The following is a 49668-nucleotide window of genomic DNA, read 5'->3' as shown; positions in this document are numbered from 1 at the left end:
AATTGGTGAAAACCAAACCAATGAGGATTGTTGTGGAAGACTTATCTATCTCAAACCTGTTAAAAAACAAAAAACTATCGAAAGCATTTTCCTTTCAAAAATTAAACTTCTTCTTTCAATGTTTATCATACAAGTGCGAGAAGTATGGCATTGCGTATGTAAAAGCTGATAAATGGTTCGCCTCAAGCAAGATTTGTTCATGTTGCGGAGTTAAATACGACCATTCAGTTCAACCAGAAGGACAGTGGAGTTTAAAAATACGTGAGTGGTGTTGTGCTTCATGTAATAGCCATCACGATAGGGATGTAAATGCGTCGATAAATTTATCAAGATGGGTAAAATAAATGCTTGATAATAGGAGGTAACGATACTGCCTCGTGTGGAGTGTTATACCCCTCGTCCCTTCGGGGTTGCGAGAACACGATGAAGCACTAACTCGTGTAAATTTGATTGAATTTGTATAGATTTAGTTAAGTTTATCGTATCGGAGAATTCAACTATGACTAACTCAGTAAAAACAAATGATTTTAACGAAATTTTAACAGGACGCCGTTCAATCCGTAAGTACGACTCTTCAGTGAAAATTAGCAAAGAAGAAATGACAGAAATTCTTACAGAAGCAACACTTGCACCATCATCTGTAAACATGCAACCATGGAGATTTTTAGTGATTGAAAGTGACGAAGCGAAAGCAACACTTGCGCCACTTGCGAAATTCAATCAATCACAAGTAGAAACATCTTCAGCGATGATCGCTGTATTTGGTGATTTAAACAACTTTGATAACGCAGAAGAAATTTACGGTACAGCAGTAGAGCGCGGTTTAATGCCAGCAGAAGTAAAAGAAGATCAAATGAAAAAACTTTCTGGTTACTTCTCAATGGTTACACCAGAAGTAATGAAAGATACTGTTTTAATTGACGGTGGACTTGTAGCAATGCAATTTATGCTAGCAGCTCGTGCGCACGGTTATGATACTTGTCCAATTGGTGGATTTGAAAAAGACAAAATCGCAGAAGCATTCGGATTAGATAAAGAACGCTACGTACCAGTTATGTTAATTTCAATCGGAAAAGCTGCTGACAGTGGTTACCAATCAGTACGTCTTCCAGTTGAAAAAGTTGCTGAGTGGAAGTAATTTTATAAATACAGAAATAAGTGAGATATGAGAGGGGAAAGACCATGATTATTATTCACGCAATATTTCAAGTAGATCCAGCAAAAGAACAATCATTTTTAGAAGAAATTCGTCCGCTCATTCATAGTTCAAGAGAAGAAAGTGGAAATGTTTCGTATGACCTTTATAAAGATACGGAAAAAGAACATGTATATACAATGGTAGAAGTGTGGAAAGCTGCAGAGGCAGTTGCGAGTCATAATACGAGTGAACACTTCACATCTTTCGTTAGTAAAGTAAAAGAGTTTTTAACTGCTCCACTAGATATAAAAGCTTATAATGGAGAGTTAGTGAAATAATAAGGTAGAAAAAGATGACTTTAGCGTATAGCTGAGGTCATCTTTTTTTGTATAAGTAGAACCTACTTCCGACACAGTTAGGTTGAAAGGTAAGTGTTGTTCTTATCTTTAGTAACGGTGATGAATTGTATGTTAAATTCGAACATTCGGTTTATCGGAAAATTTTTACGTGTTATAATTTTCTTGTAAATAAATGGTAGAGGGGAGTAAGTAATGGGAGAATTTCAAAGTAATTTGCATACGGCAACGCAACTTGCAACGAAAATGAGAAATGCTTCAGATAGGATGCAAAGTGCTACTAGTCGCACTATAAATAAGGCAACGCGTACTACACTATCTGTGAACTTCAAAGCACAAGAAGCAAATCAACAAAATTTACAAATCACGAAACAGTTTTGCGCTGCTTTTCAACAAACAATTGATAATATCCATTCCGTAGCAAATGAATTTGAGAAAATGGATACCGGACTTCAAAAGACTTTTCAATAATGTAACAACCTACGTAAAGGGGAAAAGGTAGGGAGAAAAGATGAGTCAAGAAATTGAAACGAGAATCAGTCAATGTAATCAAAAATTACGAATTATATTTGAAGAACAAAATGAAAACCGAATCGCGCTGCAAAATCAAGAACGAGCTGAGGCTAGTTTTCATGAATGGAAAAATAGAAATAATCGTTTATTTAACCGAATACTAGAAACTTGGTATGGTGACAAAGAAGCATTTCACCTTTTTACGAATATGCGGCAAGAGATCGGACAGTATGAAAGAAAACTTACATTCGAATTAGAAAACGAAAAAGAGACGTTGCTTAAAGAAAAACGGCATCTCAGTGAGAAAGAAAACAACCTTTCCTATGAACAGCAGCAACTACAAAGGGAGGCCAATACATGAGTTTAAACATGTATTTGGGAGAAGTACAAAGTCAAACGCAAAGTATGAACGCTATATGTAATGCTACGATTCAAAGTATGGAACAAGCCATTTAATCTATTGATGCCTTTGCGATAGACACAGTATTACAAGGACAAACATACAGTAGTGCAAAAGCCTACCTTGTCCAAACATTTCGGCCATTAGCGCAAGGAATCATATGCTTATGCGAAGAATTAATTCGCCAAAACGAAGCATTTCCAAACGATTTTCAAGCAAAAGTTGCTTCAACAGATGTTATCGAACATGAAATAAGACAACAAATACAAGAAATCAATCAATCCATTGCAAGTATAGAAGCAATAGAAGTACTTACACCAATGCCTGGAGTAGACGCAATTATTGCAGTCTTAATTGCAATGAGAAAAAAACTAGAAGAAAAACTAGAGCGTATATATGAATTCAATCATTCATCCAGCAACAACTACAGCACCGCCCTCCAATTAGCCGCTAGCATCACAGCCGGACTCGCTGAAGTGCAAAGCGGGAAAGGATTTAGTCCTGTGAGTGGGACGTTTAGTACACAAGGGTTGAATATGGATTGGGTGAGTTCGATTCAGGGGATTATAGAAGAACAAGCTCGTCAAACCGAGATGAAACAAATTACTTTGCAAAAACAACAATTTAACTTACAAGAGCAGGAAGACGATAGATCATGGCATGAAAAAACAGCCATTTATGCGCAATCATTTTTGTATGGAGTTATCGAATTTTTTCAAGGTGCTGGTGATGCAGCACTAGAAAACTTTTTTGGACTACAACCACATGAGAATGATAAATTAGAAAGTAAGACAACTTACCAAGCTGGAAGGTTGGCTGGAAATGTTATCTCAATAGCCGGGTCCATTGTAGAAATGTTTGAAGGTATTTCGCTCATAGGCGGATCTAATTTCTTAACTATCGTCGCAGAAGTAGGAACTGGCGGATTAGCGTCACCAATTGTTATTCCATTAGATATAGCAGCAACAGCTGCTGGGGCTAGTCTTTTTGTACATGGTGGATTTGTTTGGAATAAATCGATTCAAAATACTAAGGATACTATTCAAAAAATCCAGTCTTCTGGTGGGGGTGCGGCTAACGGTAAACCTAGCAGTAACAAAAATACAACTGTAGATAATTTTGATGCAAAAACAGCTACAAATAAGCAAAAAGGGAATTATGGTGAAATAAAATCTAGTGACAATTTATTGAATAATCAAAGTTTAAAAGAAGCTGGATTTGATTTAAAGCCAGTCGGAAAAAGTGCACCATCAGGCATAAATGATAAAATAGTAAAAGGAATTGATGGATTATACGAAAATGCAAATGCAGAATCAAAGATCAAATACGTTATAGATGAAGCTAAGTTTGGTAGTTCACAATTGGGGAAAACTAAAGATGGACGACAAATGTCAAATGATTGGTTGAATGGTGCGAAGACGCGAAAAAGTAGGATATTGAAGGCTGTTGATGGAGATATGAAATTATCAATAAAAATTACGAATGCATTGAAAAAAGGTGAAGTGGAAAGAGTACTATCAAAAGTTGATAGTACTGGGAACGTTAAAACTTATAGAATAGATGCAAAGGGAGACATTATTGGAGAATGGCCATAAGTTTAGAAGCCAGGAGGAATTGAAAGGTATGAGAGATCATTTATGTATAGAAAAAAAATGTAGAGAAGTAATAGAATATAATAAAGAGTTTATTGAGGAAAATAGAGTTGAAATTAAAAGTTTAGAAGAAGATGAAAAAAAAGGTATTCAAAGGTATCCTAATGATAATATAAGTATCATAGAAGAATTCTATCAGTCAAATTTTATATACGATTTGGATAATGTTAATGCAAAATATTCCCTAGGAGAAGCTATCCATACAATAGAAGGAGATTTTGACAACGCTCTTATTAATTTGAAGCATATAGGAAAAAAAGAAGTTGGATATTTAAATCTAATTTGGATGATATCTCTAGGGATTTTATTAGGGACGGAGAAAAAGAATCTTGTAAGTTTAGCTAAGCTAGTTGAGAAGGAAAATATGAATGACGCAGTAATTGATTTCCTCTTATACGCTAGTGATATCGGATACACAAAAGTGACGAATAGATATTATAAAGAAAATCCATATGCAAAAACGAGAGAGATTATAGAACTTGCACAAACAGATAAAAAAGAAGCGTCTAAAAGATTGCAAACGTATATGGAGAAAGAATGGTTTAAAGGCCATTATGATTATGAATGGAAAAATGCCCATAAAGAACCTGGATATGTAGGATATTGGAGTTTTGAAACGGCGGCGCTTGCGAAAATTTTGGAACTTGATGATACATGTTTAAAAGATAATAATCACTATCCATATGATTTGGCACATTACAAAAATGAAATGAAATTCAAGCATATAGACCTAAGTGAATATCACTATGAAGATGAGACAGAAGAAATCGAGGATATAGTAGAAGGAATTGAACATAATCCTGCATTGGAAAATATTATTCCGCCAAAATGGCATTCATTGGTCAATGAATTAATACATGATTATGAGAATATGGATGATAGTAGTTTTTATGAAAAATACAAAAAAACGATAGGAATAGGTCAAGTGTGGTTCTTACCACAAGAGTATGAAGAAGAAAATGAGCAAAAAAATCTATTAGGAAGTTTAATTGTGTTTGCCCTGACGGTAAGAGATTATATATTACAACTGGACTATAAAGAAGATTTAGAAGACTACATTGATAATCTTAAAAATTTCTGGAATGGATCAGAAACAAAGTTAATTCAATTTATTTTAGAGAATGATCAAAATTATTATGCATGGGTACCAAAAGAAGCAAACATCCCAAATATGTATGAAGTGAAGATTGAGAGTGTCGATGTAGAGGAAGTTCTATAACGAATAAATTGAAATGGTTGTCATCATATGTAATGTTAGAATACATTTTACTAGTTAATTGAAAAAAATGCATGCGTTTGAGAAAAAAGAGCGTATAGTTACTAAAAAGTAAAGGGAAAGAAGGCTGTTGAATTGAGATTGGCAGATTTTATTAAACTAGATAAAAATGAAGTAATTCACTTTGATATTAAAAACCTTTCACCATCATTTGAAGTGCAAAAAGAATTACATCCTGTAAAAAAATTTATTTTGTACAAAAAAGATTATCAAGAAAGAGTTTTAAACAGAGTAAAAGAAAAATTTGACTGTGATAGATGTGATCTTGTTTTAGATATATATTCTAAAATATATGTAAATAAAAACTTGAACAATGTAGATTTAGATACTATGAATTCTTTTTATCAAACGTACCGGCTTTTATTGCTATCAAGTGATAAGTCATTTTGGGAAAATGATTTTAATGCATTCTGTAATAATCGTGGTGTGAAGCCTAAATTAATTAAAAAAAATGCCTTAAATCTGTTAAGGTATGAATGGTTATTGTCTGAAAAAGTGTTTAATCATTATGAAAATATTAATAATCATCCCGATGTTATGCGTTTTGCTACAGTGACACATACAATAGGAAATATGACATTATTGCCTAAAGGATTAAACGTTGGGCGTGCTATTGCAACTAGAGATTATTGGGATTTAACATTAATGTCACTACAAAGTTTTTTAGGCCGTTCTTTCGATACTTTCGTAACAGATTATTATATGCAAGACTTTATTGATGATAAATTAGAGTTATGGGAGGGACATTGTTTTGAATACCCATTGCCAAATTCATTTAATAAAGTAAAGGCTCGCAAACTATCGGAAATTCAAAAAAATCAAATTGTTCAAAGCAGAATTTTTGAATTTATGGTAAATGCAAATAATAAAATCGAGAAACGTTCTAAACGATTATATAAAGCGTTACTAGTTAAATGGAAGGAGAATATAAACAGAGTGAAAATTAATGAAATTCAACGATAAGATTGTGATAGCGAAAAATATGTTGCCACAAGAAACGGTTTATTTACAAAGATCTAGTGGTTGTGATGAAGGTGATTCAGGTTGGTATATAGGTCCCATCAATGAAGAAGTATCAGGAGAATTTGAAATCATATACGCCTACGAATTATTAAAAATGAAACCTGCAATTATTCAAGTGCTAGCCTTACCGTATAATTATTTAGTAGTATTTGAGAAGGGCAAAATGAAAGCGATTTTAAATGACTGTGATGTTGATATTTTGGGTGAAATAGTAAAATAATGAATGTGTATAAGGTGTCAAATGCCCGATATGAAAATCACGTGAGATAAGCACTTTATTGTCAACGGAGGACAATAGGTGCTTTTTTACGTGGAGTAAAGAAAAAATATAAGTTTGCTTGTTGCTCTGTTTCAACTTAGCGTCATATGTTATAATTTGGAAAGTGTATATTCTTAATTTTTAGAAAATTTAAAGGTGGTAGGTTGATATATGAGTACATTAAAGAAAATTACGAACAATATTTCGAAGGTTATTATAGGTAAGGATGAAGCGATTGAACTTGCAGCTATAGCTCTTATAGCAAGAGGGCACATTTTATTAGAAGATGTACCTGGGACGGGGAAAACAACATTAGCGAAAAGTTTGGCTAAAAGTATAGACGCTAAATTTCAAAGAATTCAATTCACAGCGGATACTTTGCCTGGAGATGTTATTGGTCTCGAATATTTTGATGTGAAGGAATCGGAATTTAAAACGAGGTTAGGTCCTATTTTTGCAAATATAGTAGTAGTGGATGAAATTAATCGAGCTGTACCAAGAACGCAATCTTCGTTATTGGAAGTGATGGAAGAACGTACTGTTACGATTGCGAAACAGACACATTCATTACCAGAACCTTTTTTAGTTATTGCAACGCAAAATCCTCTTGAATCGGCCGGTACATTTCCTTTACCTGATGCACAACTAGACCGTTTTTTACTAACTATACGTCAAGGCTATCCTACGAGAGAAGCAGAGAAGGAGATGATGAATCGTTTTCAAATGAATGATCCGTTAGAAACGTTACATTCAATTATTTCAACTGAAGAAATTATTACAATGCAAAAACGAGCAAGAGAAGTGTTAGTAGGGAATGATGTGCAAGATTATCTACTTGAGATTATTGAGGCAACGCGTAAACATGAGTTAATTGAAATTGGAGTAAGCCCGCGGGGGACGTTGGCATTTATGAGAGCGATTCAAGCAAGGGCAATATTAAATGAAAGAGATTATTGTACGCCAGATGATATTAAGACACTCGCTGCATCTGTTTGCGCTCATCGTTTAACGTTAACGATTGAGGGGGAGATGAAAACAACGAAAGAACAAATCATGAAAGAAATTCTTCATACAATTAATGTGCCAGTGGAGAATGCACGATGAATAAACAACTTGTGTATACTCCTTTAACGGAGCCTTTCGTAATGGGAGTTATGTCAGTTGTAGCCGTTATTTTATGTGTATTTTCAAGTAATCTATTGTTTTTATCTCTCGTATTTTTGTATGTAATTTTAATAGGTGCAATGCATGTATACATACGTAAAGTATCTCGTGTTGAATGGGAATACAGTCAAGGGAATTCAAACGTTTTTATAGGTGAAGCGAATGTGTGCAAAATGAAAATTTCAAACAAGTCGTTATTCCCTATTTTCAATATCGTATTTCGATTTAAATGTGAAAATAAGCTAACTTGGAATCATGATGAAATAAACAAAAATACGAATACAGGTTCAAATTATTATATGAATTTTAATTTAAAAGGTAGAGAGTCAGTTTCATTTGATTTGCAAGCTGTAGCTGTAAAAAGAGGAATTGCGAAATGGGAAGAAGTAGAAATTGTCATTACTGATCCCTTTGGATTCATAACGAACCATATAACATATAAACAGGTTGAAACGCCGTCCTATTTAGTTTTACCAGCTGTTCCGAAAATGCAAGTTCCTGAATTACAAGAATGGTCACGAGGGTTTCGAAAAGCGATGTCATCACCCTTATATGATGAAACGAAAGTAATGGGAGTGAAGTCGTATGAAAATGAAGATTTTCGTTCTATCCACTGGAGTGCAACAGCGAAAACAGGGACGATAACCGCGAAAAAGTACGAGCGAACACAATCAGATAAATATGCGATATATCTCAACTTGCAAAATAAAAGCGGTATTTCTTTGAGAAATGATACAGAGGAACTAATTGAATTAACAGCAGGCATATGTAAACAACTGCTTATGCAAAACTGTTCATTTGAAGTTTGGATCAATAGTGTAAAAGATAATGGATTGTTGCATATAAAGAACGGTCATAACCGGAAACATTTGCAAAATGTATTAAAAGTACTTGCCTCAATATCGGACCAAGATACTCCTGTATCTTCCACTTATTTTTACACAGCAGGCTTTCGTCGAAAAGAATTGGATGCAGTTCCTTTAATTCTTGGTACTTCCCCAAGGAAATATAGCAGAACGAATAAATGGGTTGTAATAAAAGAATAAGAAGGGGTTTATGTCATGGCTAATAAAGGGCGACATATGAAAGTGAAGATTTGGAGTATTAGAGTTTTCATAATACTTTTCTTTACGGTTAGTGCGATAACGTTTTCGCAAGGTGTTGTGCATGTACAAGATATAGTAAAAGGGCTTTTTTCTAGTAAGACGGAGACAATATCGGAAAGAAATTATGATTTTACTACTGTAGACGCACAGTTTGATGAACCTGAAAGAATTATAGATGAAGAAACAGGAGTTGTAGATACAAGAACAAAAATAGATAGGAAAATTCCACTTTTTGTACGAAAAAATTCATGGACTGATGTGTTGTCTGTTCTTTCAAATGGATGGATTAGTGTCGTTTTTTATGTAATTATTGCATTAGTTATTCTATATGCTTTTTATAAATTAATGAGGAGAAAGGTAACGAAATCAGAAATAGAACAGGATAAACAATCGATAACAAAAGAAAATACGGATAAAACCGAAAAGAACAAGAAAGTGATGCATCAGTTTGAACAGCCGTTACCTAAAGATACGATAAGGAAAACGTTAGTTGAATGGGAAAGAACTTTACCATTTCACGAACAGAGAAGGACATATGAAACGATGCAACAATGGTTAAGTAGAATTTGTAGAACGCGAGATATTATTCCGATATATGAGTCTGTCCGATATGGAGAAAAGACGTATACGGAGTTAGATGTAGAGAAGACTGTACGATGGATAGAGCGAGACGGGAAAGCGTGACATTAATATAAGTAAATGAAATTAACTGTAAATTAATTTCATTTACTTATATTTAATTACATGGTAATGTATACTTACTTTTTTATCCCGCTTTAATGGGCAGTAAGACCCCCACCTCAAAATGCAGCGAAAGCAAAGAATTTAGGTGGGGGATCAACTGCCCATAAAAGTCCGATTGGTGAGGGCTGATAATCAGTGGGGGATGGAGAAAACCTCCACTGATTAAAGTTTCACTTTATATCTCTACCAATCGAAAAGGGTAGCCTTAGTAGAGTATTGTTCGTTGGATTTTTTTTGAGGTTATCTTCGCTTCATCAATATAGAATGAAAAAGAGATTAATCAATTACGGTTATCATGTAAATAACAAAATATAATTTATTTTTAAATTTTTGTAAGGGTGTGAAAATAGAATGAAACCGGTATTGAAAAACATACTCCTTTCCTTTATTTTTTCTGCAGCAGGGATGTGTTGGTTCCTATTTATGTTAGTTAGAGGAGGCGGAGACTGGTTATTGTCTTGGGTAGGTGTATTAATGGCCTTTTTATCTTTATACACGTTAATAGATTTATATTGTAAGTATACATACGATAAAAAATTAAGTGAATTGTTTATCAAAGCAACAGTTACTACCTTTAGTTTTGCAGTATTGGGAATCACCTTTGGTATTGTACACGAGCTATTACAGCCATGGAGTCTCAGTTTAATGGTTTGGTATTGGTTGTTAGTGTTACTTTTATTTGTAACGACCATAATATTATTAGTTTTTGTATTATTTGTTAATCGTAAAAATTATAATATTCCTGGGAGATATAGAATACTTATACTGCTTAATCTATTTCTTACGTTAGCACCAGTGCTGTGGCCATTAATACTTACTCTTATCGGGAATGGCATGAACGCTAGTGCAGGATGGTAAAAGTGAATGAACTAAAAAGTTGATATAGGGTTTTAAATATGTAAAAGAACGAGTTTTCATAAATTGAAAACTCGTTCTTTTTTTATTTTCATACATTACTTTTTCTCATCTGGGCGTCTAATTTTGAAAGTAAGTATTTCGTAAGGAATGGATAAGAAAAAAGAGAGTTTTATCATATAGGATGAAAGTATAGCTTGAATCAATACGATATGAATAGAGGAGAGAAAGCCTTATGAAAAAATGTTATTCCATTAAGTTAGCAAGTTTGGCAGTTTTATTAGCGGGTACTACTTTATTCACACCCGGTTTTACTGTGAAAGCAGAGTCTATTCAAAATATTTCTAATTCATCAGAAGCACATGATCAAAAGAATCGGAATAGTTGGAAACAAGTCATGCAGGAAACAATCCAAACTGGAGCGCCAGGGGTATTAGCTAAGACGTATAATAACGGGAAAATTAGTAGTTATAATGCTGGTTTGGCGGATTTAAATAGTAAGAAACCAATGAAATCGGATTATCGTTTTCGGATTGGAAGTGTGACGAAGACTTTTACTGCTACGACTGTTCTTCAATTAGTAGGAGAAAATCGTGTGCAACTTGACGATTCGATTGAAAAGTGGCTACCTGGTCTCATTCAAGGAAATGGATATGATGGCAATCAAATTACGATACGTCAACTTTTGAATCATACGAGTGGTATAGCTGATTATTTAAAGTCAAAAGACGCTGATATTATGAATTCGAAAAAAACGTATACAGCAGAAGAAATAGTGAAAATAGGACTTGCTCTACCTCCAGATTTTTCGCCAGGTAAAGGTTGGTCGTATTCAAACACAGGATACGTAATACTAGGAATGCTTATTGAAAAAATAACTGGTAATAGTTATGCGGAAGAAATTGAAAAACGAATTATTGAACCTTTGGATTTGGCGAATACGTTTTTACCAGGTAATTCACCAGTCATCCCAGGAAAGAATCATGCTCGAGGGTATATGAAAATTGACGAAACAAGTGAATTGAAAGACATGACGTATTATAATCCGAGTTTAGCTAATTCAGCGGGAGATATGATTTCAGATGCAGACGATTTAAATAAGTTCTTTTCATCTTTACTCGGTAGTAAGTTATTGAAAGAACGCGAGCTAAAAGAAATGCTTACTACAGTTCCTGTAGAAGGAAAAGGGGTTGGTGATGGATATGGTCTTGGAATCTATGAGACTAAACTTCAAAATGGTGTCTCAGTTTGGGGTCACGGAGGATCAATTCCTGGGTTTATGACTTTTGCTGGCGGAGTAATTGGAGGCAAGCATACATTTGCTGTCAATGTTAACACTTTAGGTCCGGCTGATATTCTTACACAGTTTAATAAAATGATGCAAATTGAATTTAAGAAATAGATGAAAAGAATGTGAATGGGATCCTGTTTTCAAGGACGGTAATAGCATTCCTAGTATGACATCAAGTGTAATTCAATCATATAGTTTAATATAAAAAAAGGATGTCGATTACATGACATCCTTTTTAATTGAGAATCAAAGAGGTATGTGTTGAATTTTGAAAATTGTTATTTTTTCAATCATTCCATATAATGAAGGGGATAGGGGTTATACAGGGGAGTTATGAATGAAGAATACTTTAGTTTGTTAATTGTTTTTATTTTAATAAATAAAAGTAAATAGATGTGGAGTGAAATTCATTGGGAGAAAATCAGTTTAGATGGAGTAACAAGCAATTACGAGAACATGTTGAAGTAATAGATGGCAAAAGAAGTCCGCACATTTTATTTAAGAATGCAACGTATTTAAATTCCTATATGCGCGAGTGGGTGCAAGCAAATATTTGGATCTATGATGATCGTATTATTTATGTAGGAGAAAAACTACCAGCGCAACTACAAGAATGTGAAGTCATTGATTGTGATGGAAAGTATGTAGTTCCTAGTTACATAGAACCGCATGCACATCCGTATCAATTATATAACCCAGAGACGTTAGCAAATTATGCGATGCAATTTGGGACGACGACTTTTATTAATGATAATTTAACTTTATTTTTCACATTACAACGTGAAGAAGCATTTCGTTTATTAGATGAATTTGAAAAGGTTCCAGCAAGTATGTATTGGTGGTGTCGTTTTGATGGACAAACTGCATTGCAAAACGAGGAATCTTTATTTAATCGTGAAGAAATAATAGAGTGGCTAAAGCATAAAGAAGTTCTTCAAGGCGGCGAGCTAACAGCGTGGCCAAAGTTATTACATGGCGATGATGAAATGTTGCATTGGGTGCAGGAAACGAAACGATTACATAAAAAAGTGGAAGGGCATTTTCCAGGAGCATCTGAAACGACTTTAGCGAAGTTAAAACTGTTAGGTACAGATTGTGATCATGAGGCGATGACAGGGCAGGAAGCTTTTACTCGCCTTATGCAAGGTTACACGGTTTCCTTAAGAAATTCTTCAATCCGCCCAGATTTAGAAGTGTTACTGAAAGAATTGTTGGAACTAGGAGTAAAACAGTTTGATAGATTCATTCTTACTACAGACGGCTCACATCCTTCATTTTATGAAAATGGAATGACAAACGTAATGATATCTACCGCGATAAAACAAGGAGTGCCAGTTATAGATGCTTATCATATGGCAAGCTATAATATCGCCCGTTATTATAATATGGAGCATCTACATGGTTCAATTGCGACAGGTAGAATTGCTAATATTAATATTTTGGAAAGTAAAGAAAACCCGGTTCCAATAAGTGTAATTGCAAAGGGGAAATGGGTGAAGCGTGACGGAGTAAATAAATATGAATCATTACAAATAGACTGGAGTAAATTCAAAGTAACTCCATTATTATTAAACTGGTCCATAGAAAAAGAGGATATGATTTTTTCTCATAAAATGGGTATACAATTATTAAATAACGTAATAACGAAACCATACACGACTGAAATTGATTTAAACCGTGATGAACTTTCACTAGATCATGATGAGTGTTTCCTTATGATGATTGCTCGTGACGGTACGTGGCGAGTGAATACAGTTGTCAAAGGTTTTGCGAAAGAACTTGGTGGGCTTGCTAGCTCATATTCTGGTACCGGTGACATTATTCTTATTGGTAAGAATAAAGAGGATATGCTTACAGCTTTTCATAGAGTAAAAGAGCTTGGCGGGGGAATGGTAATAGCTGAAAAGAATGAAGTATTACACGAAATCGCATTACCAATGCTCGGGATTATGTCTAATTTAAAAATGAATGAATTAATACAGGAAGAGAAACAGATGGTGAAATTATTGCAAGAGCGTGGCTACGTGTATGACGATCCGGCATTTACCATTTTATTCTTTTCTGCAACGCACTTGCCTTTTATACGGGTAACGCCTATTGGACTGTATGACGTGAAAAGTAGTAAGGTAATTGCTTCACCAGTGAATTTGATAAAGCAGTTTTAGAATGAAAGGCCCTATATGGTCTAATTTATAGGGCCTTTCACATTATTAGCATAAGAATATTGTAAGCCTCAAATAATAAAGTAACAAAATCATTTGAGGTGAAATGTAAGTATGAAAAAAATATTGTACATTTTAGGCGTATTTGTATTATGTGTATCTATTCAGCAAGTAGTACATTCTCAAACGGATGCACCAGAGTTATCTTCGGATTGTCTTGAAAAAAGGAAAATTAGAGATGAAAAGTATGTGAAGAACATTATGAAGGACATTCAATCTACGTTTGATTTAAATATAGATGAACACAGTTTTTGGGAAGTTAGCCAAAGAGACCTGGATGCTGCACATTTAATGTATGGTGGAAGAGAAAATGATTCTTATTATAATTCACTAACTAAAATTTACGAGAGTGGTGGATTTAGAGGTCAGCCTAGTTTATTTGTGAAGGCGCAAGAAGCATATTTACTCTATAAAGAAGTAGACGATACAAATGTAATGAAACACCTAGAACTAAACGTTGAAAAAGGAGAATGGATTGTTACCGAAACGAAAAAGAAGCAAGGGAAAATTGTGGAGTTCAAGCCGTTACAATGTGAAAAAGATTATTTGAAAAAGAGAAATGAGTACCATAATGTAAAATGAAATAACGAAAATCTTACAGGAGAATCTATCTTTAATAACTTATAAACGAGACATTAGATTTTATTAGTAATTTTTCTATAAAAAACGTCATTTTAAACATTAAAATGACGTTTTTTATATGCTTAAATCTTTTGTAGCGCACTCTCAATCTTTGCGGCTAAATCAGCAGACACTTTATAAAAATACCCTAAAACGACCTTTCTAATATCTTCGGAGATAACTTTCAAATCACCAGCTAAATTTTCAGCAAGATGTTCTTTTTCAATCGGTTGTAACTTCGCATAAAATTCACCAGGCTGCGTAAAGTCATCCTGTTTCGTAATAGAGGTTCTTTCAAGTTTACCTGCAACGTATCTTCCGTCACCGCTCGTAATTTGATTAGCAGGTGTCCAATTTTGCTGTTGGTTAATCGGTAATTTACGGAATTCAGATCCAATTCTTCTTCTTTGAGAATCACTATAAATGTTAGCGCGTCCTTGCAACATTTTATCATCTGATAGTTCTGCACCGTCTAGTAAATTAGAAGGGGAGAAGGCGACTTTTTCTACTTGCTCCATATAATTTTCAGGATTTTTATTTAATACCATTTTGCCTACTGGTATAAGAGGGTACGACTTTTCATCCCATACTTTTGTATCATCTAAAGGGTCATAAGAAAGATGGTCTTCATCTTTCGGATCCATGAGCTGGACATATAAACCGTATTCCACTGGCTTACCATTTGCAATTGCATCATATAAATCTTTCCCGCTATAATCAGGGTTTTCGGCAGCTAGTTTATTCGCTTCCTCATTAGTAATAAATTGTACACCTTCAAATGGATACCAATGATACTTTACATACTTGCGGTTACCTTCTGCATTTCTCCAAACATATGTATTTACACTATGTCCTGGGATACGTCGAAGACTTTTGGCCGTACCAACATCAGAGTATAAATGGACAACGAAATGAATGGATTCAGGTGCTCTAGCGACAAAGCTCCAAAATCTATTCGGGTCTAGTAAGTTATTTTTAGGTGAAGGTAATAACGCTTGAATTGTTTCTGGGAAACGCATTGGATCACGAACAGAAAAGACAGGAATGTGGTTACATAAAAGATCGAAAATGCCTTCCTTTGTATAAAATTTTGTAGCAAAACCGCGTACATTTCTTGAAGTATCAGGTGTTCCTTTCGTACTAACAGCTAATGAAAATCGCACCATAACAGGAACTTTCTCATTAGAATTTTGTAGAAAGCTTAGTGTCGTATGTTCAGACATGGGATAGATCGTTTGAAAATAACCAAACGCACCAAATCCTTTTGCGTGAACAGGTCTTTCTAAAATTTTTTCGTGAATAAATTCTTGTAACGTCTCGTGAAGTACACTATCTTGCTTTAGAACAGGTCCATGTGAACCAACTGTTTGAGAGTGAAGTGTAGCTTGTTCATTACGTTCTTCACTTTCATTAAAGTCTTTCCCTAGTAAAGGTTGCCCTTGTTTATCGTTGTTTTCATCCATCGATATAGCCTCCAAATCTTTTTTGTCCATTGTTACTAAATATGATTTTATAGCGTTGATTATGTATGACACGCAAAGTTCAAAATAGCTACAGACCGCTAGATGAAAAAAACGAGTATGTAGTGGACCTGTTGGAATAGAAGAAATTATGGAAAAATGAATATCGTGAAGAAAATTACTATTTAAATTTCAATCTTAAAAATGAATTTATACATGACTTTATAGAAAATGAACATAAATAAACAGGGAAAATAACTAGGAGGAATTTAAAATGTCGGATTGGTCTCAATTAGATGAAAAATATATGATGCCTACTTACTGTCGTACGAAGGTTGCGATAGAAAGAGGAGAAGGATGCAAGCTTTATGATGTGGATGGTAAAGAATATGTAGACTTATTTTCTGGTGTCGGAGTGAATGTATTAGGATATAATCACCCGAAAATCGTGCAAACGACAATGGAACAAGTTACGAAATCGTTGCATCTACCGTTTCATTTTTTAAACCCAGTTGCGATTGAATATGCAAAGAAATTAGTTGATTGTTCTTTAAAAAACGGAAAAGTCTTTTTTACAAACTCTGGTACGGAAGCGACAGAAACGACATTAAAATTAATTGATAAATATAGAGCTAATACGGGTGAAGAACGTGAAGGAATTGTAGTGCTGAAGAATAGTTTCCACGGGCGTACGTTAGGAGCACTTCATTTTACGAGACAGGAAAGTGTATATCAAAATTTCCCTAAAACATCGATTCCAGTATATGAAGTAGAGCGCGAGAATATAGAGCAATTAGAAGAAACAATTGTTAAAGAAAATCCAATTGCGATTATGCTAGAGCCTGTTTTAGGAAGCGGGGGTATTTATCCTTTATCAGGTGAATATTTACATAGTGTTCAAAAATTATGTGATAAATATAATGTCATTCTTATCGTTGATGAAGTTCAAAGTGGTATGGGGAGAACTGGTAAACTATTTGCTTATCAAAATTTCAATATTACACCGGATATTATTCAAATTGGTAAAGGAGCAGGGGGCGGGATACCGCTTGGCGGAATCATTGTAGGTGAAAAGTTATGTGATGTATTTGCACCAGGCGATCACGGTACTACATTTGCTCATTCATCAATGGGAACGGCTTTAGGGTTAACGGTATTAAACACATTGATTGACGACGGTTTAATGCAAGAAGCGTATGAAATGTCACTATATTTAAATGATAAATTGCAAGAAATTCAGAAAGAAAATGCGTATTATATTGGGGAAGTACGTCATGCTGGCATGATGTTTGGAATTAGTTTGAATGATACAAATGAAAACGTAAAGAATTTACAAGTAGAGCTAATGGAGAAAGGGATGTTAGTTGATGTTACACAAGGGAACATCATCCGTTTACTTCCACCGTATATAATTACTAAAGAAGAAATTGATGCATTTGTTAAGGAGTTTATTTCTTGTATGCAAAGTTTAGCAGCTACAATTGTTTGAAAAATTAAATTAAAAAGTACCTTGTTTTCTATTCAAATAAGAAGAAAATAAGGGTGAAAAAAATAAATTTATAAATTAAATTAAAAAGCTGAAAAAGGTACTCATATAGCGCCTTCTTCAGCTTTTAATTTTTAATAAATTACTTAACCTAGGGAGCATCTCATTGGACAAATAATTAATTATGTGAAACAATAATAACAGATAAGGAGACGTTGATTTTCCTTAAGTGCTTCGAATTAATTTTATTCAATAAGAGAAGGTGTGCTTAAAGAAGTTAAATTAAATAAGGAGCTGTTTTATTGTATGCAACAAAATAATGATTTAAATTTTGAACCTCAAGACGTTAATATTGTCAATCCTAAACAAGCCAGGAAAGCAGTAATTGCTACTGGTATTGGGAATGCAATGGAGTGGTTTGACTTCGGATTATACGCGTATTTAGCGGTAATTTTAAGTCAATTATTCTTCTCAGGTGTTGATAATAGTGGATTGCAACTTGTACTTACATTCGGTACATTTGCAGCAGCCTTTCTCGTTCGACCAATCGGAGGTGTATTCTTTGGTAGAATAGGAGATAAGTACGGCCGAAAAATCGTGTTAAGTACTACTATTATTTTAATGGCACTTTCTACATTATTCATCGCATTACTACCAACCTATGAACAAATTGGTGTATGGGCACCAATACTACTTTTAGTTGCCCGAATGATTCAAGGCTTCTCTACAGGCGGTGAATATTCAGGTGCAATGGTTTATATCGCAGAATCTTCTCCAGATAAAAAGCGTGGTATACTCGGTAGTGGTCTTGAAATTGGAACACTCTCAGGTTACATTGCTGCATCGGTAATTGTTACCATTTTAACGTTATTATTAACAGATGAGCAAATGCTCAGCTGGGGCTGGCGTATTCCTTTCTTAATAGCTGCACCAATTGGTTTGGTCGGTTTATATTTACGCCGTCATTTAGATGAATCTCCTATCTTTGAAGAGATGGAAAAAGCACAAGAGGAATCTGAAGACAACGAACAATTTTCATTTATGGATATATTAAAATATCACAAAAAAGACTTCTTATTAAGCACAGTAATTGTCGCCTTCTTTAATATTACGAACTATATGATTCTTTCGTATATTCCTTCTTATCTAACTCAAGTACTTAAAGTCAAAGAAACAACTGGCTTATTAATTATTTCTATTACGATGGCACTTATGATTCCACTGGCACTTTATTTCGGTAAATTAAGTGATAAAATTGGTAATAAACGTGTCGTGCAAATTGGTTTACTCGGTTTAACTGTATTTGCAATTCCAGCATTTTTACTAATAGGTAACGGACATATTGCAGCTATATTTGCAGGTATTTTCGTATTAGGTTTCTTCCTAAGCGTATATGAAGGAACATTACCTTCATTATTACCATCACTATTTTTCACTGATGTACGTTATCGAGCGCTTTCGATCTCATTTAATATTTCTGTATCGATATTCGGTGGTACAACGCCGCTCGTATGTTCATACTTAGTTCATGCAACCGGTAACCCGCTTGCACCAGCATTTTATTTAGCAGGTGTAAGTGTTATTGGATTAGTCGTGTTTAGTGTATTATTCGTTACAACATCAGGACGTGCGCTAAAAGGTTCATATCCTACAGTAGAATCGAAAAAAGAAGCACACCAAATTGCTAAAGAAGATCCTGAAGAAACACTTTGGTGGCATGAAGAGTCATTAGAAATTGAAGCAGGGAAAAACGCTTCAATTTAAAAAATAACGTAGAAGTATAGAAAGACTCCTATGAAAATAGGAGTCTTTTTGTTATGTTATTTCTTTCTTTTCTTCAAACTCTTCTGATACACATAAAGCTTATGAACCTCTTCCTTAAATTCCTGAAGTAGCATCATATCCTCGCCATTTGAATAACGCACTGTATTATAAGCATCTATAATAATATGACTCTGAATATTTACATCTTCTTCACTATTTATTCTATCTAACCATGCCGCAATAGTTTCTCCTCGATTTCTATTTAAAGGGGGAGTTAACTTACTTTCAAGCTTAAAAATCTCTTTTCGAATTTCGTTATGTGGCGGTTTGTTTCGTTTCAAACGTTTTTGGCTCATTCCTTCTTTATCAGTGATAATAGTAGATTCGAAGACAGGCATATTTGGTAAACTAAATTGTTTTCGTCTTTTTATTATTTTCCAAACGACGTAAATAGCAATAGTTGTACATACTATAATTGTAATGCTATTTATGAGAGTTGGATCAAAATCACGCTGTCCAAATTCTTCCTTAATTTGAGGGTCTTTTAGATTTCCTTTATTCGACCAAAAATCGTCTGTCTCTTTTGATTCAGCTGCTGAAAATAACGGATTGATCGCATATCCGAATCCTAATGCAACTACTTGGACAATATAAGAAAAAATAAGACGTACATAAGGAAATATTAGAATAAGTAAAGCACTAAATGTTCCAATTGTAATAATAGAAGTAAAACGTAATAACTGTTGATTACGATTGGAACCTGTTAACCAAAATGCAATCAAAATGTGTAAGACTAATAGTAACAACTTCCATAATGGTGGAAAAGGTGCATAAAATATAGCTGAAAAGACGAAACATACTATACCACCTAATGACTTTTGAACTGGATATCCAGGACCGACTACATGTACGATAAAGAAGAAAAGCGGTAACATAATTGTGCCAAATAGAGAGAAAGGGAGAAAGATTGAGCAACCGATTATTTGAGTAATTAACAGTATGACAAATCCTATTGTTCTTTTCTTCATAAATGTATGAATTAGAAATACACCCATATAGCCTGTTACTAAAAATATAGCAATAGAAACAAGTTCATCCCTTTCTGTTAATAATGAAAGGAGGAGGAGCAGAATAAAGTCATGAACGTGATATAGCCAAGTTTTCAAGCTGTTCCACCATCCCTTCGTTATTTATGAGAAACGTAGGCTGAGAGAGAAGAGGGAGTTCATTTCTTTGTAAACCAATATATATCATTGTAGACGAACGTTCCCTTTTTCTCTCTACGTAGTGAAGGAATCCTTGTTTCGGAAGTAACGTACTATCATCTGAAATACGCGCTAATTCCTCTAAAGATATTCCGTAGTGTGTTTGCCCTGCGTTTAATGGTAGATGCAGAGGACCACCTTCAGCTAATACACTAATAAATAATTCAAATGGTATTTGATGCTTCGTTGCGTATTGGCAAATGTATGTTGCAAATGATATAAGATCTTCTATATTATCCTTCCAACCAAATCCGCGATCAGCAGCTAAAGAAAGACAGATCGTCCAACTATAATTTTTTACAGGTTCATATTGCTTTGCATGTAATGATTGCATTTTAGCAGATGCTTTCCAGTGAATAGAACGGAAAGATTCACGTTCATATCGTTTAACGCCGATAATAGATGTTTCATCATTGTAAAAAGAAAAATTCGTTCGATAAGATCCCGTTAAAAGTTGCTGTAGTTCTTGCAAACCTGCCACTTCTTTTGGAGAAGGGTACACAATAATTTCAGTCCGTAATTTATCAAAAATGGGTAAATGTACAGTTAAAAGATGAAAAGGATCTTTTAAGACGCATTCGAACTGTTCAATTTGAAATACACCACGCTTCGTTGCGGTTAATGTTAAATCCCATTTTTGCGCCGAATGAGCAGGTTGTGAAAACGGAAAAGAAAATAACGTTTTTGATATTTGTTCAATTCCTTGATCTTTTTGTGGTAGTAATGACGGATTTAAATGAAAATAACAAACACCGTTAACGAGTGGTATATTTGCACCATTTTTTAAATGAATAAAAAACTGACCAGATTCATTAGGGAATAACCGAGTTATTTGTTTCTCGTTTATCACTTGAAACCTTTTCTCTATATAAGCGACATATTTATAAATGAAAATCGCAAATAAATAATAGAAGAAAAAGAGAAACATAATAATTCGTTGTGGCATAAAAAATGTAAATAGTATAGCGCCTGGGACAGTTAATTGAATAATATGAAGTTGGAAAAATAACGGTACCGTTACAACACGCTGTCCATTCATGCTTGCTCAATCTCCACTGGTACGTCAACTTCTTTTAAAATTCTTTGCATAATTTCATTTTTTGTCGTACGTAATGCACCTTCCATTGATAGGACGATACGGTGATTCCAAACAGAAGGAACTAAAAATTGTATATCTTCAGGCGTACAATATTCTTTCCCTCGTAAAAATGCTAATGCCTGTACGGCGCGCACTAAAGCAAGTGTGGCACGTGGACTGACACCGTTAGCGATGTAATCATGATTTCTTGTAGCATGAGCAAGTTTAATAATGTAATGTTCTAACGGCTCTGATACGAAAATTTCTTTTACTCGTTTCTGTGCCTCTAAAATGTCTTCTAAAGAAATAACAGACTTGACGCTTTCTAGTGGTACGTCGCTACGAAAACGTCGCATCATTTGTAATTCATCCTCTGGAGATGGATAACCAATTGAAATTGTCATTAAAAAACGATCAAGCTGTGCATCTGGAAGAGGAAAAGTTCCTTGTGATTCAATTGGATTCTGCGTCGCAATGACAAAGAACGGTTTCGGAAGAGGAGTAGATTGCTTTTCAAGCGTTACTTGTCGTTCTTCCATCGATTCTAATAAACTAGACTGTGTTCTAGGCATAGCGCGGTTAATTTCATCGGCAAGCAAAATATTGGTCATGACGGGTCCAAGTCTTAACTCGAATTCACTCGTTTTCGGATTAAAATATTCAATACCTGTTACATCACTCGGAAGTACATCAGGTGTAAATTGAACGCGAGAAAACTTACCACTAATACTTTTAGAAAGTGTTTTCGCAAGTAACGTTTTCCCCGTACCAGGCACATCCTCAAGCAGTACATGTCCATCAGCAAGCAATGAAACGAGTAATAGATCAATAACATTTTCTTTACCGACAAAAACTGATCCTATGTTTTCTTTCAATTTATTTATCATATGTATCATTCCTTTCAAAATATAAACGGATATTTCTACATTTTAACAAATTATTCAGAAAATTGATATGATTTTTTAATTCAAAGAAATAAATATCCGATTATTAAATTATACTTGCATATTTTGGAATGTAGTTATAAAATATCGATATACGATGTATCGCATGTCGATATATCACGAAGCGATGTATCGGAGGTGGTTATAATGAATACGAAAGCGAAAAAATATATTCCGTTAACAGAGGCGACATATTACATATTGTTATCACTAGTGAAACCAATGCATGGTTACGGAATTATGCAAATGGTAGAAGAAATGACAAATGGGGAAGTAAAGCTCGGTCCAGGTACTTTATACGGGAATACGACAAAGTTACTAAAAGAGAAATTAATAGTTGAAGTGGCGTCTACAGATAGAAAAAAGTGCTATGAATTAACTCCGTTTGGGAGAGAAGTGTTGGAGCTAGAGTACAACAGATTACAGCGTTCGGTTAAAAATGGGAATAGTATATTAGGGGAGTGAATGGAAGATGGAGACAAAAAGGGTATTCAAATTTTTTACGGCATGGAATTTAGAAAAAGAAGAAGCTTTTTTACGTAAGATGCATCAACAAGGTTGGGCATTACAAAAATACAATTTAATGTATACGTTTAAGAAAACTGAGCCAAAAGATGTAATATATAAAGCTGATTTTAGATTGGTTTATAGGGATTCGAAAGAACAACAACAAGAGTACTTCGAAATATACGAAATGTCAGGTTGGGAACGTGTAACAAGTTTTACAAGCTGGAATTATTTTTGTAAAGAAGTAGAAGAAGTAAATGAATTGCCTGATATTTACTCAGAAAAAGAGACGAGGATACAAAAACTAAATGAGTTATTAGTATTCTTTGTTATTATGTTAGCAACTATATTACCATCAATGTACAATCTTTTTATAAGCCCGATGGAATCAAGAGTGCCAATTTGGGCGAAAGTTATGACAGGTCTTACAAGTTGTATGTGGATATACTTCTTTATAAGACTCACTTGGAAAATTAAGAAATTAAAAAGTGAAATATTATAATAAAAAGTAAAGTTAAAAAGAAGTTGATTTTGTAGGGAGAATATCGGAATCAACTTCTTTTGTCTCTATATTATTGTGTTTTTGTTCACTCTTTTTTACATATTAAAAATTTATATAAAGGCGCAAAATTAACTATTATGAAGAACCACACCCGAAAAAATAAATGAAGTGAAAACGATTCATATCGAAAATCAAAAAATAAAAGATGACTAAAAAGCGTGGGGTGTAACTTATAATAAGGAAGAAAAACATTTTTGATTAACATATTAAATGGAAAACCCCCTATAAAAATTCCATAGGGGGGATTAAAAATGTTTAAGAAAAAGATTGATTTTGCGCAGGTTTAATAAATTGCTCCGGGTTTTCAACAAGTCCGCATACAGCGCATTGGACGCGGTAAGTTGGTCCTTGATAGGCCATATGAAAAGCGTTCATCGTTTCATTTGTGTATTCTTCTTCTACTTGACCAGTTTGTGGATTTAACTTGACTGGTTTTACTTGTTGTTCAAGAATATTAAAGCGAGTACGGTTCGTTTTACAGCTTGGACATAGCATTGGTTCCATATGTATACACCTCCATTTGTAGCATTTCTGTAACTCATCAATTTTATGCAAGCAAAAAAACTTTCTCAATATAAATGGGTGTTTAAAGTATTCAAAATTCAGAAAAAATAAAATATAATAAGGGTACGAACTGGTTATGTCCAAACCAAATCTCCTGTTTTATGCCAATAAGCTGGGGGGCCGAGAAATCGGCCTCATTTTTTTGTGCTTATTACTATAGGAAACAAGGTTTTTATGAGACTTTTGTCGAAATTTTAGGGATGGATATAAAGGGGGATATAAAATGAATTTAAAAATGAAGTACATTATTTTATATGTAGAAAAGTTTGAAGAATGTGTAAGGTTTTATAAAGATATTTTACAGTTACCTATAAAAGCAGAGCATGGTACATATATTGAGTTTAATACTGGTTCTACAATTTTAGCGATGAATACGAGGCAAGATGTGAAAGAATTAACAGGACTACCACTTACAGAAGGTGAGTTACAATCTTCTCATTTTGAATTGGGATTCGTTGTTGATCATGTACAAGAAACAATCGAACAATTTAGGGAGCAAGGAATTAAGATTTTAGTTGAACCAATTGTGAAACCATGGGGACAAACAATTGCATACATTGCCGATCCAGATGGGAATTATATTGAAATTTGCAGTTCATTAGAATAGAAGGAGAAAACGAGATGGGGTTTCCGAAACTAGAAACAGAACGTTTAGTATTAAGAGAACTAACACTGTTAGATGCAGAAACGATGTTCCGTTATTTTTCAAAAGAATCTGTTATACGTTATTTCGGAATGGATTCATTCGAGAATATTGAGCAAGCGAAAACGACTATTCAAATGTTTAAAAATCGTTATGAAGAGGGAAGTGTATTTCGTTGGGGAATAGAGAAAAAAGGGACGGGCCAAATAATCGGAACGTGCGGATTTCATTTAATAAACAAACATCATAAGCGAGCTGAAATCGGTTATGAATTAGACGATACATATTGGGGACAAGGGTATGCAACGGAAGCGTTACAGGCAATTTTAATTTACGGATTTGAAACGCTGCAACTGATAAGAATTGCAGCTGTTGTATATGTAGAAAATAAAGCTTCTCAAAAATTATTAAGTAAAGCAGGGTTTCAAGAAGAAGGATTACTTCGAAAACATATGATTCAAAATGAAGTTGCTCATGATACGATTTTATATTCTTTATTAAAAGAAGAGTGGAAGAAATAATGAGTACAAATGAGCTTATAAATATAATGAAGAAACATAAAGAAAATAGGTTCATTCTAGGTATAGATGGTTTAAGTCGATCTGGTAAAACGACATTCGTTGCAAATTTAAAAGAAAACATGAAACAAGAAAGTATTCCGTTCCATATTTTCCATATTGATGATCATATAGTAGCACGTAATAAACGGTATCATACTGGATATGAAGAATGGTATGAGTATTATTATTTACAATGGGATATTGCAAACTTGCAGAAGAGGATTTTTCAAAAGTTACAAACTGAAACAAAACTGACATTACCGTTCTATTATGATGAGACAGACTCAAGTGAAATGAAAAAAGTACAGATCCCTATAGTAGGTGTAATTGTAATGGAAGGTGTTTTTCTACAGCGAAAAGAATGGAGAGATTTCTTTCATTATATGGTGTACTTGGATTGTCCAAGAGAGACAAGATTTCTGCGCGAGAGTGAGGAAACGCAGAAAAACCTTTCAAAGTTTGAGAATAGGTATTGGAAAGCAGAGGATTATTACTTAGAAACGGAATTGCCGAAGGAACGGGCGAATTTAGTCATACAATGATTGGAAAATAGAAGGTGAACAGAATGAATATTTTATGGGATTTTGATGGGACGTTATTTGATACGTATCCAGTTTATACAAAAATTCTTTCTCAAGTTTTAGGGAAGGAAATAAGTGAAGAAGAAATCTATACAAAGTTAAAGGTTTCATTTTCACACGCAATTGATTATTATGAAATATCTAAAAAACAATTAAGTGAAATTGATGTATTAGAGAGTCGCATTATGATAGAAGATATTAAACCATTTGAAAAAGTGGAAGAGGTTTTAAAGTTTGCTGATAAAAATGTAATTATGACTCACAAAGATAGAGCCGGAGTATTATCAATATTAAATCATTACGGCTGGGACAAATACTTCGTAGACATGGTTACAATTGACGATGGTTTCCCCCGAAAACCGAACGCTTTATCTTATGATCATTTACATAAAAAGCACAATATTGATTTAGCTATTGGTGATAGAGAATTAGATTTATTACCTGCAAAAGAATTAGGTATTTTAACATGTATGTTTCAAAGGAGTTGTGATGTAGCGGATTATTCTATATCGCATTACTCGGAATTTTTTAAGGTAGTGATTGATAGAGAGGTTATTTTATAAATAATTTAAATAGAACCTCTACTTTTTGCTTGAAAGTAGAGGTTGTTTTCTATGCTTTATAAAAACGAAAAAAATTAATACTTTCAAATATTTAGAAGGGGATTGGTATAAAGATTTAAATTATATAGTTATAGATAAATCTATAGATGAAAAGATTTCTATAAAGCGAGTGATCACATGAGTATTTTCATTTTAGAAGATGATGTCATACAGGCGCAGCAAATGAAGCGGCTAGTTGAAGAGATTTGCGAGAAATATATGTTGCCTTTTGATTTTATAGAGGTAACTAGTAAAAGTGAAAACATTATAACTAACATTCCTAAGGCGAGGTATGTTCCAATCTATTTTTTAGATATTGAGATAAAAAGAGAAGAGCGTAAAGGATTACAAGTGGCGCAAGAAATACGAAAGTATGATACGCAAGGGATTATTGTGTTTGTAACGACGCATTCTGAATTTGCACCTATTTCATATCAATACATGGTATCAGCTTTAACTTTTATTGATAAAGGGTTGCCATACGAGGAGAGGCGTAACGTTTTTGAACAATGTTTACTCCAATATGAAGAGCGTAATAAGCACATCATTCCATCTGATGATTTTATCGTTGAAAATAGTAATGCGACTGTGCGGGTACCTTTTCATGAAGTTGAATATGTTATGACCGATGAACCACACCGTTTAGCGTTAGTGACGTTGGATCGAATTGTTTATTTTTACGGGACTTTAAAAGAAATTGAATTTGTAGATGAACGTTTATTTCGATGTCATCAATCATATATTGTGAATACGAAGCAATTGTCTTCTTACGATGCGAAGCAAAAAATGATAGTTTTAAAAAGCGGGAAACGTATTCCAGTATCACGTCGTTTAGTGAGTAAAGTACGTAACATATTAAAGGGTGAGATGTAATGTATATTTATGATTTATTTGCAATACTGCTTACTAGTATAAGCCATACGTTTTTATACATTCAATTAATCCGGTACAATAGATTGTCATATAGAATGTTAATAGCTTTAAGTGCGGTATTCATTATTTTACTTGCTATTGTTGTAACAGTAACGAGATATCCAGAATTGAATAGTACCATTGTGTTGTTTCTAATAAGTTTAGGATTAATGCAAAATGAATTGAAATTTAAGCATAATGTATATTTTGCACTAGTGAGTATGGTGATAATAACGTTAGTGAAAATGTTGCTATTTGATTTAGGAATGAAAATCTTTATGTTAACGCCATTCAATTTATATTTATGGACAGGTAGCTTGATTCATCTTACCGTATCGACACTTACTTTTATCGGTATTTTTGTAGCTCGCAAAAGAATCCAAAAAATTGCTCAATATATAGTAGGTAGTCCGCTATACTATGTAACTTATATATTATTAATTGCCGGATTTATTATTGAACTAATCTTAACTCAGCCATCTTCTGCGTTATTAGCACAATTAAATCAACAATACAGTGAAGTAAGTTATATTTCAGCGATTATTATATTTTTATTATTACTAATCATGGTGTTAATAAGCTCACACTTATCGAAAGAAAAGTTACAAGAAGAACACGAGAAACGTTTAGATAAAGAGTTATTAGATTATGTAGAGAAATTAGAGGATATGCACGATGAGCTTGCTAGTTTCCGTCATGATTATATGAATGTATTACTATCGTTAGAGGAGGGCATACGTACAAAAAATGTGAAAGAAATTGAGCAAGTGTATTATGACGTGATAGCTCCTACATTAAAAACAATAAATGATAATGAACTTGATATTGCGAAATTATCTCGTATACATATTCCTGAAGTGAGAAGTGTATTAAGGGCGAAAGTTAGCACTGCCCAGCACCAACAAATAAAAGTAATGCTCGATATACCAGAGAACATTGAAAGTGTTTCGATGACGATCATTTCATTTATTCGCATCATTTCAGTTTTAGTAGACAATGCAATTGAAGAAGCAGTACATAGTGAGGAAAAGATGTTGCAAATCGCATTCTTTGAAATGGATTCCCGACAATATTTTATCGCGCGTAATAGTTCAAAGAGTGAAGCGATTGATTTGCAAAAAATTTATGAGAAAAACCATTCAAGTAAAGACGGAGCTCGAGGATATGGGTTATTTTCGTTAAAACGGATTATGAATAAAACAAATAACGCGACGTTAGAGACAACTTATGTAAGTCCTTATTTCACACAAACACTCATATTAAAAGAGATGAAATGACCATCTATGATGAAAATGAAACCGAATAGGAAAGAACTACATACTTCCTTTACTCGTTTTTATACACTTCAAGTAAGAGGTGAAGCGAGATGAATGGTCTTATTTTTACAACAATGATTAGCTTTGGTTTACCGCTTGTAGCACTTTTATATGCTTTTTGGAAGAAACGCTATATTCCATATATGTTAGGTGTATTGGCTATTGTTGTATCACAAATATTGATCCGCATACCAATACTGAATTATGTAAATGGAACTAGCACAAATTTTCAAATGTTTTCTGTTATGCAGCCTGTACTATTTGTACTTTTGCTTAGTTTATCAGCTGGAATTTTTGAAGAGATAGCTCGTTTTATTGCAATGCGTTATTTTATGAAGCAACGAGATTGGCAGTCTGGTTTTTTATTTGGAGCAGGGCATGGTGGTATTGAGGCAGTGTTGATAGTTGGAATTCCGGTAATATCTCTATTATTGTCACAAACAGTCATTCAAAATGGTGACAGTTACTATCTCGCCGGTATTGAGCGCATCTTCGCGATGGTATTGCATATTGGGCTTTCCTTCATTGGATTGCAAGCTGTCGTCCAAAAGAAATTTCGTTATGTTGTATATGCAATTTTCATCCATGGGACTGCAAATGCAATAGCTAGCATTATACCGCTATATATACAAGGGAAAGACGGGATTATTTTGTCAGAAGTTTCAATAGCAATTTGTGCTGTACTCGTTTTTAGTTATAGTTTTATTTTAAAAAGAAAGGGTGTATGAAAATGAGAAGAATGATACTAATTATAATAAGTGCTATCGCGGCGTTCGCACTCGCAGCTTGTACCGGTAATAAAGTAGATGAAAGTACGTCAAAAAAGTTTATTCCGAAGGCGGAAGAAATTGTAACATTATTAAATGAGGCGAAGTATAAAGACGTGCATGAAAAATTTGATAGTAAAATGAAATCAGCCTTATCAGAAGAGCAAATGAAAGAACTTACTCCTATAATTGAAAAAGCTGGTACATTCGAAAAAATTGAGAAAAAATCGATTGAAGAAAAAGATGGTTTATATACTGTTATTCTTGTAGCGAAGTATAGTAAAGAACAACGTACCTTTATCGTAACTTATAACGATAAAGAAGAAATAGCTGGGTTAGTAATTAGGTAGAAATGTAATAGCAGATAAGATGGTTGTGTCCATTTTATCTGCTATTTATCATAACCAAATTATGGTTATTTGTGCTAATATGAACTTATAGCTGTATAGAAGGGGTGGATTAGTATGAAAACTGAAATAGTTCCTAAAAAGAAGTACAGCATAATAAGTTACATATCTTTACTAATCGGTATTTTATGTTTTCTGTTCGTTTTTATTACACCGACAAGGATAGCGAATGTAGGTAATGTAGTGGGAGATTATATTACAGTTGCCCTCACAGTTGCAGGTATCATACTTTCTAGCATTACGATGACGAAACAAACAGAGAAGAAGGGGATTGCTATTATTTCAATAATACTGTCCTTATCATTACTTATATTTTGGATGATCACGATTATATTATTATTTACTGGTCAAATTAGTTTTGCGCCGTAATGTGCAATAAAAAGAGTCCTTCTCGTATGAAGGACTCTTTTTATTCGCTGTCTACCGGTTGATATTCTAAAATATCCCCTGGTTGGCATTCTAACGCTTTACAAATAGCATCTAAAGTTGTAATTCTAATTGCTTTTGCTTTTCCATTTTTTAATATAGAAAGGTTAGCCATTGTAATTCCAACCTTCTCTGAAAGTTCAGTTACACTCATTTTTCTTTTCGCTAACATTACATCAATATTAATTATTATTGCCATGTTATTCACCTCAGACCGTTAAATCATTTTCTGATTTTATATCTATCGCATCTTTTAAAAGTCTTTGGAGAACGGCAGCAAAGACGGCGATAACCATTGAAGCAAAGATAAGGATCATGCCAATTATTATAATACCTGGTGCATCATCTCTCTCTGCTACAAGATAGAAAAGCGGCATACCTACTACATATAATACACTAATTGTAATAGCACATTGTTTTATCTTTTTTAAAGCTCTAACAGATAATTTCGAGAAGGCGTTCCCCTTATCAATGTAGCTTACAAGTTTAAAGGCTTGATATAGGGCAAAATAAAAAGGTATCACCGTTGCATATAGATTGATTAAAACAAGATATTTTATATATGCAATATCCGGGTATAAGTCCGCTGTATAATTCCCGATATTAGGAATTAAAAATATACATAAAGCAAAAACAGGAATACCGATAAGGATGATTGCTGTCTTTAAAAAGAGTGTTGATCCTTGTTTCATATAAAGCACCTCATTTTTAAATTATCTCTTTAATTTAACATGAAATTTATCGTTTAACAATAAATTCTTATTTATTTCAATCGGATTTTTATTGATAAATAAATTTTTGGGAAGAGAATGATAAGACATTTTTATAAAATAGGTGTGGTCCCTAATTATTTGAACATAAAAATCTATGATATGTAGCGTTCGTTGCCTTACTAATAAAAGAAAGTGAAGGTAATGATTGTTAGCTTCATGAAAATTGGGGACTAATAAAACATATATAAATGAATGTAAAACATACGGAGGAACAACAATGTCGAATTTGGGTTTACTGATGAAGAAGTTACTGTTAGTAGGAACAATCACACTAAGTATGTTATGTACGGAAAGCATGATGAATTATTATTCGGTGGAAGCGAAAGTGAAAAAAGTAGAACGTCAACCAAAAAATATCATCATAATGGTTATGGACGGAACTAGTTCTTCAGCAACGACATTAGCTCGCTTGTATAAAGGGAAACCACTTGCATTAGATGAAATGGTAACAGGAGGAGTACGTACATATTCGGCTGAATCAGCTATAACGGATTCAGCCCCAGCAGCTACAGCTTTAGCGACTGGTAATAAATCGAATTCAGGATATGTAGGTGTATTACCTTCTATTGTAAGTTCACCGGGCTTAAAACTAATAAAAGAAGAGGACAAGTTACGGCCAGTTGCCAATGTTTTAGAAGGTGCCAAACGTACTGGTCGCGCAACTGGAATTGTTGCTACAGCTGAAATTCAGCATGCTACTCCGGCCGGGTTCTCTGCCCACCATGTAAACCGCAAGCGTTTTGACGTAATTGCAGAGCAACAAGTGTATCAAAATATAGATGTCGTATTAGGCGGGGGAAAAGCGGCACTGCTACCTATAAAAAGAAAAGATGGTGAGGATTTAGTAAAGGTGATTCATGACAAAGGGTACGATTTTGTTGAAACGAAAAATGCATTATTGAACTCTAAATCTAAGAAGATTTGGGGCTCTTTTTCACATAACGCTTTAGCGTTCGATATGGACCGTGAAGCAACAAATCCGGAGCAACCGACACTTTCGCAAATGACGGAAAAAGCAATTCAAACGTTATCAAAAGATAAAGATGGTTTCTTTTTATTTGTGGAAGGAAGTAAACCAGACTGGGCAGCTCATGTGAATGATCCGATGGGGATGATTAGTGATGTATTAGCATTTGATAAAGCGGTAGCAAAAGCATTACAATTTGCCAAAAATGATGAGAATACACTGCTCATCGCTTTAACTGATCATGGTAATAGCGGGATTTCTATTGGGAATGCGAATACAACAAAAGGCTATAATACTACGCCGGTCTCTGCATACATTAATCCATTAAAAAAAGCGAAAATGACAATTGAAGGGGTAACCCAAAAAATAAACAATGATTTATCAAATATAGTAGAAGTTGCTGCACTTTACGGTTTAAATAACTTAACGGAAGCTGAAAAGGAAAAATTAAAAGTTGTACAAAAGAAATCGGATATTGGTCCAATACTTACTACATTACTAGCTAACCGTGCAAATATTGGCTTCACAACAGGAGGGCATACAGGTGAGGATGTGTTTTTATATTCTTACGGTCCTCAAAAACCATATGGTTTGATCCAAAACACAGACGTTGCGAAGACGATGGCGAAAGCAATGGGCTTTAATTTAGAAGAAGTAACAAACAAATTATTTGTAGATAGTGAATCAGCTTTTAAACAAAACGATGCAACAGTCACTATAGATAATACTGATACAGCAAACCCGGTGCTCATAGTAAAACGTAATTATGTAAAAGCTCAATTATTTGTAAATAAAAATATAATTCGTATTAAGAATAAAGAATATGAATTAGGTAGTGTAGTTGTAGAAAGTAATGGCAAGTTCTATGTACCAGAAGAAGCAATCCGTTTATTCATAAAGCATTCTCGTTAGAAAAATGCCAATTCCTTATCTAGTACTTAGGAATTGGCATTTTTGTGTAGCTGAAATTTCATTTGAAAACAAGAATAAAGGGAATCACAACTTCTAAAATGGACTTCTTGTAAATTTATTTATTTTATGTTTTTCACCCTAAAAAATATTTCTCAACATTTTAGCACTTTAAAAAGATTGAATATTCGTATTATAACGAATATTATGTTCCTATCGGCAAAAAAAACGATAATTTGCAACCACTGGGGAGGAAGAGCATTGAAAAAGAATAAGAAGTTAAAACCATTATCAGTTTTAGCAACAGCGGCAGTGCTAAGTAGTACGTTTGCTTTTGGAAGTCAAGCAGCGTATGCTGATACGCCACCATCTCTACCAATTGATGAGCATTTAATACCAGAAGAGCGTTTGGCAGAAGCGCTGAAACAAAGGGGAGTAATTGATCAATCTGCATCACAAGCTGAGACATCAAAGGCTGTCGAAAATTATGTTGAGAAAAAGAAAGGGGAAAACCCTGGAAAAGAAATCATGACAGGTGATAACCTTACGCAAGAAGCTTCAGATTTTATGAAGAAAGTAAAAGATGCAAAAATGAAGGAAAATGAAAAGGCGCAGCAGCCCGAAGTAGGACCAGTAGCTGGACAAGGTGCAGGATTGAACCCTGGAAAATTAAATGGAAAAGTACCGACTACACCAGCGAAGCAAGCTGAGTACAATGGAGCTGTTCGAAAAGATAAAGTACTTGTTTTACTCGTAGAATTTAGCGATTTTAAGCATAATAATATTGATCAAGAACCAGGTTACATGTATTCTAAGGACTTTAATCGTGAACATTATCAAAAAATGTTATTTGGTGATAAGCCATTTACGTTATTTGATGGATCGAAGATTAATACATTTAAACAGTATTACGAAGAACAATCCGGCGGAAGCTACACAGTAGATGGAACTGTAACAGAATGGCTTACTGTTCCAGGAAAAGCGTCAGATTATGGTGCTGATGCGGGAACTGGTCATGATAACAAAGGTCCTTTAGGGCCACGTGATCTTGTAAAAGAAGCATTAAAAGCAGCGGTAGCAAAAGGGATAAATTTAGCAGACTTTGATCAATATGATCAATACGATCAAAATGGTGATGGAAATAAAAATGAGCCAGATGGAATTATTGACCACTTAATGGTTGTACATGCGGGCGTGGGTCAAGAAGCTGGCGGTGGTAAATTGAAAGATGATGCGATTTGGTCTCATCGTTCAAAACTAGGATCAAAGCCATATGCGATTGATGGTACGAAATCTTCTGTTTCAAATTGGGGCGGAAAGATGGCTGCATACGATTATACAATTGAGCCTGAAGATGGAGCAGTTGGTGTATTTGCGCATGAGTACGGTCATGATTTAGGATTACCAGATGAATATGATACAAAGTACTCTGGAGAAGGTGAACCTGTTGAATCATGGTCTATTATGAGTGGCGGTAGCTGGGCTGGAAAAATTGCAGGAACAGAGCCAACGAGTTTCTCACCACAAAATAAAGAGTTTTTCCAAAAGAATATGCAGGGTAACTGGGCGAATATCGTTGAGGTAGATTATGATAAACTTCGCACAGGAATCGGTACTGCAACATATTTAGATCAAAGTGTTACAAAATCAAAACGACCAGGAATTATTCGTGTTAACTTACCAGACAAAGATATAAAAAATATCGAATCGGCATTTGGTAAGAAGTTTTATTACAGCACAAAAGGAAATGATATTCATACAACACTTGAGACACCAGTGTTTGACTTAACAAATGCAAAAGACGCTAAGTTTGATTATAAGGCATTTTATGAACTAGAAGCGAAGTATGATTTCCTTGACGTAAATGCGATTGCAGAAGATGGAACGAAGACACGTATAGATCGAATGGGCGAAACAGATGTAAAAGGCGGCGTAGATACAACGGATGGTAAGTGGATTGATAAATCATACGATTTAAGCAAATTCAAAGGAAAGAAAGTAAAACTGCAATTTGAGTATATAACAGATATTGCAGTAGCTTATAAAGGATTTGCATTGGACAATGCAGCATTAACTGTAGATGGAAAAGTTGTATTCTCTGATGATGCAGAAGGACAGCCAGCAATGACGCTAAAAGGATTTACTGTGTCAAACGGATTTGAACAGAAAAAAAATAACTACTATATTGAGTGGCGAAATTACGCTGGATCTGACACAGCGTTACAACATGCACGTGGTCCAGTATTTAATACAGGAATGGTTGTATGGTATGCGGATCAAAGCTTTACAGATAACTGGGTAGGCGTTCATCCAGGCGAAGGATTCCTTGGGGTAGTAGATTCTCATCCAGAGGCAATCGTAGGAACATTAAACGGACAGCCAACTGTGAAGAGCAGTACGCGTTATCAAATTGCCGACGCGGCATTCTCATTTGATCAAACGCCAGCATGGAGAGTAGATTCGCCAACTCGCGGTATCTTTGATTATAAAGGATTAACAGGCGTTGCGAAATTTGATGATTCTAAGCAATACATCAATAGCGTTATTCCAGATGCCGGACGTAAGTTGCCGAAACTAGGATTAAAGTTTGAAGTAGTAGGTCAAGCTGATGACAAGTCTGCAGGTGCAGTTTGGATCCATCGCTAAAATAAAATGAAAAGGAGCTGTCATAAGTCGGTGAAATCTGACTTATGACAGCTCTTTTCTTCTTGTGAGAAAAAACTGTTACATAAACACAAATCGAAAAAAATTACCATTTTAAAAAATGAAAAGATGTGCAGAAGTGAAAAAGTCATCTGCTTTTTTATATATTTATTGGAAAAAACAGATGTTTCTTTTATAATTGAAATGCTCCATCAGTCCGATTATGTAAGGTTTTTTGACCGTAAGGAATTTGTAAGTAATGAGTAAGAAAAAAGAGATTTTTATATTATATAATATTTATTACAGCTACTTTTAACACCTGATACTAATAGTATGCTATAATGTGAATTAGCAACATAAAGGAAAGGAATTAGACCAATGACATTAGAAAATACTAAAAATTTAAAAAAACAAGTTGCTCCGTATGAAAAATCAACGATTAAAAAAAGTGTGTGGCAACTTTTTAACACAATTGTGCCATTCATTATTTTATGGTACCTTGCTTATAAAAGTTTGTCCGTTTCTTATTTGTTATCAGTAGTTCCATCTCTGTTAGCCGCTGGTTTTATGACGCGAATTTTCATTATTTTTCATGATTGTACTCACTATTCATTCTTTAAAAGCCGTCGTACAAATAGAATAGTAGGGACATGTATGGGTGTTTTAACTTTATTCCCATTTGATCAATGGGGGCATGAACATTCTATTCATCACGCTACAAGTGGTAATTTGGATAAGCGAGGTACAGGAGATATTTGGACACTTACTGTGGATGAATATGCAGCTGCGCCACTTAGACTTCGTTTAGCATATCGCTTATATCGCAATCCATTCGTTATGTTTGGATTAGGGCCGATTTATGTTTTCTTGCTTAAAAATAGATTTAACCGAAAAGGTGCTAGACAGAAAGAACGTATGAATACTTATTTGACGAATATTATAATCGTTGCTTTAGTAGCTATACTTTGCTGGGCAATTGGATGGCAATCGTTCCTACTAGTACACGGTACGATATTCTTAATAGCAGGTTCAGTAGGGATTTGGCTGTTTTACGTACAGCACACATTCGAGGATTCTTATTTTGAAGAGGATAAAGATTGGGAATATGTGAAAGCTGCAGTGGAAGGAAGTTCATTCTATAAACTTCCAAAAATCTTGCAATTCCTAACTGGTAATATTGGATTCCATCATGTTCATCATTTAAGCCCAAGGGTACCTAACTATAAACTAGAAGAGGCGCACAATAATACGCTTCCGTTAAAAAATGTACCTACGATTACTCTTGCTACAAGCTTGCGTTCACTTCGCTTCCGACTATGGGATGAGAAAAGTAACAATTTTGTTACCTTTAAAGAATTCAAGAAAATAATTAAAAACAATGTTTCTGTTCGAGTGAAATCTGAACTATAATTTCATTGTATATAAAAAACTCTCCTTAATCATTTTCGATGTAAGGGGAGTTTTTGTTATATATAACTGATATCGAGGACGTGGAATACTCATGTGTAGGTAATTTAAGAATACGGTAATTATATTATGTAAATAAAATGGATCATCATAATTTTTTATTATTGTGAAGGACATCGTACATATATAATGAAAAGCAGAAGGTAGATGATAGTATTGAATAGAACACATACAACGTAATAAAATAATTCTTTCAAAAGGAAAGGGAAATGAAAGATGTTGAAATTACAAGGAAAATACAATGAAGCGAAAGTATTTACGAATAACGTTGATGAGACTGCGACTGGGCAGATTATTGATCTTTGTAACCAAGAATTCGTAAAGGATAGTCAAATTCGTATTATGCCAGATACACATGCAGGAGCAGGTTGTACGATTGGGACAACAATGACAATACAGGATAAAATTGTTCCTAATCTTGTAGGAGTAGACATTGGGTGTGGAATGGAAGTTGTTGTGATTGATAAGAAAAAAGAAGAAATTAATTTCGATTGTTTAGACGAAACAATTCGTAAATTTGTTCCAAGTGGTTTTCGTATCCGAGATAAAGAACATCGATTCTCAAAAATGATTGATTTTGATGGTGTGAAGGCGCCATATACATTACAAAGAGCTCAAAAAAGTATAGGTACTCTTGGAGGTGGAAATCATTTCATTGAATTAAATGAAGATGAAAAAGGGAATGTATATATTGTCATTCATAGTGGTTCTCGTAATTTAGGTAAACAAATAGCAGAGTATTACCAAAACTTCGCATATGAACAATGCATTGATGTTATATCAATGAAAGATGAGATTATTAAGAGATTAACTGAAGAAGGGAGAGCAAAAGAAATACAAGAAACTTTACGTGGAATTCAGAAGCCTAAGATTCGTAAAGAGCTAGCTTATTTAGAAGGGCAAGGATTCAAAGATTATATGAATGACATGAATATTGCCCAAAAGTATGCTGCGTTAAATCGTAAAGCAATGATGGATGAAATTGTTACGAAAATGGACTGGAAAATTACGGATCAATTTACTACAATACATAACTATATTGACATAGAAAATATGATTCTACGAAAAGGTGCTATTTCAGCTCAGAAAGATGAACGAGTCATTATTCCCATTAACATGAGAGATGGTTCAATTATTGCATTTGGTAAAGGGAATCCAGATTGGAACTTTTCTGGTCCGCACGGGGCAGGACGTATTATGAGTCGTAAGAAGGCTAAAGAATTATTGAGTCTAGAGGAATTTCAAAATACGATGACAGAAGTGTGGACTACATCAGTAGTAGAGAGCACAATTGATGAAGCACCAATGGTTTACAAGCCAATGGATGAAATTATCGAAAATACGGAAGAAACAATAGATATAAAGCACATTATTAAGCCATTATATAATTTTAAAGCGAATTAAAAGGATAAAAGACCGCACATAATGTGAAAGATATGTGCGGTCTTTTATATATAAGTATAGTATTACATGGTCTCGCTAATTTTAGTTTCACTTTGAGTGTTAGTAGCAATTCTTTTCTTAACTTTAAAGTGATAGTAAGTGTAGCAAAAGATGATAAATGGTACAGTGCAATAGATTCCAAGTCGTTGTTCAGGGATAAAGATAAGACTGATTAATATAATGCCATACAATCCAAAACCAAGAATTGGTACAAGTGGATAAAGTGGAGTTTTAAATTTTAAGTCTTCTAATCTTCCACCGTCTGCTAAATAATGTTTACGGAAAAAGAATTGAGAGACACAAATTGACATCCAAACAATGATTGTAATGACACCAGAAATTGAAATTAACCATAAGTAAACTGTTTCAGCAGCTACAACGCTTGTTAAAAGAGAAAAAGCAGAAATAGAAATTGTCAAAATTAAAGCGTTTAGAGGTATTCCTCGTGATGATAATTTCTTTAAAAAGGCAGGAGCCATTTCATTTTTTGATAATGACCAAAGCATGCGAGTTGCGGCGTACAGTCCAGAGTTTGCGACAGAAAGAACAGCTGTAAGAATAACAAAGTTCATAATATCAGCTGCATATGGAATACCGATATTATCAAATACAGCAACGAACGGACTTTTTGTTAATCCAGCTTCTTCCCAAGGAATTAAAGCAACAAGGACAAAAATTGCTAAGACGAAGAAAAACATCGTGCGCCATATAATATTTCTAATAGAACGTGGTAAAGTTTTTGCTGGATCTTCACTTTCACCTGCTGCGATTCCGACAAGTTCTGTACCTTGGAAGGAATAATTAACTGTAACCATTGTTAATAGGATAGCTGCAAGTCCATTTGGGAATAAACCGCCGTGATTTACGAAATTTGATAATAACGGGGCTGGTTCGTCACCTTTTAAATCAATAAAACCGAACATAGCGGCGCCGCCAAGGATAATAAAAGCTATAATGGCAGATACTTTTATACTTGAAAACCAAAATTCTGTTTCTGCATAACTACGAGCAGATAATGCGTTAATAGTGAAGATTGTAACGCCAAATATTAAACACCAAACCCAGACGGGAATATCAGGAAACCAGCGCTGCATTGTAATGCCGGCAGTTGTAAATTCAAGACCGGTCGTATTTGCCCAGCTTAACCAATATAACCATCCGATCGTAAAGCCAGTTGCAGGATTGATGAACTTAGTGGCATATTCTTGGAAGGAACCTGAAACAGGCATAGCTACAGCAAGTTCACCAAGACAAAGCATAACGAAATACATTAATAATCCACCAGCCATAAAGGCAAGCACGGATCCACCAGGTCCAGCTTGACTTATAATAAAGCCAGATCCGTTAAATAACCCCGTTCCAATCACACCACCGAGTGCAATCATGAATAAGTGTCTACTTTTCATCGTACGTTTTAATTCATTGTTTGTATTGTTTACTTGCGACATTGTTTTCCTCACTTTCGTAGTTGATAGAATAAAGTTTGATGTTTTCCGTATTGTGGAATGTATTCCGTGATGTGAAATCTTGTTATAATTTTCAGATAATTAAAAAGAAAAGTCAATATTTTTTTGTTTGCGCTTTCAAATTATTATTAGCGACATATTTTTATTTTTAGAAAATTGAATAAATGGATTGATTTCATTTTGAATTTTTGTTAAATTGATAGGTAATTGAGCGTACTAACATATTACAAGTCAAGTTGAGGTGAGTTATGGTACAGTCCATTGATCGAGCGATAAGTATTATAAAGTTGTTAAATTCTACTAATGAAAAAGAGTATTGGGCCATCTCTGATATAGCGGATAGAACACATCTCCCAGTTAGTACAGTACATAGATTACTTAATTCTCTAATCGAGCATGGGTTAGTTACGCAAATTTCAGAAACGAAACAGTACAAAATTGGGCCAATGTGGATGGAAATAGGATTACGTCAATTGGAGAAAGTAGATTACAGATCTGTAGCCAGAGAAGTGATGAAACGGTTAGCCTCTGAAGTGGAAGAAAGTGTGTATTTAAACATTCCAAATGGAACGCATTCTATTATCATTGAAAGAATTGATAGCCCTTTAAAAATTCGAGTTATCGATAACTTAGGGGAACAGATTCCACTTTCAATTGGTGCTGCAAACAAAACGATGCTTGCCAATATGAAAACGAATGAAATGGAGCATATTGTAGAACATTTACTTTCTTCTTTACCAGAACAAAAGCGCATTCTTTTAGAGCAAATAAAGCAAATAAGAAATGAAGGATATGCGGTAAGTTATGGTGAAAAAACAGAAGGGACGGCTTCAGTAGCTGCACCTATTATCGGATTTAATCATAAAGTAGTAGGAGCATTAAGTGTTGGGTTAATTAGTCATCGCATTAATGATGATCGACTATCTTTTCTTATTAGTAAGGTAAAACAAGCAGCTCATGAAATATCAATAAAAATCGGCAGTACATCAGAACTATAATTTTGATAACTGTCGTCATTTTTTATTCATATACTGGAATTAATTTTCATAATGCGGAAAAATAGGGGGATTTATATGTCAAAGTGGCAATCAAAAGAACAATTGATTCAATTATTAAGCGGTCTCGTTGAAATTCCTAGTATTACAGGTACAGAAGCAGAAGTTATATTGCCAGATTTTGTTGTGGAACAATTATCTGATTTACAGTACTTCAAAGAAAACCCGCATCATTTGCAAAAAAATCCGACGGGAGACGGACGATATTTTGTTACAGCTCTCGTAAAGAAAAGCGATAGTACAAAAAATACAGTAATTCTAGTTAGTCACTTTGATGTTGTAGATGTACAAGATTACGGAGTGTGGAAAGAAGATGCATTCAATCCTAAAAAGTTAACGTCTATGTTTTATTCTCATAAAGATGAACTACCAGATCATGTACGTGAGGATATAGAAAAAGGAGATTGGTTATTTGGTAGAGGAACAATGGACATGAAATGCGGTCTTGCGTTACAAATGGCAATGATTGAGCAAGCTTGTGAAGGAAGATTTGACGGGAATGTTCTTTTATTAGCTGTTCCAGATGAAGAAGTGAACTCTGTAGGGATGAGAGCTGCTGTTCCAAGACTACTAGAGTTAGCACGAGAACATAACTTGGATTATAAAACGGTATTAAATTCAGAGCCTATGTTTTCACGACACCCTGGTGACCAAAATAAGTATATTTATACTGGTACTATTGGTAAAGTGTTACCTGGATTTCTTTGCTACGGAAAAGAGACACATGTAGGTGAACCATTTGCAGGCTTAAATGGGAGTTATATGGCTTCATTAATAACAGCAGAATTAGAGTTGAATACAGACCTTTGTGATATTGTAGAAGGGGAAGCGAGTCCTCCGCCAACTAACTTACTTCAAAGGGACTTAAAGGAGGATTATTCTGTCCAAATTCCGCATCGTGCTGTTACATTATTTAATTTGTTTTTACTAGAAAAATCAATGACAGATGTCGTTTCATTGTTACGTCAAAAAGTAACAATGGTAGCAGAGAAAATAGAAGAATCATATGAAAAGCAAGCATATCGTTTTTCTAAATATAATCCGTTTATACCGCCTAATATGAAAGTAAATGTATTAACGTATGAAGAGCTTATTGCTTATGCAATTGAACAACATGGGCAAGAGAAAATAGATGATATTCAATCTAGTATAATAAATAATAGAGAAGATAAAGATGATCGTGCGGTAACGATTGATTTAGTAGATAAACTAGCTATTTTATGTAAAGAGAAGGCGCCGATGATTGTACTTTTCTTTGCTCCACCATATTATCCAGCTGTAAGTTCACGCAACAATACGTTAATTAAAGAAGTAGTTGCAGAAATGGAAAAGTATGCACACTACAATCATAACATTACATTTGAAAACCAAAATTATTTTGGAGGAATTTCAGATTTGAGCTATGTGGGCTTACAGAATCCCTTACATTCAATGAGCTCACTTGTAGACAATATGCCATTATGGGATAAAGGTTACTCGATTCCGCTTCAGGAACTAGAAGAGTTTGACGTTCCAGTATTAAATATGGGGCCGGTAGGAAAAGATGCACATCAATGGACAGAACGTTTAGATGTAAATTACGCATTTGAAACGCTATTAGATATGTTACCGAAATGCATTGAAAGATTACTTGTTTCTAATAAAATTACACAATCATAGTAGGTAATAGAGAAGAGTTAAAACTAAAATTTCAAAAGAGGATATAAATAAAATTATTTCAGTATAACCAAAAGAACGGACAAACTCAAGTATATATGAATTTGTCCGTTTATCATTTAGTGAAAGCGAGAGAGTATGTAATCCACTATTTTTTAACTACATTCATAGCAAACGTGATCTCTTTTATCGTTTTATTTTTTTGTTTGACCAGACAGCTCAATAGATTTTTGTGTACAGCGCTGCATAGCTGAAATGATGGCTGTTCGTAAGCCTTTTTCCTCTAATGTTGCTACAGCCTCTATCGTTGTTCCACCAGGAGAACAAACCATATCTTTCAATTCACCAGGATGTATTCCTGTTTCTAGTACCATTTTAGCAGAGCCTAATACAGCTTGAGCTGCGAATTTATATGCTTGATTTCTTGGCATACCGTCTAGTACAGCAGCATCTGCCATCGCCTCTATAATCATATATACGTATGCTGGTGAAGAACCACTTACTGATGTAACAACATCCATTAATTTTTCACTTACGATCTCTGCTTGACCAAAGCTATTGAAAATGTTTAGCACATCTTCTAAATCTTTTTCTGTCACCATTTCATTAGGGCATAATGCAGACATTCCTTCTCCAACAAGAGCAGGGGTATTAGGCATTACTCGTACAACTTTTAATTTCTTATCAAAAGATTCTTCTGTACTTTTGATGCTTTTTCCAGCAGCGATCGTTACGACGATGACATCGTTTTTGATTACTTCTTTTAATTCGTTAATGATTGATGCGTATAGGTCTGGTTTAATTGATAAAATTAAAATATCAGCATTTTTAGCTACTTCATTATTGTCAGTAGTCGTAGTTAGCCCATATTTTTCGCTAGCGTTTTTTAAATTCGTAGTGTTTAAATCCGAACAAATAACATGATTTGCAGACACTATCTTTTTGTTTAACATCCCGCCAATGATAGCCATCCCCATATTTCCGCATCCGATGAATCCAATTTGTTTGTCCATAATTACTCAATCTTGCTCCTTTTATAATAAATTATATCCTTTTGAAATTATTATATTAAAATAACAATAACATCTACATGCAATATAAAGAAACATTCTAAGAGAATATGTTCCTTTTTGCAACAGTAAAAGATAAAAATCAATTACATTCAACATTCTGTAAATATATACACTATCATTTAATGTTTTATATTTATGTATATGAGTTAAACTTATATCGATTTGTATTTTCATTCATTAGGATAATATTTTCATACAAATACCATGCCGCTCTATTTATTTTTAAAAATACCTCTTGACACCAAATTAAATTATATCGCATAATATAAAAAATTAAACCGAAAATCGTTGAAGGGAAATAGTACATATGTCTTCTTGCGAAAGAGAGTGGAATTCACCGGCTGAAAGATTCCTCGTATAGAATATATCGAACCTATCTCTGAGTCTTAAATGAAAGTTTAGGCGTTCGCCTGCGTTATAGGCGCCAAGTGGATATCTATGTATATCAATTAAGGTGGTACCGCGGAACAATGACCGTTTCGTCCTTTTTATTTTATTAAGGGCGAAGCGGTCATTTTTATTTTGCTCTTAAATAGGCTAGGTGCAGCATTGGTGAGAATAGAATCACTGCAAGCCGAATGAATAAAAGTGTAATCTATAAAAAACTTTGATTTTAGACTTGGGGGATATAAAAGTGAAAAAACAACGAATTGTTGTAAAGATTGGGAGCAGTTCCTTGGCAGATAGTCACGGAGGAATTTCTAAAGAACAACTTTCAGATCACGTTGCCGCATTGGCTCGATTGAAAGAAGAAGGGCATGAAGTTTTGTTAATTACATCTGGCGCCGTGGCTGCAGGTTTTTCTGCTCTAGGCTATCCTAGCAGACCTGTGACAATTAAAGGGAAACAGGCTGCTGCGGCTGTTGGACAAAGTTTGTTAATGCAGGCGTACACGGAGGAATTTCGTAAATATGGCATCGTTACTGCGCAATTATTGCTGACGAGAAGTGATTTTTCTAGAAAAGAACAATATAGTAATGCTTATGCTACTTTAGGAGAGTTACTAAACCGTTCTGCTCTTCCAATCATTAATGAAAATGATTCCATCTCATTAGAGGAGCTGACGTTTGGTGATAACGATATGCTGTCAGCTTTAGTAAGCGGGCTTGTTTCGGCGGATATGCTAATGATTTTTACGGATGTGAACGGTTTGTACGACAAAAATCCTCAGAAAAATGCGGATGCGAAAAAGTATTATTTCCTTCCTGAAGTTACAGAAGAAATCGCTTCTCTTGCAGGAGATGCTGGGTCCAAACTTGGGACTGGCGGTATGAAATCAAAAATTGATGCTGCGAAGACGGCAATTTCTCTTGGCGTGAGTGTATTTATCGGAACAGGGCGTGGACAAGAGAAATTTGTAGATGTTTTAAAGGGCAAAGGTGATGGAACATATGTCGGAAATGCTCCTCAAAAAGAAATAAAGATGAACAAGCAATGGATCGCTTTGCATTCGATTGTTAGCGGACAAATTGAAGTAGACGCTGGAGCAGCTACTGCTATCATTCAGCATGGTAAGAGTCTTCTTCCTGCTGGCGTTACAAATGTGTCAGGATTTTTCAAAGTTGGCGATGTCGTAGAAGTTATGACGCAACAAGGGCGCGTCATTGGAAAAGGGCAATGCACATATAGTGCTGAGGAACTAAGAGATGTAAAAGGTATGCAAAGCCAAGAAATTCAAGCAAGAGGCGATAGGCATAATTATGAAGTCATCCATAGAGATTATTGGGTTTCACTTTAAGTATAGTGATGTTAAAAAGGAGGAAATAAAAATGAATGAAGTGTTGGCAAAGGGGAAAAAAGCGAAAGAAATTGCTAGAGAACTTGTACTAAAATCTACAAATCAAAAAAATGAAGCACTTGCTGCCATTGCGGATCAATTATTAGTAGAAACAGCTTATATATTAGAGGAAAACAAACGGGATCTAGAAGAAGGTAAGGAAAAAGGATTTTCTGATTCACTCCTAGATCGTCTAATGCTGAATGAACAGCGTATTATTGATATGGCAGAGGGGATTCAGCAGTTAATTGAATTACGTGATCCTGTTGGAGAATGTGTAAGTGAATGGGAGCGACCAAATGGACTATCTATTCAGGAGATGCGTGTACCACTTGGTGTTGTTGGTATGATTTACGAGGCAAGGCCGAATGTAACAGTAGATGCTGCTACAATTTGTTTGAAGACAGGAAACGCAGTAATATTACGTGGTAGTTCTTCAGCTATCAATTCTAACAAAGCTATCGTTGCTGTTATTCACCGAGCACTCAAACAAACAAGCTTGCCTCCAGAAAGTGTACAGCTAATAGAAGATACAACGCGGGATAGTGCAAAGCAGTTGTTTACATTAAACGATTACCTAGATGTTCTTATTCCAAGAGGTGGCAAACAATTAATTGATACTGTAGTGAGAGAAGCGTCTGTTCCAGTACTTGAAACGGGTGCAGGAAATTGTCATATTTTCATTGATGAAACAGCGAATAAACAAATGGCAGTTGATATTATTATAAATGCAAAAACACAGCGTCCATCTGTATGTAATGCCATTGAAACGATTGTAATTCATGAGAAGTGGGCACAGCAATTTGGTAGCGAATTGTTTTCAGCATTGAAGGGAAAAGGCGTGGAGTTACGTGGTGATCAGAAAGCACGGGCGATTGATTCTTCAATTGTACTTGCTTCAGAAGAAGATTGGGGTACAGAATTTTTATCACTCACGCTGGCAGTGAAAGTAGTTTCTTCTATAGAAGAAGCGATTCATCACATAAATACGTATGGATCTATGCATTCTGAAGCAATTATTACAGAAGACGAGGAAAACGTCGGTAAATTCTTCACAGCTGTAGATGCGGCTGCACTGTATCATAATGCATCAACTCGTTTTACTGATGGATCTGAATTCGGATTCGGCGCAGAAATTGGCATCAGTACACAAAAGCTACATGTAAGGGGACCGATGGGACTTCCTGCATTAACTTCTACAAAATATGTGATTCGTGGAAATGGACAGATTCGATAATAATAATAAAAGACACTCAATTACCTTGGGTGTCTTTTATATATTTACCATACAAATAGTCCAACGAGCATAGCACTTAATAAGGATACAGCCATTCCGCTAACAAGAAGCTTCCAAACATTTTTACCGATTATGGATGATTTTTCTCCGCCAAATAATGAATTGTAAGTTCCGTAAATCATACCTACTGTACTAAAGTTAGCAAAAGAAGCTAGAAATGTCGTTGCAACCGCAATCGTATGTGGTTGTAACGACTTTAGATTCGATTTTAAATCCATCATGGCAACAAATTCATTCGTCGTTATTTTGATCCCCATTAATTCAGCTACATACATAGCATCATTACCTGATAAACCGAGTAAGAAAGCAAAGGGACTAAAAATAATAGAGAAGATTTTTTGTATTGTTAAACCTGATACGACAAAGCTTAATAGCCCATTTAAACAGGCAGTTAATGCTACATAACCAATTACCATAGCTAAAATAACGATAACCATATTCATCCCGACTAACATACTGTTTGAAATAGTAGAAAAGAAATCTTTTTTTTCATCTTTTGAAGGTGTATATACGACATCATCTTCTTTCGTAACTTCCACAGGATTTAATACATTGGCCAAAATTAACGCGTTAATACAGTTTAAAGGGATTGCGCTGAAAATATATGTTGCCGGAACCATTGATAAATAAGCACCAAGAATGGATCCGCTAACGCTACTCATACTCATAATTCCAAAAGTTAATAAACGATTTTCTTTTAAAACAGATAATTGATCACGGACAACGGCAAGTGCTTCAGTGTTTCCTAAAAACATCATTTGAATCGAAAAGAAACTTTCTAACTTTGGTAAACGAGAAATCTTTGAAATAATTGCACCTACTTTATCAATAATCCAAGTTAAGATTCCAAAATAAGAAAGAATATCAAAGAACGTGATAACAAAAATGATAGGAAGTAATGCACTAAAGAAGAAATCAACAGTTTGATTTTCCATAGCGGAAGGAAATGCAAACCGAATACCTTCATTCGCACATGATAGTAGCCAACTGAAAAATGAAGCAATTTTATTAATGATAATACTGCCGAGCTTCGTGCCTAACATAAACCACGTAATAAAGAGCTCCAATATGATTAGAATAACGATTGGTCTCCATTTTATTTGTTTTTTATTAGGCGAACATAGGAAAACGAATAAGATTACAATGAAAATCCCTAACATATTTAATATGAAATGCATCTCAACAACTCCTTGAGAGTTATTATTTGTATATAAAAAAGCTCCTATTCTTCCTAATTTAGATTACAACGAAAAGTTATGAAGAATGTAAAAGATGTTAGGGATCCATTCATATTGTTTTTAAATACTGAAAAAGAACCATAGCAAACAAGCGGGTAGAATTGAAAGTTTTTTAAGTAACGAGTAGAAAAGGGAAACTAATAACTAAATCCATTTCTAAATTGTTTAGGTGAAACACCTGTATGTTTTTTAAACACTTTTGTAAAATGGCTCTGGTCATGGAAATTTAATAGTGTAGAAATTTCGGATATAGAATGTTTTGTGTAGTTCATTAAACTTTTTGACTCATCAATTTTAGCGCGCTGTATATATTCGCCTAGTGACATTCCAATTTCTTTTTTGAAAAGGGAAGATAAATAACTAGGATTTAATCCGACTATTTCTGCAAGTTGAGATAGTGTAATTTCTTCGTAAAGATGAGTAAATATATAATTTTGACATACGTTAATAGGTTTTGAGTGTTTTTGCATCGTTCCATTCTTTACTCGTTCAGAGAACTCAAGTAAAGCAGTCTCCAAAAATGGGGAAATGGCTTCACTTTTATTTATCTCTTCGAGTTTTTGAATAAATAAATCACTGAGTGTATATGCGATTTCAGGAAATAGTCCACCATCTATAGCTGATCTTGTCGCAAGTGTAATTGCTGCGATGGCAGAGTTTTTCTGGCTGCGCAAGTGACTTGTTTTTGACAACACCCCAAGATCTCCTGATTCAGGTAGACTCCTTAAATTTTTAATTAAATCATCTTTTTTTCCCTGCTTAATACATTCAAATATTTTTCTTTCAGCTTGAGGGTCAATATGAGTTAATGTACTTTGACGTTGCGTCGATATATGTATATCGGGTTGTTCAATTTCAAATTCTGTTTTTTTTACTAGTATATTTTTTTGCAGAATATCAGCAATGTCTAATTTTTGTTGATACAACATGTAATATAAAATCATACTTACATTAATAAATTTCAAATTGCTTAAAACGGGGAGGGATTGATAATATTGAATCATTTCCTCTTTGTTTATTTTTAGATGAAGATCATTTATGAGACCTTTAATGGAGGCTTCCGATAGTCTGGAATAAAGTACGGGTCCAACGATAATGTTCCCACTAAGTTGATCATTCAAGCGTAAGTTAATGGAGAAAAAATTTTCAAGAAAAGAAGTCTCTTCTAGTACTGGAAAATTATAAGCGGAATTTTCTTGGAATAGTTGATTACATAACTGCTTTTTTGAAGAATAGAAAGGGTGCTGCTGAAAATTAGGCGAGATTTCAAATGCCAAATTTCCTTTGTTATCAATAAAGAAGATAGGTGTTTTATGTATGTCAAAGACTAACTTACAAATATAATATAAATCTTCTAGTTTGGAGCAATTCATGATTTTAACCTCTATTCTATAAAAATTAGCTAGTGTGAGTGCGTATAGTCATAAATAATTAACTAAA

46 protein-coding genes, 2 pseudogenes and 1 other annotated feature are annotated in these 49668 nt (G+C 34.3%); of the genes and pseudogenes, 37 read left to right on the top strand and 11 right to left on the bottom strand.

The window, feature by feature from the left end:
- From MR115_RS03530 to MR115_RS03455, 16 genes and pseudogenes are all read left to right on the top strand, one after another.
- Positions 1 to 344, top strand: a 344-nt coding sequence (locus MR115_RS03530; protein WP_242239955.1) for an RNA-guided endonuclease TnpB family protein, incomplete at its 5' end; no start/stop codon positions are given.
- 155 nt (positions 345 to 499) lie between these two features.
- The gene (locus MR115_RS03525) at positions 500 to 1138 is read left to right on the top strand and encodes a nitroreductase family protein (RefSeq protein WP_242239953.1); all 639 of its coding nucleotides are present in this window, start codon (positions 500 to 502) and stop codon (positions 1136 to 1138) included.
- Between the two features lie 44 nt (positions 1139 to 1182).
- Entirely contained in the window at positions 1183 to 1476 is a 294-nt protein-coding gene (locus tag MR115_RS03520) for a putative quinol monooxygenase (RefSeq protein ID WP_242239951.1), read from the top strand.
- Between the two features lie 213 nt (positions 1477 to 1689).
- Positions 1690 to 1965, top strand: a complete 276-nt coding sequence (locus tag MR115_RS03515) for a TIGR04197 family type VII secretion effector (RefSeq protein WP_061676914.1) — start codon at positions 1690 to 1692, stop codon at positions 1963 to 1965.
- A 40-nt stretch (positions 1966 to 2005) separates the two neighbouring features.
- The gene (locus MR115_RS03510) at positions 2006 to 2368 is read left to right on the top strand and encodes a DUF3958 family protein (protein WP_163095041.1); all 363 of its coding nucleotides are present in this window, start codon (positions 2006 to 2008) and stop codon (positions 2366 to 2368) included.
- Positions 2365 to 4002, top strand: a pseudogene (locus MR115_RS03505) (hypothetical protein). The gene MR115_RS03510 and the pseudogene MR115_RS03505 overlap by 4 nt, the downstream one beginning before the upstream one ends.
- A 28-nt stretch (positions 4003 to 4030) precedes the next feature.
- A complete protein-coding gene (locus tag MR115_RS03500; RefSeq protein ID WP_242239947.1) occupies positions 4031 to 5278 on the top strand; it encodes a PoNi-like cognate immunity protein in 1248 nt (415 codons plus the stop codon).
- Between the two features lie 132 nt (positions 5279 to 5410).
- Positions 5411 to 6298 (top strand): hypothetical protein, encoded by an 888-nt coding sequence (locus MR115_RS03495; RefSeq protein WP_242239997.1) that lies wholly within the window; start codon positions 5411 to 5413, stop codon positions 6296 to 6298.
- Positions 6276 to 6578, top strand: a pseudogene (locus MR115_RS03490) (immunity protein Imm33 domain-containing protein); the annotation flags it as partial. The gene MR115_RS03495 and the pseudogene MR115_RS03490, both read left to right, overlap by 23 nt.
- Positions 6579 to 6788: 210 nt before the next feature.
- Entirely contained in the window at positions 6789 to 7721 is a 933-nt protein-coding gene (locus MR115_RS03485) for an AAA family ATPase (protein WP_242239945.1), read from the top strand.
- Positions 7718 to 8827, top strand: coding sequence for a DUF58 domain-containing protein (locus tag MR115_RS03480; RefSeq protein WP_242239941.1), 1110 nt, complete (start codon positions 7718 to 7720; stop codon positions 8825 to 8827). Before MR115_RS03485 ends, MR115_RS03480 begins: the two co-directional genes overlap by 4 nt.
- A 15-nt stretch (positions 8828 to 8842) precedes the next feature.
- Positions 8843 to 9571 carry a signal peptidase II gene (locus MR115_RS03475; protein WP_242239938.1) on the top strand — a complete coding sequence of 243 codons (729 nt, stop codon included), beginning with the start codon at positions 8843 to 8845 and terminating at the stop codon, positions 9569 to 9571.
- A gap of 411 nt (positions 9572 to 9982) precedes the next feature.
- Positions 9983 to 10489, top strand: coding sequence for a DUF3902 family protein (locus MR115_RS03470; protein ID WP_242239936.1), 507 nt, complete (start codon positions 9983 to 9985; stop codon positions 10487 to 10489).
- A gap of 232 nt (positions 10490 to 10721) precedes the next feature.
- Positions 10722 to 11888 (top strand): serine hydrolase domain-containing protein, encoded by a 1167-nt coding sequence (locus MR115_RS03465; RefSeq protein WP_242239934.1) that lies wholly within the window; start codon positions 10722 to 10724, stop codon positions 11886 to 11888.
- Between the two features lie 299 nt (positions 11889 to 12187).
- Positions 12188 to 13942, top strand: coding sequence for an adenine deaminase C-terminal domain-containing protein (locus tag MR115_RS03460; RefSeq protein ID WP_242239932.1), 1755 nt, complete (start codon positions 12188 to 12190; stop codon positions 13940 to 13942).
- Positions 13943 to 14053: 111 nt separating this feature from the next.
- A complete protein-coding gene (locus MR115_RS03455; protein ID WP_242239927.1) occupies positions 14054 to 14581 on the top strand; it encodes a hypothetical protein in 528 nt (175 codons plus the stop codon).
- 122 nt (positions 14582 to 14703) lie between these two features.
- Here the strand turns inward: MR115_RS03455 and MR115_RS03450 are convergent, their stop codons facing one another.
- On the bottom strand, positions 14704 to 16083 hold the full coding sequence (locus MR115_RS03450) for a catalase (protein ID WP_242239926.1): 1380 nt from the start codon (positions 16081 to 16083) through the stop codon (positions 14704 to 14706).
- Between the two features lie 271 nt (positions 16084 to 16354).
- Between MR115_RS03450 and MR115_RS03445 the strand changes: the two genes are divergently transcribed.
- Positions 16355 to 17569 carry an aspartate aminotransferase family protein gene (locus tag MR115_RS03445; protein WP_242239922.1) on the top strand — a complete coding sequence of 405 codons (1215 nt, stop codon included), beginning with the start codon at positions 16355 to 16357 and terminating at the stop codon, positions 17567 to 17569.
- 303 nt (positions 17570 to 17872) lie between these two features.
- Positions 17873 to 19330, top strand: a complete 1458-nt coding sequence (locus tag MR115_RS03440; protein ID WP_242239920.1) for an MFS transporter — start codon at positions 17873 to 17875, stop codon at positions 19328 to 19330.
- 56 nt (positions 19331 to 19386) lie between these two features.
- On the opposite strand, the gene MR115_RS03435 is transcribed toward MR115_RS03440, so the two are convergent.
- From MR115_RS03435 to MR115_RS03425, 3 genes are read right to left on the bottom strand one after another with little or no spacing between them, the layout of a single operon-like run.
- Complete coding sequence (locus MR115_RS03435; protein WP_242239917.1) at positions 19387 to 20496, bottom strand: DUF4018 domain-containing protein; 1110 nt, start codon at positions 20494 to 20496, stop codon at positions 19387 to 19389.
- Positions 20468 to 21634: a DUF58 domain-containing protein gene (locus MR115_RS03430; RefSeq protein WP_242239915.1), complete on the bottom strand. Its 1167-nt coding sequence runs from the start codon at positions 21632 to 21634 to the stop codon at positions 20468 to 20470. The genes MR115_RS03435 and MR115_RS03430 overlap by 29 nt, the downstream gene beginning before the upstream one ends.
- The gene (locus MR115_RS03425; protein ID WP_242239912.1) at positions 21631 to 22560 is read right to left on the bottom strand and encodes an AAA family ATPase; all 930 of its coding nucleotides are present in this window, start codon (positions 22558 to 22560) and stop codon (positions 21631 to 21633) included. The genes MR115_RS03430 and MR115_RS03425 overlap by 4 nt, the downstream gene beginning before the upstream one ends.
- 204 nt (positions 22561 to 22764) lie before the next feature.
- On the opposite strand from MR115_RS03425, the gene MR115_RS03420 reads away from it, so the two are divergent.
- Positions 22765 to 23082 carry a PadR family transcriptional regulator gene (locus MR115_RS03420; RefSeq protein ID WP_048565484.1) on the top strand — a complete coding sequence of 106 codons (318 nt, stop codon included), beginning with the start codon at positions 22765 to 22767 and terminating at the stop codon, positions 23080 to 23082.
- A gap of 7 nt (positions 23083 to 23089) precedes the next feature.
- Positions 23090 to 23626 carry a DUF2812 domain-containing protein gene (locus tag MR115_RS03415; RefSeq protein ID WP_242239909.1) on the top strand — a complete coding sequence of 179 codons (537 nt, stop codon included), beginning with the start codon at positions 23090 to 23092 and terminating at the stop codon, positions 23624 to 23626.
- 315 nt (positions 23627 to 23941) lie between these two features.
- Here MR115_RS03415 and MR115_RS03410 read toward each other — a convergent pair whose 3' ends face one another.
- Positions 23942 to 24190 carry a hypothetical protein gene (locus MR115_RS03410; protein ID WP_000433610.1) on the bottom strand — a complete coding sequence of 83 codons (249 nt, stop codon included), beginning with the start codon at positions 24188 to 24190 and terminating at the stop codon, positions 23942 to 23944.
- A 283-nt stretch (positions 24191 to 24473) separates the two neighbouring features.
- Here MR115_RS03410 and MR115_RS03405 point away from each other — a divergent pair, with 283 nt between their 5' ends.
- The 9 genes from MR115_RS03405 (at position 24474) to MR115_RS03365 (ending at position 30407) form a co-directional block, all read left to right on the top strand.
- Complete coding sequence (locus MR115_RS03405; RefSeq protein WP_076538476.1) at positions 24474 to 24857, top strand: VOC family protein; 384 nt, start codon at positions 24474 to 24476, stop codon at positions 24855 to 24857.
- A 14-nt stretch (positions 24858 to 24871) separates the two neighbouring features.
- Complete coding sequence (locus MR115_RS03400) at positions 24872 to 25414, top strand: GNAT family N-acetyltransferase (protein ID WP_242239906.1); 543 nt, start codon at positions 24872 to 24874, stop codon at positions 25412 to 25414.
- Positions 25414 to 25995, top strand: coding sequence for a kinase (locus MR115_RS03395; protein WP_242239904.1), 582 nt, complete (start codon positions 25414 to 25416; stop codon positions 25993 to 25995). Before MR115_RS03400 ends, MR115_RS03395 begins: the two co-directional genes overlap by 1 nt.
- A gap of 23 nt (positions 25996 to 26018) precedes the next feature.
- Entirely contained in the window at positions 26019 to 26597 is a 579-nt protein-coding gene (locus tag MR115_RS03390) for an HAD-IA family hydrolase (RefSeq protein ID WP_242239901.1), read from the top strand.
- Positions 26598 to 26774: 177 nt separating this feature from the next.
- Positions 26775 to 27509, top strand: coding sequence for a LytR/AlgR family response regulator transcription factor (locus MR115_RS03385; protein WP_242239898.1), 735 nt, complete (start codon positions 26775 to 26777; stop codon positions 27507 to 27509).
- Positions 27509 to 28825 carry a GHKL domain-containing protein gene (locus MR115_RS03380; RefSeq protein WP_132132667.1) on the top strand — a complete coding sequence of 439 codons (1317 nt, stop codon included), beginning with the start codon at positions 27509 to 27511 and terminating at the stop codon, positions 28823 to 28825. The genes MR115_RS03385 and MR115_RS03380 overlap by 1 nt, the downstream gene beginning before the upstream one ends.
- An 89-nt stretch (positions 28826 to 28914) precedes the next feature.
- The gene (locus MR115_RS03375; protein WP_242239897.1) at positions 28915 to 29592 is read left to right on the top strand and encodes a YhfC family glutamic-type intramembrane protease; all 678 of its coding nucleotides are present in this window, start codon (positions 28915 to 28917) and stop codon (positions 29590 to 29592) included.
- A 2-nt stretch (positions 29593 to 29594) separates the two neighbouring features.
- Positions 29595 to 29981, top strand: coding sequence for a DUF3887 domain-containing protein (locus tag MR115_RS03370; RefSeq protein WP_242239894.1), 387 nt, complete (start codon positions 29595 to 29597; stop codon positions 29979 to 29981).
- A gap of 114 nt (positions 29982 to 30095) precedes the next feature.
- Positions 30096 to 30407 (top strand): hypothetical protein, encoded by a 312-nt coding sequence (locus tag MR115_RS03365; protein ID WP_061676889.1) that lies wholly within the window; start codon positions 30096 to 30098, stop codon positions 30405 to 30407.
- 40 nt (positions 30408 to 30447) lie between these two features.
- Here the strand turns inward: MR115_RS03365 and MR115_RS03360 are convergent, their stop codons facing one another.
- On the bottom strand, positions 30448 to 30663 hold the full coding sequence (locus MR115_RS03360; protein WP_242239891.1) for a helix-turn-helix domain-containing protein: 216 nt from the start codon (positions 30661 to 30663) through the stop codon (positions 30448 to 30450).
- 10 nt (positions 30664 to 30673) lie between these two features.
- On the bottom strand, positions 30674 to 31156 hold the full coding sequence (locus tag MR115_RS03355; RefSeq protein WP_000809089.1) for a DUF2975 domain-containing protein: 483 nt from the start codon (positions 31154 to 31156) through the stop codon (positions 30674 to 30676).
- A 298-nt stretch (positions 31157 to 31454) separates the two neighbouring features.
- Between MR115_RS03355 and MR115_RS03350 the strand changes: the two genes are divergently transcribed.
- From MR115_RS03350 to MR115_RS03335, 4 genes are all read left to right on the top strand, one after another.
- Positions 31455 to 33116, top strand: a complete 1662-nt coding sequence (locus MR115_RS03350) for an alkaline phosphatase (RefSeq protein ID WP_242239889.1) — start codon at positions 31455 to 31457, stop codon at positions 33114 to 33116.
- A 258-nt stretch (positions 33117 to 33374) separates the two neighbouring features.
- Positions 33375 to 35759 (top strand): immune inhibitor A domain-containing protein, encoded by a 2385-nt coding sequence (locus MR115_RS03345; RefSeq protein ID WP_242239886.1) that lies wholly within the window; start codon positions 33375 to 33377, stop codon positions 35757 to 35759.
- Positions 35760 to 36134: 375 nt separating this feature from the next.
- Positions 36135 to 37166, top strand: coding sequence for a Delta(5) desaturase DesA (desA, locus tag MR115_RS03340; protein WP_242239884.1), 1032 nt, complete (start codon positions 36135 to 36137; stop codon positions 37164 to 37166).
- A 273-nt stretch (positions 37167 to 37439) separates the two neighbouring features.
- Positions 37440 to 38627: an RtcB family protein gene (locus tag MR115_RS03335; protein WP_242239881.1), complete on the top strand. Its 1188-nt coding sequence runs from the start codon at positions 37440 to 37442 to the stop codon at positions 38625 to 38627.
- A gap of 62 nt (positions 38628 to 38689) precedes the next feature.
- Here the strand turns inward: MR115_RS03335 and MR115_RS03330 are convergent, their stop codons facing one another.
- Positions 38690 to 40114, bottom strand: a complete 1425-nt coding sequence (locus MR115_RS03330) for an amino acid permease (RefSeq protein WP_242239879.1) — start codon at positions 40112 to 40114, stop codon at positions 38690 to 38692.
- Positions 40115 to 40380: 266 nt separating this feature from the next.
- Between MR115_RS03330 and MR115_RS03325 the strand changes: the two genes are divergently transcribed.
- Both MR115_RS03325 and MR115_RS03320 read left to right on the top strand, forming a co-directional pair.
- Positions 40381 to 41130, top strand: coding sequence for an IclR family transcriptional regulator (locus MR115_RS03325; protein ID WP_063259450.1), 750 nt, complete (start codon positions 40381 to 40383; stop codon positions 41128 to 41130).
- Between the two features lie 75 nt (positions 41131 to 41205).
- On the top strand, positions 41206 to 42846 hold the full coding sequence (locus MR115_RS03320; protein WP_242239877.1) for a M20/M25/M40 family metallo-hydrolase: 1641 nt from the start codon (positions 41206 to 41208) through the stop codon (positions 42844 to 42846).
- Positions 42847 to 43037: 191 nt separating this feature from the next.
- Here the strand turns inward: MR115_RS03320 and proC are convergent, their stop codons facing one another.
- Complete coding sequence (proC, locus tag MR115_RS03315; protein WP_242239874.1) at positions 43038 to 43856, bottom strand: pyrroline-5-carboxylate reductase; 819 nt, start codon at positions 43854 to 43856, stop codon at positions 43038 to 43040.
- A gap of 339 nt (positions 43857 to 44195) precedes the next feature.
- Positions 44196 to 44406 (top strand) — a binding site (T-box leader).
- A gap of 144 nt (positions 44407 to 44550) precedes the next feature.
- Here proC and proB point away from each other — a divergent pair.
- Both proB and MR115_RS03305 read left to right on the top strand, forming a co-directional pair.
- Positions 44551 to 45654 (top strand): glutamate 5-kinase, encoded by a 1104-nt coding sequence (proB, locus tag MR115_RS03310; protein ID WP_242239871.1) that lies wholly within the window; start codon positions 44551 to 44553, stop codon positions 45652 to 45654.
- A gap of 31 nt (positions 45655 to 45685) precedes the next feature.
- Positions 45686 to 46930: a glutamate-5-semialdehyde dehydrogenase gene (locus tag MR115_RS03305; RefSeq protein ID WP_242239869.1), complete on the top strand. Its 1245-nt coding sequence runs from the start codon at positions 45686 to 45688 to the stop codon at positions 46928 to 46930.
- 44 nt (positions 46931 to 46974) lie between these two features.
- On the opposite strand, the gene MR115_RS03300 is transcribed toward MR115_RS03305, so the two are convergent.
- Entirely contained in the window at positions 46975 to 48168 is a 1194-nt protein-coding gene (locus MR115_RS03300) for a nucleoside transporter C-terminal domain-containing protein (protein ID WP_242239867.1), read from the bottom strand.
- Between the two features lie 197 nt (positions 48169 to 48365).
- On the bottom strand, positions 48366 to 49601 hold the full coding sequence (locus tag MR115_RS03295) for a helix-turn-helix domain-containing protein (protein WP_242239865.1): 1236 nt from the start codon (positions 49599 to 49601) through the stop codon (positions 48366 to 48368).
- Positions 49602 to 49668 lie beyond the last annotated feature (67 nt).

The sequence above is a fragment of the Bacillus cereus group sp. BfR-BA-01309 genome, assembly GCF_022664315.1.
GTDB lineage: Bacteria > Bacillota > Bacilli > Bacillales > Bacillaceae_G > Bacillus_A > Bacillus_A mobilis.
This window is presented reverse-complemented; position numbering and strand designations above follow the sequence as displayed.

Coding starts and splice junctions, on each gene's coding strand:
- MR115_RS03525 (WP_242239953.1), top strand. CDS start 500: ATGACTAACTCAGTAAAAACAAATGATTTTAACGAAATTTTAACAGGA.
- MR115_RS03520 (WP_242239951.1), top strand. CDS start 1,183: ATGATTATTATTCACGCAATATTTCAAGTAGATCCAGCAAAAGAACAA.
- MR115_RS03515 (WP_061676914.1), top strand. CDS start 1,690: ATGGGAGAATTTCAAAGTAATTTGCATACGGCAACGCAACTTGCAACG.
- MR115_RS03510 (WP_163095041.1), top strand. CDS start 2,006: ATGAGTCAAGAAATTGAAACGAGAATCAGTCAATGTAATCAAAAATTA.
- MR115_RS03500 (WP_242239947.1), top strand. CDS start 4,031: ATGAGAGATCATTTATGTATAGAAAAAAAATGTAGAGAAGTAATAGAA.
- MR115_RS03485 (WP_242239945.1), top strand. CDS start 6,789: ATGAGTACATTAAAGAAAATTACGAACAATATTTCGAAGGTTATTATA.
- MR115_RS03480 (WP_242239941.1), top strand. CDS start 7,718: ATGAATAAACAACTTGTGTATACTCCTTTAACGGAGCCTTTCGTAATG.
- MR115_RS03475 (WP_242239938.1), top strand. CDS start 8,843: ATGGCTAATAAAGGGCGACATATGAAAGTGAAGATTTGGAGTATTAGA.
- MR115_RS03470 (WP_242239936.1), top strand. CDS start 9,983: ATGAAACCGGTATTGAAAAACATACTCCTTTCCTTTATTTTTTCTGCA.
- MR115_RS03465 (WP_242239934.1), top strand. CDS start 10,722: ATGAAAAAATGTTATTCCATTAAGTTAGCAAGTTTGGCAGTTTTATTA.
- MR115_RS03455 (WP_242239927.1), top strand. CDS start 14,054: ATGAAAAAAATATTGTACATTTTAGGCGTATTTGTATTATGTGTATCT.
- MR115_RS03450 (WP_242239926.1), bottom strand. CDS start 16,083: ATGGATGAAAACAACGATAAACAAGGGCAACCTTTACTAGGGAAAGAC.
- MR115_RS03445 (WP_242239922.1), top strand. CDS start 16,355: ATGTCGGATTGGTCTCAATTAGATGAAAAATATATGATGCCTACTTAC.
- MR115_RS03440 (WP_242239920.1), top strand. CDS start 17,873: ATGCAACAAAATAATGATTTAAATTTTGAACCTCAAGACGTTAATATT.
- MR115_RS03430 (WP_242239915.1), bottom strand. CDS start 21,634: ATGAATGGACAGCGTGTTGTAACGGTACCGTTATTTTTCCAACTTCAT.
- MR115_RS03425 (WP_242239912.1), bottom strand. CDS start 22,560: ATGATAAATAAATTGAAAGAAAACATAGGATCAGTTTTTGTCGGTAAA.
- MR115_RS03420 (WP_048565484.1), top strand. CDS start 22,765: ATGAATACGAAAGCGAAAAAATATATTCCGTTAACAGAGGCGACATAT.
- MR115_RS03415 (WP_242239909.1), top strand. CDS start 23,090: ATGGAGACAAAAAGGGTATTCAAATTTTTTACGGCATGGAATTTAGAA.
- MR115_RS03410 (WP_000433610.1), bottom strand. CDS start 24,190: ATGGAACCAATGCTATGTCCAAGCTGTAAAACGAACCGTACTCGCTTT.
- MR115_RS03405 (WP_076538476.1), top strand. CDS start 24,474: ATGAATTTAAAAATGAAGTACATTATTTTATATGTAGAAAAGTTTGAA.
- MR115_RS03400 (WP_242239906.1), top strand. CDS start 24,872: ATGGGGTTTCCGAAACTAGAAACAGAACGTTTAGTATTAAGAGAACTA.
- MR115_RS03395 (WP_242239904.1), top strand. CDS start 25,414: ATGAGTACAAATGAGCTTATAAATATAATGAAGAAACATAAAGAAAAT.
- MR115_RS03390 (WP_242239901.1), top strand. CDS start 26,019: ATGAATATTTTATGGGATTTTGATGGGACGTTATTTGATACGTATCCA.
- MR115_RS03385 (WP_242239898.1), top strand. CDS start 26,775: ATGAGTATTTTCATTTTAGAAGATGATGTCATACAGGCGCAGCAAATG.
- MR115_RS03380 (WP_132132667.1), top strand. CDS start 27,509: ATGTATATTTATGATTTATTTGCAATACTGCTTACTAGTATAAGCCAT.
- MR115_RS03375 (WP_242239897.1), top strand. CDS start 28,915: ATGAATGGTCTTATTTTTACAACAATGATTAGCTTTGGTTTACCGCTT.
- MR115_RS03370 (WP_242239894.1), top strand. CDS start 29,595: ATGAGAAGAATGATACTAATTATAATAAGTGCTATCGCGGCGTTCGCA.
- MR115_RS03365 (WP_061676889.1), top strand. CDS start 30,096: ATGAAAACTGAAATAGTTCCTAAAAAGAAGTACAGCATAATAAGTTAC.
- MR115_RS03360 (WP_242239891.1), bottom strand. CDS start 30,663: ATGGCAATAATAATTAATATTGATGTAATGTTAGCGAAAAGAAAAATG.
- MR115_RS03355 (WP_000809089.1), bottom strand. CDS start 31,156: ATGAAACAAGGATCAACACTCTTTTTAAAGACAGCAATCATCCTTATC.
- MR115_RS03350 (WP_242239889.1), top strand. CDS start 31,455: ATGTCGAATTTGGGTTTACTGATGAAGAAGTTACTGTTAGTAGGAACA.
- desA (WP_242239884.1), top strand. CDS start 36,135: ATGACATTAGAAAATACTAAAAATTTAAAAAAACAAGTTGCTCCGTAT.
- MR115_RS03335 (WP_242239881.1), top strand. CDS start 37,440: ATGTTGAAATTACAAGGAAAATACAATGAAGCGAAAGTATTTACGAAT.
- MR115_RS03330 (WP_242239879.1), bottom strand. CDS start 40,114: ATGTCGCAAGTAAACAATACAAACAATGAATTAAAACGTACGATGAAA.
- MR115_RS03325 (WP_063259450.1), top strand. CDS start 40,381: ATGGTACAGTCCATTGATCGAGCGATAAGTATTATAAAGTTGTTAAAT.
- MR115_RS03320 (WP_242239877.1), top strand. CDS start 41,206: ATGTCAAAGTGGCAATCAAAAGAACAATTGATTCAATTATTAAGCGGT.
- proC (WP_242239874.1), bottom strand. CDS start 43,856: ATGGACAAACAAATTGGATTCATCGGATGCGGAAATATGGGGATGGCT.
- MR115_RS03305 (WP_242239869.1), top strand. CDS start 45,686: ATGAATGAAGTGTTGGCAAAGGGGAAAAAAGCGAAAGAAATTGCTAGA.
- MR115_RS03300 (WP_242239867.1), bottom strand. CDS start 48,168: ATGCATTTCATATTAAATATGTTAGGGATTTTCATTGTAATCTTATTC.
- MR115_RS03295 (WP_242239865.1), bottom strand. CDS start 49,601: ATGAATTGCTCCAAACTAGAAGATTTATATTATATTTGTAAGTTAGTC.